The 56,326-nt window shown below is 43.9% G+C and carries 46 protein-coding genes, 2 tRNA genes and 1 riboswitch (1 of these 49 running past the window's edge); of the genes, 12 read left to right on the top strand and 36 right to left on the bottom strand.

The features are described from left to right. The 5 genes from QZY95_RS02015 to cimA all read left to right on the top strand — a co-directional run. Positions 1-803, top strand: an 803-nt coding sequence (locus QZY95_RS02015) for an NAD(P)H-hydrate dehydratase (protein ID WP_290918707.1), incomplete at its 5' end; no start/stop codon positions are given. Further along, positions 782-1,249, top strand: coding sequence for a CBS domain-containing protein (locus tag QZY95_RS02010; protein WP_290918705.1), 468 nt, complete (start codon positions 782-784; stop codon positions 1,247-1,249). The genes QZY95_RS02015 and QZY95_RS02010, both read left to right, overlap by 22 nt. Positions 1,250-1,256: 7 nt before the next feature. Beyond that, positions 1,257-1,748, top strand: a complete 492-nt coding sequence (tsaE, locus tag QZY95_RS02005) for a tRNA (adenosine(37)-N6)-threonylcarbamoyltransferase complex ATPase subunit type 1 TsaE (RefSeq protein WP_290918702.1) — start codon at positions 1,257-1,259, stop codon at positions 1,746-1,748. A gap of 59 nt (positions 1,749-1,807) precedes the next feature. Then, the gene (locus QZY95_RS02000) at positions 1,808-3,022 is read left to right on the top strand and encodes an aspartate kinase (RefSeq protein ID WP_290918700.1); all 1,215 of its coding nucleotides are present in this window, start codon (positions 1,808-1,810) and stop codon (positions 3,020-3,022) included. A gap of 16 nt (positions 3,023-3,038) precedes the next feature. Continuing rightward, the gene (gene cimA / locus QZY95_RS01995) at positions 3,039-4,661 is read left to right on the top strand and encodes a citramalate synthase (protein ID WP_290918697.1); all 1,623 of its coding nucleotides are present in this window, start codon (positions 3,039-3,041) and stop codon (positions 4,659-4,661) included. Positions 4,662-4,748: 87 nt separating this feature from the next. On the opposite strand, the gene QZY95_RS01990 is transcribed toward cimA, so the two are convergent. The 34 genes from QZY95_RS01990 to QZY95_RS01825 form a co-directional block, all read right to left on the bottom strand. Continuing rightward, a complete protein-coding gene (locus QZY95_RS01990; protein WP_290918694.1) occupies positions 4,749-5,984 on the bottom strand; it encodes a type VI secretion system ImpA family N-terminal domain-containing protein in 1,236 nt (411 codons plus the stop codon). Positions 5,985-6,032: 48 nt separating this feature from the next. Continuing rightward, entirely contained in the window at positions 6,033-9,578 is a 3,546-nt protein-coding gene (gene tssM / locus QZY95_RS01985) for a type VI secretion system membrane subunit TssM (RefSeq protein ID WP_290918690.1), read from the bottom strand. 15 nt (positions 9,579-9,593) lie between these two features. Beyond that, positions 9,594-11,000, bottom strand: coding sequence for a type VI secretion system protein TssA (tssA, locus tag QZY95_RS01980; RefSeq protein ID WP_290918687.1), 1,407 nt, complete (start codon positions 10,998-11,000; stop codon positions 9,594-9,596). 8 nt (positions 11,001-11,008) lie between these two features. After that, positions 11,009-11,728, bottom strand: a complete 720-nt coding sequence (vasI, locus tag QZY95_RS01975) for a type VI secretion system-associated protein VasI (RefSeq protein WP_290918685.1) — start codon at positions 11,726-11,728, stop codon at positions 11,009-11,011. A gap of 2 nt (positions 11,729-11,730) precedes the next feature. Further along, positions 11,731-13,272: a sigma 54-interacting transcriptional regulator gene (locus QZY95_RS01970; protein WP_290918682.1), complete on the bottom strand. Its 1,542-nt coding sequence runs from the start codon at positions 13,270-13,272 to the stop codon at positions 11,731-11,733. A 5-nt stretch (positions 13,273-13,277) separates the two neighbouring features. Further along, positions 13,278-16,046: an ATP-dependent Clp protease ATP-binding subunit gene (locus QZY95_RS01965; RefSeq protein WP_290918680.1), complete on the bottom strand. Its 2,769-nt coding sequence runs from the start codon at positions 16,044-16,046 to the stop codon at positions 13,278-13,280. Positions 16,047-16,056: 10 nt separating this feature from the next. Continuing rightward, the gene (gene icmH, locus QZY95_RS01960) at positions 16,057-16,848 is read right to left on the bottom strand and encodes a type IVB secretion system protein IcmH/DotU (RefSeq protein WP_290918675.1); all 792 of its coding nucleotides are present in this window, start codon (positions 16,846-16,848) and stop codon (positions 16,057-16,059) included. Between the two features lie 2 nt (positions 16,849-16,850). Next, a complete protein-coding gene (gene tssK, locus QZY95_RS01955; RefSeq protein WP_290918671.1) occupies positions 16,851-18,185 on the bottom strand; it encodes a type VI secretion system baseplate subunit TssK in 1,335 nt (444 codons plus the stop codon). A 4-nt stretch (positions 18,186-18,189) separates the two neighbouring features. After that, on the bottom strand, positions 18,190-18,675 hold the full coding sequence (gene tssJ, locus QZY95_RS01950) for a type VI secretion system lipoprotein TssJ (protein ID WP_290918668.1): 486 nt from the start codon (positions 18,673-18,675) through the stop codon (positions 18,190-18,192). 1 nt (position 18,676) lies between these two features. Next, positions 18,677-20,023, bottom strand: a complete 1,347-nt coding sequence (tagH, locus tag QZY95_RS01945; protein WP_290918665.1) for a type VI secretion system-associated FHA domain protein TagH — start codon at positions 20,021-20,023, stop codon at positions 18,677-18,679. Positions 20,024-20,034: 11 nt separating this feature from the next. After that, on the bottom strand, positions 20,035-21,039 hold the full coding sequence (tssG, locus tag QZY95_RS01940; protein WP_290918663.1) for a type VI secretion system baseplate subunit TssG: 1,005 nt from the start codon (positions 21,037-21,039) through the stop codon (positions 20,035-20,037). Continuing rightward, positions 21,003-22,766 (bottom strand): type VI secretion system baseplate subunit TssF, encoded by a 1,764-nt coding sequence (gene tssF / locus QZY95_RS01935; RefSeq protein ID WP_290918660.1) that lies wholly within the window; start codon positions 22,764-22,766, stop codon positions 21,003-21,005. The genes tssG and tssF overlap by 37 nt, the downstream gene beginning before the upstream one ends. After that, positions 22,766-23,200 (bottom strand): type VI secretion system baseplate subunit TssE, encoded by a 435-nt coding sequence (gene tssE, locus QZY95_RS01930; RefSeq protein WP_290918657.1) that lies wholly within the window; start codon positions 23,198-23,200, stop codon positions 22,766-22,768. Before tssE ends, tssF begins: the two co-directional genes overlap by 1 nt. A 2-nt stretch (positions 23,201-23,202) precedes the next feature. Next, positions 23,203-24,678: a type VI secretion system contractile sheath large subunit gene (tssC, locus tag QZY95_RS01925; RefSeq protein WP_290918654.1), complete on the bottom strand. Its 1,476-nt coding sequence runs from the start codon at positions 24,676-24,678 to the stop codon at positions 23,203-23,205. A 40-nt stretch (positions 24,679-24,718) separates the two neighbouring features. Further along, positions 24,719-25,276, bottom strand: coding sequence for a type VI secretion system contractile sheath small subunit (gene tssB, locus QZY95_RS01920; RefSeq protein ID WP_290918651.1), 558 nt, complete (start codon positions 25,274-25,276; stop codon positions 24,719-24,721). Between the two features lie 862 nt (positions 25,277-26,138). Further along, entirely contained in the window at positions 26,139-26,783 is a 645-nt protein-coding gene (gene ribB / locus QZY95_RS01915; protein ID WP_290918648.1) for a 3,4-dihydroxy-2-butanone-4-phosphate synthase, read from the bottom strand. Between the two features lie 103 nt (positions 26,784-26,886). Beyond that, positions 26,887-27,028, bottom strand: a riboswitch (FMN riboswitch). A gap of 70 nt (positions 27,029-27,098) precedes the next feature. After that, the gene (locus QZY95_RS01910; protein WP_290918646.1) at positions 27,099-28,178 is read right to left on the bottom strand and encodes a GGDEF domain-containing protein; all 1,080 of its coding nucleotides are present in this window, start codon (positions 28,176-28,178) and stop codon (positions 27,099-27,101) included. A 61-nt stretch (positions 28,179-28,239) separates the two neighbouring features. After that, positions 28,240-28,905 (bottom strand): thermonuclease family protein, encoded by a 666-nt coding sequence (locus QZY95_RS01905; protein WP_290918642.1) that lies wholly within the window; start codon positions 28,903-28,905, stop codon positions 28,240-28,242. A gap of 50 nt (positions 28,906-28,955) precedes the next feature. Next, entirely contained in the window at positions 28,956-30,728 is a 1,773-nt protein-coding gene (rpoD, locus tag QZY95_RS01900) for an RNA polymerase sigma factor RpoD (protein ID WP_290918639.1), read from the bottom strand. Further along, a complete protein-coding gene (gene dnaG / locus QZY95_RS01895; RefSeq protein ID WP_290918635.1) occupies positions 30,715-32,502 on the bottom strand; it encodes a DNA primase in 1,788 nt (595 codons plus the stop codon). The genes rpoD and dnaG overlap by 14 nt, the downstream gene beginning before the upstream one ends. Before the next feature lie 35 nt (positions 32,503-32,537). Beyond that, complete coding sequence (locus tag QZY95_RS01890; protein WP_290918630.1) at positions 32,538-34,838, bottom strand: endonuclease MutS2; 2,301 nt, start codon at positions 34,836-34,838, stop codon at positions 32,538-32,540. Positions 34,839-34,843: 5 nt separating this feature from the next. After that, complete coding sequence (locus tag QZY95_RS01885; protein ID WP_290918627.1) at positions 34,844-35,287, bottom strand: GatB/YqeY domain-containing protein; 444 nt, start codon at positions 35,285-35,287, stop codon at positions 34,844-34,846. A 110-nt stretch (positions 35,288-35,397) separates the two neighbouring features. After that, positions 35,398-35,601 (bottom strand): 30S ribosomal protein S21, encoded by a 204-nt coding sequence (gene rpsU, locus QZY95_RS01880; protein WP_020001651.1) that lies wholly within the window; start codon positions 35,599-35,601, stop codon positions 35,398-35,400. A gap of 160 nt (positions 35,602-35,761) precedes the next feature. Further along, entirely contained in the window at positions 35,762-35,944 is a 183-nt protein-coding gene (locus QZY95_RS01875) for a hypothetical protein (RefSeq protein ID WP_290918620.1), read from the bottom strand. A 15-nt stretch (positions 35,945-35,959) separates the two neighbouring features. Further along, positions 35,960-36,232, bottom strand: coding sequence for an HU family DNA-binding protein (locus QZY95_RS01870; protein WP_160711562.1), 273 nt, complete (start codon positions 36,230-36,232; stop codon positions 35,960-35,962). A gap of 173 nt (positions 36,233-36,405) precedes the next feature. Next, on the bottom strand, positions 36,406-37,224 hold the full coding sequence (rsmA, locus tag QZY95_RS01865) for a 16S rRNA (adenine(1518)-N(6)/adenine(1519)-N(6))-dimethyltransferase RsmA (RefSeq protein ID WP_290918615.1): 819 nt from the start codon (positions 37,222-37,224) through the stop codon (positions 36,406-36,408). Positions 37,225-37,251: 27 nt separating this feature from the next. After that, on the bottom strand, positions 37,252-38,682 hold the full coding sequence (locus QZY95_RS01860; RefSeq protein ID WP_290918612.1) for a trehalose-6-phosphate synthase: 1,431 nt from the start codon (positions 38,680-38,682) through the stop codon (positions 37,252-37,254). A gap of 126 nt (positions 38,683-38,808) precedes the next feature. Next, positions 38,809-39,609 (bottom strand): trehalose-phosphatase, encoded by an 801-nt coding sequence (gene otsB / locus QZY95_RS01855; RefSeq protein ID WP_290918609.1) that lies wholly within the window; start codon positions 39,607-39,609, stop codon positions 38,809-38,811. After that, on the bottom strand, positions 39,584-40,105 hold the full coding sequence (locus tag QZY95_RS01850) for a DUF2062 domain-containing protein (RefSeq protein ID WP_290918606.1): 522 nt from the start codon (positions 40,103-40,105) through the stop codon (positions 39,584-39,586). The genes otsB and QZY95_RS01850 overlap by 26 nt, the downstream gene beginning before the upstream one ends. Positions 40,106-40,128: 23 nt before the next feature. Beyond that, positions 40,129-42,168, bottom strand: a complete 2,040-nt coding sequence (fusA, locus tag QZY95_RS01845; protein ID WP_290918603.1) for an elongation factor G — start codon at positions 42,166-42,168, stop codon at positions 40,129-40,131. 27 nt (positions 42,169-42,195) lie between these two features. Continuing rightward, the gene (locus QZY95_RS01840; protein WP_290918600.1) at positions 42,196-43,020 is read right to left on the bottom strand and encodes a hypothetical protein; all 825 of its coding nucleotides are present in this window, start codon (positions 43,018-43,020) and stop codon (positions 42,196-42,198) included. 60 nt (positions 43,021-43,080) lie between these two features. Then, positions 43,081-44,196 (bottom strand): LptF/LptG family permease, encoded by a 1,116-nt coding sequence (locus QZY95_RS01835; RefSeq protein ID WP_290918598.1) that lies wholly within the window; start codon positions 44,194-44,196, stop codon positions 43,081-43,083. Between the two features lies 1 nt (position 44,197). Beyond that, positions 44,198-45,361: an LPS export ABC transporter permease LptF gene (gene lptF, locus QZY95_RS01830; protein ID WP_290918595.1), complete on the bottom strand. Its 1,164-nt coding sequence runs from the start codon at positions 45,359-45,361 to the stop codon at positions 44,198-44,200. A 27-nt stretch (positions 45,362-45,388) separates the two neighbouring features. Beyond that, positions 45,389-45,574, bottom strand: a complete 186-nt coding sequence (locus QZY95_RS01825) for a hypothetical protein (protein WP_290918592.1) — start codon at positions 45,572-45,574, stop codon at positions 45,389-45,391. A 157-nt stretch (positions 45,575-45,731) separates the two neighbouring features. Between QZY95_RS01825 and QZY95_RS01820 the strand changes: the two genes are divergently transcribed. The 4 genes from QZY95_RS01820 (at position 45,732) to QZY95_RS01805 (ending at position 47,538) form a co-directional block, all read left to right on the top strand. Beyond that, positions 45,732-46,541, top strand: a complete 810-nt coding sequence (locus QZY95_RS01820) for an undecaprenyl-diphosphate phosphatase (protein ID WP_290918589.1) — start codon at positions 45,732-45,734, stop codon at positions 46,539-46,541. Positions 46,542-46,645: 104 nt separating this feature from the next. Further along, positions 46,646-46,722, top strand: a tRNA-Met gene (locus tag QZY95_RS01815). Between the two features lie 42 nt (positions 46,723-46,764). Further along, positions 46,765-46,841: transfer RNA gene (locus tag QZY95_RS01810), tRNA-Met, on the top strand. A gap of 130 nt (positions 46,842-46,971) precedes the next feature. Further along, positions 46,972-47,538, top strand: coding sequence for a hypothetical protein (locus QZY95_RS01805; RefSeq protein ID WP_290918586.1), 567 nt, complete (start codon positions 46,972-46,974; stop codon positions 47,536-47,538). Between the two features lie 121 nt (positions 47,539-47,659). Here QZY95_RS01805 and feoB read toward each other — a convergent pair whose 3' ends face one another. Both feoB and QZY95_RS01795 read right to left on the bottom strand, forming a co-directional pair. Further along, the gene (gene feoB, locus QZY95_RS01800) at positions 47,660-50,149 is read right to left on the bottom strand and encodes a ferrous iron transport protein B (RefSeq protein ID WP_290918581.1); all 2,490 of its coding nucleotides are present in this window, start codon (positions 50,147-50,149) and stop codon (positions 47,660-47,662) included. A 115-nt stretch (positions 50,150-50,264) separates the two neighbouring features. Further along, complete coding sequence (locus tag QZY95_RS01795) at positions 50,265-50,489, bottom strand: FeoA family protein (protein WP_290918579.1); 225 nt, start codon at positions 50,487-50,489, stop codon at positions 50,265-50,267. 419 nt (positions 50,490-50,908) lie between these two features. On the opposite strand from QZY95_RS01795, the gene QZY95_RS01790 reads away from it, so the two are divergent. The 3 genes in view from QZY95_RS01790 to QZY95_RS01780 are tightly spaced (at most 44 nt apart) and all read left to right on the top strand, a layout consistent with a single transcriptional unit that may run on beyond the window. Continuing rightward, entirely contained in the window at positions 50,909-51,214 is a 306-nt protein-coding gene (locus tag QZY95_RS01790; RefSeq protein WP_290918577.1) for a hypothetical protein, read from the top strand. A 31-nt stretch (positions 51,215-51,245) separates the two neighbouring features. Further along, a complete protein-coding gene (locus tag QZY95_RS01785; RefSeq protein WP_290918574.1) occupies positions 51,246-52,151 on the top strand; it encodes a DUF4198 domain-containing protein in 906 nt (301 codons plus the stop codon). 44 nt (positions 52,152-52,195) lie between these two features. Next, positions 52,196-56,326 carry the 5' end (the start) of a non-ribosomal peptide synthetase/type I polyketide synthase gene (locus tag QZY95_RS01780; protein WP_290918571.1) on the top strand. It continues 5,763 nt past the right edge of the window, so only the first 4,131 of its 9,894 coding nucleotides appear in the window; it begins with the start codon at positions 52,196-52,198; its stop codon lies beyond the right edge, outside the window.

The following is a 56,326-nucleotide window of genomic DNA, read 5'->3' as shown; positions in this document are numbered from 1 at the left end:
AAGTTCTCATTATTGGTGGACCAAAAGGTTTAATCGGTGCACCGCATTTGTCTTCACTCGGCGCAATGCGCTCGGGTGCTGGGTACACAACGGTAGCAGCGCCGGCGCTATTAACCCAAGAGATCAAAGCTGGTCAGCCAGAAATTTTATCGTTTGCAGTAGGTTCATCAGATGAATGGCCATCCCATATTCCTAATGAACTTAAGCAACAAATCCAAGAAGCAGACAGCTTGATTGTCGGCCCCGGTATGGGGCGTTCAAAAAACGCTGCTCTGTTTTTAGAAAGCCTTCTAAAACTACAACGTCCACCAACGGTTTTCGACGCAGATGCACTCTATCATCTTGCAAACGGAAAGAATCTTTTACAATTGCTGAATACGTGTGACATTCTCACCCCTCATCCGGGTGAAATGGCAAGGCTCAGCCAAAAGACTACTAGTGAAATACAGGCAGACAGACTTGTTGCCGCGCACCTTCTTGATTCTGCATATGACGGAATTGTCATTTTAAAAGGTGCCGCAACATGTATCAGCCAGCAGAGTAAGCCTACAGTGCTCTCTCCATTCTGCACCCCTACTCTTGCGGTTGCAGGTTCAGGAGATGTTCTATCGGGCGTAATCGGAGCTCATCTGGCTCAGGGAATTCCAGCCCATGACGCTGCCTGCCTTGGAGTTTATGAACACGGGCTTGCTGGAGAATTTCTGGCTCAAGAATTTCCACACAGAGGAAACTTGCCACAAGAAATTGCTCATGCTTTGCCAAAAGCCGTAAGGAAGTACTTATGCTCACAGCCTACGACCTAATGACAGAGAACCCGCAGACAGTTGCCCCGAATGATGACGTTGTGACCGCAGCACGAATTATGGTTGAACAACGATATAATGGATTGCCGGTAGTTGAAAGCGACGGCACGCTTGTCGGTATCATTTGCCAAAGTGACCTTATTAACCAGCATAAACGCCTCAACCTTCCTTCACTTTTTACCGTGCTGGATGGTATCATCCCGCTCCGTTCCAACGCAGATATGGATGCAGAAATGCGAAAGATATCTGCCAGCAAGGTTGTTGAAGCCATGACGCCCACGCCCACGTCAGTAACGGAAGAAACGCCTATTGACGAAATAGCCACCCTTATGGTGGATAACAAGTACCACTCATTGCCAGTTGTCAAAAATGGCAAATTAGTAGGAATTGTCGGCAAAGAAGATATTTTACGCACACTCCTGCCTAAGGAAGAACCTAAAGAGTAACGAAACTGTGCTTCTTTATGTAAAAAACGCAGAAGAAACAGAACTTCTGGGAAAATATATTGCACAGGCTCTCGTATCAACGGAACCTGTGCAAACTTTATTGTTCAAAGGAACACTTGGCTCTGGTAAAACGACTCTTATTCGATCCCTTGTACAGCACCTTCCAGGTGGTGATGAGGCCGAAGTAAGTAGCCCAAGTTTCAACGTATACAACCTGTACCCTACCACCCCCGAAACCGCCCACTATGACCTTTACAGGCTTGCTGGCGGAAGTGTTGATGAGTCGTATCACGAACTGTTGGATGAAGAACAGACACTCATGCTTATTGAGTGGGCGGAGCACCTTCCTGAGCGGGATTACCCGAATGAATGGTTGCAATTCAGTTGGATTCCATGCGAAGAAGGACGACAAATTGACATTTTGGTAAAAGGGGCAGGAGCTACCCGTGTAATCGAGGCATTGAAACCACTTGTGACCTCGATGCAAGTAGCACCATGATTATTTAAGTAGATTTTACTCTACCTTCTCATTCTCTTTCAAACGACAAAGGAATCAGTATGCGTATTCTGGTTCAGAAGTTCGGCGGAACTTCGGTTGCCAACTTAGAGTGCATGAAAAAAGTACGTGAAAAAGTTCTTGCCGCTCGTGCCAAGGGATTTAAAGTAGTGGTTGTTCTTTCTGCAATGTCAGGAGAAACAAACAGACTGCTAGGACTTGCTAAAGAATGGTCCAACTCCCCTGACCCGGCGGAAATTGATGTTCTCGTCTCCACTGGAGAACAGGTATCTGTAGCACTCTTCTCGATGCTGATGAAAGATGCCGGAGTTAACACGCGTTCTCTGCTTGGGTATCAGGTACCAGTTAGCACGGACTGTGCACACGGAAATGCACGTATCCTGGGAATTAATCAGGATAAACTTCAAGCACTTCTTGAAGAACATGATGTTCTTGCTGTTGCTGGTTTTCAGGGCTGCACGGATGGATCTCGCGTTACAACATTAGGCCGTGGTGGTTCAGACACCTCTGCAGTGGCTTTTGCTGCAGCACTCGGCTGTGAATGCGAAATTTATACTGATGTAGACGGTGTATACACCACCGACCCTAATATTGTGAGCACTGCTCGTAAAATGGACCGTGTATCCTATGATGAAATGCTAGAAATGGCCTCCATGGGCGCTAAGGTCTTGCAAATTCGCTCTGTAGAATTTGCAAAAAAATATAAAGTACCAGTACTTGTTCGTTCAACTTTTACAGACGCCCCAGGCACGTTAGTAACTCAGGAGGATTCACGCATGGAAGCCGTTTTAGTTTCAGGTATCGCATATGACAAGGATCAGGCGCGCGTTACATTGCGCGATGTTCCGGACGTGCCGGGTATCGCTTCCAATTTGTTCGGTCCGCTTGCTGAAGGCGGCGTTGTAGTTGATATGATTGTTCAGAACCCTAGCCGCGACAATAAAACTGACATGACCTTTACTGTCCCTCGCGGTGATCTGGACAAAACACTCGAACTGATGGCTGAAATTCAGAAGCAGACAAATGCAGCTGAAGTGCTGCACGATTTACATGTTTGTAAAGTGTCTGCAATCGGTGTTGGTATGCGTAACCACTCCGGTGTTGCGGCTCAGGCTTTTGATGCTCTGCGTAGAGAGAATATTAACATTCTCATGATTAGCACCTCAGAAATTAAAATTACCTGCCTTATCGAGGAGAAGTACACGGAGCTCGCAGTAAGAACACTGCACGATGCCTTCGGGCTCGGCAAAGAATAAAAAAGTTGAAAGGGCCATGAAAAAAATTCAGATCTACGACACAAGTTTGCGTGATGGAACTCAATCAGAGGACATAAGCCTTACCAATGATGACAAGCTTAAAATTGCTCTTAAGCTTGATGAACTTGGTATAGATTTTATTGAAGGCGGTTGGCCGGGCTCAAACCCCGTCGACATGGCGTTCTTTAATGAAATTAAGCGCCTATCCCTTAAGCATTCAAAAATTGCTGCTTTCGGGAGTACCCATCACCCCGGCTTTACTGCGGAAAACGACCCGAACCTGCGCAATTTGCTCACCTCAGGGTCAGATGTGTGTACCATTTTCGGCAAAACGTGGGATATCCACGCAACCGAAGCGCTACGAATTCCGTTGAAACAGAACCTGAAAATTATTCATGACTCTGTTGCGTTTCTCTGTTCTATGGGACGTCATGTTGTTTTTGATGCAGAGCATTTCTTTGATGGCTTTAAAGCAAATAAAGAATATGCCCTTGCTGCTATTTCTGCCGCACATAAAGCTGGTGCAAATACACTCAGCCTTTGCGATACAAACGGCGGTACTTTACCGCACGAAGTATACGAAATCGTACAGTCTGTATCAAAAACATTGCCGGATGCTCAGCTGGGTATCCATGCACATAACGACTGTGAACTGGCTGTTGCTAATTCAATCGCAGCAGTTCAAGCAGGTGCGACTCATATTCAGGGAACCATTAACGGCATCGGAGAACGATGCGGTAATGCGAATCTCTGCTCTATCATTCCGACCCTTGAGTTGAAATTTAACGACGAATATACAACTCTCGGCAGGGAAAAGTTGGCACTGTTAACAAGCGCATCAGCATTTGTAACAGATGTAGCCAACATCATGCCATTTGACCGTCAGCCTTTTGTAGGCAGATCGGCATTTGCGCATAAAGGTGGTGTTCACGCCAGTGCGGTTAACCGAAACTCAGCACTGTACGAACACATTGATCCAGAAATTGTCGGCAACAGACAGCGAGTACTGCTCACAGAACTTGCCGGTCGAGCAAACATTGTAAACATGGCTAAAAAATTCGGTTTCCATCTGGATAAAGACGAGCCAGTTGTTAAAGGTTTGCTCAATGAGTTGAAAAAACGTTCCAGCATGGGCTACGACTATGCCGCAGCAGAAGCTTCTGTTGAACTTCTTCTGCTCAAAAAGCTTGGTCGTCGTGGAGTTCGAGAGTTCTTCAAACTCAATCAATTCCGTGTGTTGGAGCTTAAAGAAGCACAAGAACAAGATCCGATCTCTGAGGCTTCAGTTATTGTAGAAGTAGAAGGTATAACAGAACACACAGCCGCAACCGGCCGTGGTCCTGTTAACTCTCTTGATAACGCATTACGAAAAGCCTTATGCAACTTCTACCCTCGCTTATCAGAAATGAAGCTTCTCGACTTTAAAGTACGAGTCATGACAGCCGAATCCCCTGAAGGTGGTGGTACAGCTTCATTTGTACGAGTTCTTGTCGAATCCGGTGATCATCTGTCACGCTGGGTAACCGTTGGGGTTTCCTACAACATTATCGAAGCAAGTTGGCAGGCTGTAGCCGATTCTATCACATACAAGCTTTACAAAGATGAACACGAACAACGTGCTCAGATTGAAAACACATAAGCTTAGCTTCAAAAAATTAAGGCTGCCTTCATATGAAGGCAGCCTTTTTATATAAACGATAACTACTAACAAGCTTTCATAGGCGCTCTATAAGGCATTCGCCAACTGACGTTCTAATCGAGCTATTTTTAACGATAACGCATTCATACTGCGGGACAACTTTCTCAATTCACCTTCCGCCCCACTGTAATCACTATTCTTTAACAAATCTTCAACATAAAGCACTCTTCCATAAAGTGGAGAGAGACTTATTGCATATTTTTCTAGCTCTTTACTCAATCGACGAGCTTTATTTAACTCACCACGCTTTATTGTTCGGGCCAGATTTGCTACCCTTGTACGAGCAACACGAAAACGAGCTATCTGAGCTTGTAAGTCATCTTCAAGGACTTGCTGCCAACTTGCGACTTCAAGACTCTGTACAATCACGTCGACATCATCAGGAAAAAGATAACGGAGACTCTCGCTACGTTCCAACGCCTCAAGCACATCTTCACCTACAGGTCGCTCCATGACTATTCGTGTCGCATCAGAATAAAGACTGCTTAACTCACTACGCTTCGCATCAATCTTTTCAGAACCAAACTCTTCAATCAGCTTAGCCCCTTCCTGTTCAGTTAGAATCTTGGGTTGTTGGTGTGTGATAACAACAGAAGTCATCAAGCGTGGCATAGACTGCCAAAACTGAAAAGAACCAATTCCTGCCCCTATTCCTAGCAACAAAACAACAACTAGCGCGAACTTGTTTGTACTCGAAACTTTAATAACTTCAGGTTCAGGTAAAACGGGATTTTCAAGTCGATCTATATGCTCAAAAATATGAAATGCAACTGCTTCCAAATCAGGGACATTATCCGGCTGTACCTTTCGTAAAAGGTCATACAATGCAGTACAAGCACGTTCACACCGATACAATTCACGTAATTGAGTAATCCCCGGTTTTACTGCACGTATTTCACTCCCAATCTGTCCAATCATCCAATTAAAGAGATCAATACGCTTTGCAGCTGGGAAATGAGAATTCAACCCTTGGTGTGTAAGCACTGCCGCCTGAAGTTCTAACCCCGTAGAAAGTCCTCGCAAACCGTGTATCTTTACAGCTGCCACTGTATAGTAAACAGCGAGCAGCAAATCAAAACCATCTTTCTTTCCGATTGCTTCACACAATGTATACACAGTAGACCAGTCTATGCCCCCTGTAAGCGGGTTCACTCTACGATTAATCTCACCTCGAACCTGCTGATACTCAACAGTGTCTCGCAACTTCTCTTCATCATCAGCCAATCTAAACTTGTTCAATTCAGAAAAAAACAAACAGCTCACAATATTCTCACAAAAGTAGACGGGGGCGTAACGCCCCCGAGTAAGTATTTAATAAAGTGTTGGTGAAAGACGGAATGATCTGAACAACGCTGAGGTAAACGGATTGCTATCCGCCTCAGAGTACAATCGATATTGAACTGTCCCACCATCAATGGCGAACTGATAGTCAACACTGGTCACACTAGTACCTACAATTTCACCTTTATCAAGGAGGCGGAAAAACGCCCAAGGGCCTTGAATGTAAATGCTGCGAGGCGATTTGTTTACTTCTGCCGGTATCAACGTCAGCTTACTTGCAGAAGCAGCTCTAAGAGTATTCGGCCAAATTAGCTCTACAGATTTACGAGGGCCATGGCTGTATTCAACAAACTGGCCGTCAACATTAATAATGCTTCGACGTTTAGATGGGCTCAGCTCTACTGGCTCAAGAGTAAACTCAACATCAAGTACGCCCTTGTTATTAAAGAAAGCACGTTGAATTCTTTGCGCTGTTGCCAACTGATCCAGAACATCCTGACGAATAAGAGAGTTTCCTCCATTAACATCTTTCGAGATTATGTTCTCATCAAGGAACAACTTCAGGTTATTGTCATAGAACTTACTCAATGTACCGGATGGACCAAAGAAGCTTTCAAAGTCAATTAATGCAACATCTTTACTTGCTGTCGGGTTAAACGGGTAACGGTCAGCAAACTTCTGTCGATATTCATTATATACGTCATGAGACCAACGTACCTCTAGATGCTTAATCGCTTCTTGTTTTACAACAAACCAGCTCTCGTCAGCCATTTTGGTAATCATGGTATCAAAAGGCTGCGGCAATCCAGTCGCAATTCTTTGAAGTACATAAATCGGATCAACACTATTTAGGTTAACTCGCGCTTTTGTTGCATTCAGCGCCGCTTTGCCAACATCTGGTGCGTCAGCAATCGTTTTCAGATAAGATTGAAGTTGTGTAACAGCCTCCAGAACCTCATCCATGTATGCAGGCTTACTGTCATCTTTAATTGTAAGAGCATTTACACCAGCAAACTGTTTATCAATCATTGCCGCTACCTTATAACGAGGAGACGTCATCATCGCTTCACGCGCTTCATCATCTTCAGGCAATGGCGGGAACAGGTTTGTATTCTCAGTCAAAACATTCAACAAACGGGCAAATGGGTTTGAGTTGCCTGTAATATTTTCAAGCACTAAAGCAGCACTATTAATATCTTTGAACATTTTGGTATCAATATTATTCATGGCAGTACGCCATGTGTTTACATAGTCAGTTACATACTGATCTCGGATCTTCTCACGCAAGGCGCGCTTGTCTTCCTCACTGAAATTAATTGTTGAGGTTTGACCAAGTACCCAGCTATCCACAAGAGCCAATTCTGAAACTGAATCAGATTTCGGAATAAAATAAGTTTCATAGCCCTTACGAGTAAGTAACCGTGGAATCTGAAGTGCAGAATTTTCACTTCCGCGTGTAGAGAATACCACGTCGTAAATTGGTCCAATGGAGGTCGCAATATTCAACGGTGCACCGAGTACGGCAGACGCATTCTGCTTCAGGTTACGATATACCCGCTGTTCAACAGGCATTTTGTTCAATACGGTTTGAGCATCAGCAACAAGCTTGTCATACGGCTTTAAAACCTTTTCTGCAGCTTCGTCACCTTTATCTCGCTTCATCTGCAGATCAGTATGCTTCATTGCATACTGAAGATGCTCCATAAGCTTTTCCTGAGTCTCTTTGTTCCCCGGATAACTTTTCTGCCACTTTCTAGCAAAATAGTTCTCAACAAATCCTTTGTAACGTCCACTCTTATCAGTCAGCATGCGGAATACACGTAATGCTGCCAGCTTTTCTTCATCTGTCTTTGCTGCTGCCAAATCTTCAGCGGCACGCTTCATAAGAGCAGGAAGATATCGACTCTCAAGCAAGCTCAAGTAGGTTTGTTCAACTTCCGGCCCAATAGTGTGCCCCTGATACAATCCCATATCAGAAATGTAATGAGGTTTTTCACGGAAGAAACCGAACTTAAGTGTAGCTTCACGGATCGCATTAAGTGGCCCAAGAATATTCTTTCCACTGTCGATTACAATATCGTCTGAAAACTTCTCGTTGTAGTCCTTAACTTTTTCAAGCACAGCATCTGCATATCCTACGTTCTTCGTATAATACCGTTGCCAGCTCCCAACAAGTAAAGCTGAAACAATTACACAGGCAACAGTTGATAATACCATAACCCTACGTTTTCGCTTCGCCACTCTAAAGTTGTCAGAGGCAAGCCCAGCTTCTGGATAAATGATACGGCTGAACAAATTCTGTGTGAAGAACGTAGTTGAGTTCTTTGCCTTCTGTGCACTGTGAATTGTGTGTTCAAGTCCATAACGCCTTGAAGCAGCATCAACATATGCATTTGTAGGAACACCTTGCTGGTATACTGAAGAGAAATATACTCCGCGCACCAGAGCAGATGTTGAGAACTGGTCACTACCAAGAGTTTCTTCAAGGAATTGTTTGAGAACCTCATGCAAGCCTGCCATTTGGCGGCAGAAACTATAAATCGCGATACTGTCTTCAGATTCGTAGCATTTAAGCAACGCTCCAGGCAGCATATCGTTAATACGTTCAATAAACTCTTTGTAGTCTGAATCAAATTCTGAAAGCCAGCTATCAAGATCTTCAACAGAGTTCATAGTAAAGGTAAAACCAAGAACTTCTTCACGCTGGGTTTTAGTATAGTGACGGAAGAACGGTTCAAACCCGTAAAGTAAATCAAGCTTTGTAAGACAAATGTAAACAGGAAGACGGGTGGACAATGTTTCCATCAACTCGCGAAGTCTTGCCCGAAGCAAGTTTGCATACGCACGACGCTCAGAAGTTGTTGCTGAAATAAGATGCGCTACATCAAGAGCCAATACCACCCCGTTTAACGGACGACGGCTACGGGTCTTTTCAAGCCATTCCAAAAAATGAATCCATAAACGGCGTTCCATTTCACCACTGTCTTCATCAGTCGTTGCATTTTGTGTCAACAACTCGCCATCTGGATCAATCAGTACAGAATCATCACCGATCCACCAGTCAAAAGAAAAAGGATTTTCACTCTTCTTTCCAGAAGCCCGCATGACAGATGAAAAGACGAAGTTCTGGCCTGAGCGGTTAATAAGACTGGTTTTACCGGCATTTTCAAGACCCATAACAATGTACCACGGCAATGCGTACATATAGTTACGTTTATTCAGACTTTCTTTAAGCCCTTTCATAACCAGATTAAGATCTTCTTCCTGACGTTCTTCAAAACGTTGAATAGGATCTTCCTGCAACTCCATTTCTCGAATCTGTTCTTCTTTATAGCCTGAAAGTCTGCGCCATTGCACAAAGCCCCATGCTGCTAAGCTGAACAAAATAAGAATTACTGTAGCAATCGCCCTTGCTGTAACAGACTGTAACGGACGTGTTTCGTTGTATTCGAGCCAGGGGCCTGCCCACCATATTGCAACAACAAGCAGCAGTACAATTAAGGCAAGCAATACTGGAATCGCCGACTTTATCCCTGGAACAGCCTTCTTCAAAAATTTTAAAATCTTACCTAACATAATACTTTCCTAACCTTACCCTGCAGTAGCGCCTGTTTTTAAACGCTGAATCAGTGATGGCTCCCAGTCAGTCACAGCAATGTTGCTTACTTGATCCAGCAACGTTTCATATTCCTGACGGGCAATGGCTGAGAGTTGATGTGCATGCATCACATCAGCAGATAACATACGCCAATAAAATTTATCCCGTGGTTCACTTGCATCGGCAAACCCTTCGTTCAACTGTGCCAAAGCAACCGAGACACCACCCTCTTTAGCTAACTCCAAAACGTTGGAACGCTCTGCATCCCAGCCTCCCGAAGCTTTCCCACCAGACTTTCCTTCTGAACCAGATGTGAGCCATTGAGCAGTTTCTGCACTGGCAAAAGGAGTCCCACCTTTAAAAGATAAATGGAGCAAAGAGGGTAATCGGGTGATGAACGAACGAGCCTCAGATTTAATAGCGTCTGCCCAATCCTCTTTCCCTAACTTCTCTGCAACTCGAAAACTCAAGTGATGTCCATCCAACCAAAATGGAGCAACCGTAAGACTCTTTTCAACATTGCGCCACAAAGCTAAATCAGCCCCGCGTTGCAATTGCTCTTCATAGTCTGAGATACGATCCACTGAAACAGGCATAAGTTGAGTTTCACCATCACTATCAGCATCCGGTGCAGCAACAATGGAAAACCAAATTGCAAAGCGACGAAGTCGAAGGCTTAAAGCCTGCCCCCCCTCCAATTCTGAAAGAAGATCTGCCACTTTAAAAAAAGTCTGCTTCACAGCTTTATCGCTGCTGCTATCGATTTCTACTTTTGACGGTGTAAAAGCAGGCTCTACGGTCACTGTAGATTGTCCCTCTTCCGAGGTCGCTTTTACTTCTTTTGTATCAACAACATTTGAAAGCTTTCTTCGCACTGCAGCATGGACATCATCAACACCGTCTTCAGGAAGTTCGTACTTAACGACAGCTTTTGTCAGTTCTACAATGGCGTTTTCAAGATCTTCTTTCTGATCAAAATCAAAACTGCTTCCATCAAGATTTTCAGCCGCTTTGACGGTTCGTTGTATAATCTGCCCATAGAACTTCCTTCGCGGCAACGCGCCACGAGGCCCCGGAGCTGGATGGCATATCTCCCAATATGCATCCATAAACTCTGCCAACACGTACACAGACAACGTAAAACGCGCCGGAGTTGCTTGATGTTGTAAACATTGCAACAGGTATGTCAGGATCTTTACATCCTTTGTTTTATTCCCCAGCAATGTAAGCGCACCCTTTTCCGCCTCATCCCATTGCACTTCTGCATGAGCCAAGGAGCCGATTTTCATCATTTGATTTTCGACAAAATCTAAAAGGGGATCATCAAGCAACCGTTCCCCGACGGGGTTTTCACCCTCAATCGCCTGAACTATTTGCTCACGATACTTTTTACTATCCATGACAAAGCCTACCAGCCACAAATATTGCGCATAGGCTGAATAGCCTCGCTCAATCCACGATTATCAAATGCAAGTTCATCCACTACAGAAACATCAGAGCGAATAACAATCGGCTTTGATGACAGCATGGCTTTCATTGCACGAATAGCAGGAATCCCTCGTCCCGGTCGTAAAACATAACCGGATTCATCACTGGTCCACTGTTGAGTAAATGGCTTTTCGCCCATAACGGTTATGAGCATTCGGCCATCCGCTACCGGCTCATCAAGGAGGAGTTCGACGCGGCTAATTTTATCAATACAACCAAGCTGCAAAATCGGCCGGATGCCTTTTTTCCCTTTTTGCACTTCAGCACGGGCTGTGAACCATATACTGGGCTCCGCCCCGTCATTTTCTTTTGTGTTAGTACGAAACCCTTTCTCATCTTTACGTAGGGCCTCACTTGCCTTTGCCCGCTGCCATTCAAGTGGCTTTTCATTTGTTACTACAGTCTCTTTTTCCAACAACTCATCAATCGTTGCCGGAAAAACCTTGTCAAAACATGCCAGTCGAGCAAGCCGACCTTTAATTTCAATACACAGCTCCGCTGCCGCTACCTTTTCCTGAATCTGCACAGGTACCGATTCTGTAGTACTGACAGAAGCTTTCTTTTGTTTTGCTGCGAGCAGTAGTAAAAGCACACAAGCGCCGAATACCAGCCCCCACGTCCACATTTTGTTTATTTTCATAACTACAGAATCTCCAGCTTCCGGCATTTGTGTGCCAACGTACGCTTTGGCAAATTAAGGCTTTCAGCAACTTTAGTTTTATTACCGTCGTATTGTTTCAATCGTGACTTAATGATTGCTGCCTCGTAGTTCAGCAGCTCCTGTCGCAAGTTGTCGATTTGCGAAAATGGATGCTCATTTTCTTCCTTAGAAGAGACTGTATTGGCATCTTGAGATTTTTTTTGAAATGTTCTTTTTCCAAAACTCGTGGCATCTATTTCATCGCCGGAAGCGGTCTGTGCACAAGCAAATTCAATAACATTGCGCAATTCACGAACGTTTCCCGGAAAATCATACTCACGTAAGAATTTCAGAGCAGCATATCGGATGCCTGTTACTTCGGTTCCACGGCTCTTGTTGTAAGAACTAATAAAATGCAGTGCGAGTTCAGATAAATCTTCTTTGCGTTCTGCCAAGGAAGGGAGGTCTAAAGGGTATTGATTCAATCTGTAGTACAAATCAGAACGAAACTGATTTTTCTCTACCTGCTCACGGAGGTGAACATGGGTAGCTGCTACCAGTCTAAAGTCTAAAGATATTTCTTCTTTAGCCCCTACAGGACGATATGTTCTGTTCTCAAGCATTCGTAACAACTTAGCTTGCAACATCACAGGCATATCACCAATTTCATCAAGGAAGAGTGTCCCACCATCTGCTTCAGCCAACAGGCCTTTTTTTGCTTTATCTGCTCCGGAAAAAGCTCCACGCTCGTACCCAAAAAGCTCACTCTCAAGCAAATTCTCTGGAATCGCAGCACAGTTAATAGCAACAAAAGGTTTATGGCTACGCGAAGACATTTTATGTACTGCCTGCGCTACCAGTTCTTTACCTGTTCCTGTTTCGCCTTGAATAAGAACTGTAAGACCTGATTGAGCCGCAGTAATCACCTGCTCACGCACCTGATGCATTACATCGCTGCTTCCAATAAGTTGGGACTTAAGACGTACAGCAAGTTCGCGAGTGTGTTCTTCTTGCCGAATTCGGGCTATTGATTCGGTTAACACAGTTTCTTTATTCAACTGTTGTGCAATCCCAGAAGCAATCTGCCATTGCAGCACAAAAAAACGGTTAAACTCATGCCAATGTTCTGATTCTGCAAGTGGCTTTAACTGCTCGGCATTGCCCATTAGAACCACCATCAACTGAACAGAATGTTCCTTGGGCGGAAGGGGTTGAATGAAGATACTTTCTTGTGGGCTAGAATCTGTAACAAAGGTTCTAAACCCTTCATCTTCTAGCCAGTACAGTCGTTTTTGCTCATCAAAGAGAACAGGTTCAGGTGATTGTAAAACATGCGCAAACGGATTGGTAAAATCATCCACAGCCCATTCAAGCTGCCTTCCTTTATACCGCGTAATCAGCGTACGACCATCTGAACTTGGGGCGAGCACGCATACTGCACGCAGCCCCAGTTCTTCACAAACTTCAACAGCATATTTATCTGCAAGTTCTTCAGTGTCGCGAATAGCAGCCAAATTCACGGCTCTTGCTAGCCACTGACTCATCTTCGCTACTCCACTTCGCCAACAAATTCGCCATCTTTGACAGTCAGACGAACTGATTTTACGTCTTCTCGTGCTGCAAGCTTATTCAGCAACTCAAGAGACAATGGAGGAAGCACCTGTCCTTCAATAATTGCTTCAAGGATACGTGCGCCATTTTCTGAACGAGTAGCTAGACGCATAATTTCACTTATCAACGCATCATCGATAAAGACTTCTGCCTTGTAACGATTCATGAGCACATTTTCGAGTCTGGCAAGTTTTCCGCGTATAATTTGTTCCAGAACCTCTTTACCAAGTGGCAAGTAAGGTACAGTTTCCATGCGGGCGAGAAGCGCCGGTTTAAAAAATGCCGCAAGTTCAGGATATAACTTTTCTTCTAACAAATTAGGTGACTCTGCATAATCAACAATCGTCTGGAAACCTAAGTTGGAAGTGAGGAAGAAGATAACGTTCTGACAATCAATGAATCTTCCTTCACCATCAGCAAGTTCCCCTTTATCAAATGCCTGATAGAACAAGTTCAACACTTCAGGGTGAGCTTTCTCTACTTCATCAAGCAAAACAACGGAGTAAGGCATCTTGCGGATCGCTTCTGTAAGGACACCACCTTCACCATATCCGACATAACCTGGAGGAGAACCGATGAGACGGGATACCGTATGCTTTTCCTGATATTCAGACATGTTAATAGTTGTCAGGAACTGCTTGCCGCCATAAAGCTGTTCTGCAATCTGAACAACCGTTTCTGTTTTACCCACCCCGCTAGGTCCCACCAAAAGGAAGGCACCTTTTGGACGTCCCGGACGGCGTAAATCAGCACGGGCAGTTAACATATGGCGATGGATACGCTCAATCGCAACATCCTGTCCCTTAATCACATTTCCAAGCATTTCTGGAAGATTGGTAATGCGTGAAAGCTCATCGGTATTCATTTGATCAACAGGCACGCCTGTCCAGTCTGCGATCACTTCTGCAATCTGCTGTGCATCAACTTCCTGATGAACCATACGCTCCGAATGCGCCAATTGATCCAACTCTGCATAAAGTTCTTCAAGCTGAACTCTAAGCTCTTCTATTGATGCACCGTCTGGAACAACTTCAGTAATCGGCACACCTGCGTCTTCTGGTAAAATAGAAATATTTTCTGAAATTACTGTTGGTTGAGTTGCTTCGTCACCGTGTGCGTCAAGCTCGCTTGTAATGTCTGAGTTAGCCACAAGCTCAAGTTGAGGCTTCCGCATAGCCTGTGCGTCACGCTCAGCACTATCTGTCTCAAGTATTGCCTGACGCACGTCGATGACTTTTTCAATCAGCACACGCTGTCTTTCCCATGCTTCAGTTAGGGACTGCTGCTCTGTGCGGTCAGCCTGATCTGCTGCAATCAGACCTTCCAAATGTTCTTCATCCACTGCTTGTCCCAGCAACGCCTGTCGATTCAGCATATCAATTTCGAGTTGTCGCTGGTAACAGCGTGTTTCCAACTCAGATAAACGGCGAGGAGGTGCACTCAAATTGATTGCGATACGAGCGCAAGCCGTATCAAGGACATCAATCGCCTTATCTGGAAGCTGTCGTCCAGATACATACCGTGCGGATAATTCCACAGCAGCTCGAAGCGCTTCATCATTAATCAACACCTTGTGTGATTTTTCATACACACTGTGCAGGCCACGCATGATGTCTATACTCTGAGGGATAGAAGGCTCATCAAGCTTGATAAGCTGGAAACGGCGGGACAATGCCGGGTCTTTTTCAAAATATTTTTTATATTCTTTCCATGTTGTGGCAGCAACAGTACGAAGCTCACCACGTGCGAGAGATGGTTTCAGCAAGTTAGCAGCATCACCGCCGCCTTCCTGATTACCTGCGCCGATAAGTGTATGTGCTTCATCAATAAAAAGAATAATCGGGGTAACAGAATCTTTCACTTCATCAATGATGTTTTTAAGGCGCTTCTCAAACTCACCTTTTACGGCCGCTCCCGCCTGAAGACGACCTAAGTCGAGGCAAAGTAAATCTACGCCGCGCAGCGATTCTGGAACTCGACCTGCAACAATTCGCTGTGCAAGTCCTTCCACAACAGCACTTTTACCAACACCTGCATCACCAACAATAATTGGATTGTTCTTACGACGACGACACAAGATATCGATCATGAGACTAATTTCGTCATCTCTAGCTAGAACAGGATCAAGCTCGTCATTACGCGCAAGTTCTGTAAAGTTTACGCAATACTTACCTAAGGCAGTTGTATCTGCATCCAGAACAGGTGCTGCTTTTTTTCCTTCTGAAACAACAGTGGTTTCTGATGAATCTGCAGTCAGTTGCTTAAAGTGCTTACGCATTGTTTCACGATTAATAGAATCAAGAGCAGCAATAAGGCTATATGGTAAATAACGATCTGGCCGCATCAACGCAGCGAGGAAAATTGAGCCTGAACGTATTTCGTCCTCATTCAACTCTGTTGAACAAAGCATCCATGCATCTTGCAGTAATTCCACAAGTAACGGAGAAAATGCAGGGTAGGTATCGTTACTAACCTCTCTGCTCATACTTTCAGCAGTTTTTTGTCGGATGCCTTCATGCTCCAATTCAAAGTGCAGCAACATAATACGAAGATCTGACAAAGGGTTATCAAGCAATGTTGTCAAGAAATGCTCAATAGTTACTTCTGGGTTCTGCCTGCTGATAGCCAACGATGCAGCCTGTTCCAACGCTAATTTTGTCTGAGCATTTAACTTACTGATCAGTGTGTTTAATTCTACTCGGATCACAACCAACTCCTTACTTCAAAACCTGTGTTAACTGCTCAATTACATTCATGGATTTCGCATGAAGTACGACTGAATAGGCAATAAAAACGGCTGTCCATGACGCTATGAAACCACCGAAAAGCACCCAGATAGGCATCTGTTTTTTCAAACGATATTTAGTACTCACAACATGATTTGTGGCACTTGTAAGATCTTGAGGTTCCTTGTCTTCAAGACGCTGAAGCATTAAAAAAAGTCGGTTAATGATCTTTTCATATTCTTCCCGCCCGTGAGGGATGACTCTGTAGCGTCCTTCAAAACCGAGGTTCAAGCACAAGTAGATAAACTCAAGTAAATCCTTGTAGCGGCTTGGCTCATTTTCAAGACGCGATAGGATAGTAAAAACCTTCTCACCACCCCATGTTTCATTATGAAAACGTGTAAGGAGTGAATGTTCTGCCCACACGCTTTCAGCACCCCAGCAGGTACTCATCACCATTTCATCGATGAATGAACAAAATATATAGCGATATGCCAAAATAACAGCATGTTCATATCCTGCCTCAGTCAATTCGACTTCAATAGCTTTGACTTCGCTCACCGCATGTTTGTAGATTTCTCCTATGCTTTCGCAACTGCTCATTCTACGCACGCGCAATGCCATACCTATCAACGGAGTAGCAGCATCAATCAGGAGGTTGATGTTCTCACCACGCAGTTGGAACCAGTAGTCCTGATCCGCATCAATATTTTTCACATCATCAAACAACAAGCTGTCATATTGCTTCTGTTGTTCTGGATTTTCTACAGCCATTTCACTCATAATTAACTCCTGATAGCCCAGAATTGGAGATCAAGGTCTGGGAAATCACCAGCAACATGAAGAGCAAATCCACTTGAATTATTGAGCATCTTCCAAGCATCATTACTTTTATCGAGCTGATAGTACGTATAACCGGCATGGTATGGCAGCTGACGTGGAGCAACTGGTAACGGAGTCACAGGAATGCCCGGAAGCTGCAATGAAATGAGTTCTCGAATTTTTTCAACAGAAGCAACTTTCGTTTGCTGGATAAACTGCTTACGCAATTCATCAAGTGGCATACGAGCACGAACGGCCAAAATAAAGTCTGCTTTGCTGATAAGCGATGGATCCTGCACCGGAGCAACCATAAGACCATAACGTCGCTTCTGAAGCTGCAATGATACTGCTCTCGGTTCCAAAACAATACTGAGCGCCTGCCGTAACATGGACATTACAGGTACAAAGGAACTTACAGGCATATCATGGTGATACCCGGGCAACTCAGGCGGCATTCGACTCTCACTGGTAAACGTCGCAAACTCGCCGCAAAAAGATGCAAGAACTTCATAAAGACGTTCAGGGTGAAGACTTCTCAGCTGTGCCAGATGTTGTAGTTGAGGTTGTGTTCTATTTAGTGCCTGTAGCAGCATAAAGTCCGACACATCAGCGACGCCGCCCTGACTTGGTGACCCGATACGCTGTGCAATGTTACGCGCACGTTCCCGCATAAGCCCTGCCACCTCACTGATGAAGCGATGGAGTGTTGCTACAGCGGAGACATCGAAGTGACACGGAACAAAATCAGGATCGAGATAGACACTGCCGTCAGGTCTTTTTTCTAATATTCTAGCAATAGCAATTGAGGCGTAGGCACTGCGATCTTCCTGCTCTAACATCAATCGCAATCGCACAGGACTGACATCAATAACGGTAAGGTCACCCTGTGGAGTTTGAATATCGCGAGCCTCATGCTTCGTTACTTCAAATCGGCTTGCCCCCTTGCCTTCCGGCCACTTCAGCTCACTAATAGAATCACTACGAAGTGGAATAGCAAGGTACACAATCTGGCTTGCCACATCACCGGATTCTATTTCCAAAGCTTCAGGATGCAGATCTTCCAATGGAATGCGGAAAGGTGTTCCATCCGGCATGATGCCTGATGCACTTTCCAATGCAATACGACCGAAGCTTAAATATTCCGGATTCAATGTGAGTTCTGAAACACCATAAAGATACCGACTTGCCGCTGTTACCCGTGCATCAAGAATATATTCATTGTAGCGTTGTTGTTGCTGGAAATGCTGCGGCTTAATAAACAACCCTTCATTCCAGACAACACGATTTCGTGCAGACATATGGCTATTCCACTATACTCAGTTTTACTTCATCCGGTCCCAGATACACCATCAAGCGGTACATCTTGTTCATAGGCTGAACAGGGATAATCTTCTTCCACTGCACTTTATTTGGCTCAGCATACTTGCCAAAAACCGCGATAAAGCGTGTATCGTCATCAACTTCAATAAATTCGGTATGCTTAAACTGCCCTGGAGCAAGCAAATAGTCAGAGTCATCAACATAGCTGCTATCCAATGCATCATCGTAATCATCGACCAGCTCGTCATAGCTTGCGTCTAAGAACATAGAATCATCTTCAAGCTGAAAAATCTGTACACCAATCGGGGTTGCCTCGCCGCTTCGATTCTGATTCACCTCTGTATCGGCAAACACGCAGTATGCTATTTGAGAAGGAAACTGTGGTAACTCGTCATCATCACCAAAAAACCATCCACAGCCTGTAAGCTGGGTCAGCAGAAGAGCTAAAAGAATCACTCGTAACTTCATGTTATGACTCCCTTTGCATTTCACGTAATTTTTTATCATAAGCTTGATCAAAAATTTCCCAGAACAGCTTTTCAAACCCCTTCTGCCGCTCAGAGATCAACTCAGCGTAGTAGCTATTGTACATATCCCAAGCCCACGCTTCTTGTGATTCGCTTTCATGAAGACTTGTACGACGATAACTTTTAAAGCGTTTCAACAAGACATCCGGAGAAAAAGCTCGCAGCACTTGAGTCAACGCTTCAGCCGTCGCAGTCTGTACAGCTTCATTATGATTTTTAACGGTTTCCAGACTCTCTTCGATTGCAGCAGGGGCAGCTAAGTGCACAAGACTCCGCTTACCGTCGTACATGGTTTTAATGGTCTCATCATATGGAAGACCAAGTCGAAGCGGGTTGTCTTCAATAGGCTGAAGATTCTTGTTCATGATGCCATATCGACTATCTTCAACCTGCTGATGCAAACCCAACAGCCCCTTTACTGCTGCCTGCAATGAGCTACCAACCTCTTCTGCAAGCATTTGCATATCAGCAAGATTTTCACTTTTACCAATTGAAACACCCAAACCGCGAATCATTGGGCCAGCAACAAAGTGGGAAGAACCAGCATCAGGTGCGTACTGTTGTTCTGCTGCGGTAAAATCCAATGAATCTAATGTATCTTCGCCCATTCCATGCCCTTTGCTTGATGCCTGCTGCAATGAAATGGCAGAGCTTGTTTCATAGTCACTATCAGCTTGAACAGTTATAGAACTCCCCTGCCACTGCTGATCTTTCGCTGTTAAAAAATCTGCCCCATCATCTTGTGCAGTTGCATCCAGTGAAAGATCATCCAGATCAGAGCCGAGCATACCTTCAAGTTCATCCAAAGCTGCTAAAGGATCATCGACTGCACCACTGTCATCATTGGCTGCGATATCAAAAGCAGCCGGAGCTGCACCATGTGCAAGTAATGATGAATTCTCTGAATCAGAAAAAACCTGTTTCAACGAACTGGTCTTTCCTGCAAACACTTCATCTTCCTCCGCAAAGTGCACGCGAATGTCATAAGGACCAATTTTCACGGTATCATTAGCATTCAGTTGTGCATGTTTACCCCAGCCAACCGGCATTGATGCACCATTTACAAAGGTTGCATCGCTAGTGTCTGTGATACAGAATTCACCATCAATCACGGATATCTTACAATGCGAAAGGCGAACCTTTCCTTTTCTGTCACGTAAGTTCCAGTCATCGCCGGGGCTTGCGCCAATAGAACCGCCCTCGGTATAAAATGTTTTTGTTGCCGACAATCCGGCTTCAAGCACCTGAGAGTTGGTGACTACCAGTGTGATACATTGTTGCTCTGACATTGTGAGTTCCTCTAAAGCCTAATCTGGATTCGAACACGTCGATTTTTCGTTATGTCTCCCATAAAAGAAGACCACCCTAGCAACGCGCCGTACTTTTTATCGAGACAAATCGGGAACGCTTCGTCCGGTTTAAGTTCAAGCTCCAAATCATACGCCATCTGTTCCCGCAAAATAAATTCAATCAATGTGCAGAACGGCTGAAAATCTTTTCCTATTGGAAGGAAATCTCTAAACCGTTCCAGCGTTAAGCCCTTTAAACAAATCAAAAATTTACCAGTACAATCCCGAACGTAATGCCCGATAACGGTATCCTGCCCTAACCATGTATTCTTAACGCCAAGCAGCAATCGCTGCTCTTGAGGTATAGGAACATTACGAACTTGCCACTGCTCGATTGAAACATCAGAAAGATCAAAGCAGTGACCGACAATACCGGAAACGACCTGTGGAGATCGACTGCGCCCAGCAAGCATTCCTGCATAGGCAAGCATTTTACACCAGTTAATCGAAGTCTCACTGCGCATTCCCTTGTCAGCCAATCCAACCAGGGCAAACAGCTGAGCCGAAAAAGCGTCTGATGCATTTTCTTTAAACCGTATGTAGTATCGATATTTTCTCCAGATACGGTACACCAGCGACACAAGCCTGTGGTTAAAGAAGTCAAGAAACTCTTTTCGAAGCCCCTCGTCTCCTTCTGTTAAAATTTGCTCAAGATAGTATCCGGGTAATGGAGACTGAGCTCCGCTTAGCCCCAAAAATGTTGTCTGAAGGCGGCAATTACCGCTCGGCATTCGCTCAATTCCCTGTACATCGCTTGCTGCAAAACCCAAACTGGGACTTGAACTAAACAACAACTGACAGGTTCGTTCCCACTCTTCACTCTCCGGATCTGAGTTATCCAGCTTGTGCAGTAACTCTACCAATTGGTAAAAATTGTATGAGCGGACATTTTCCGGCAGTGCACATGCTGGCTCTATCTCTAGATTAACGGCTGCATTCCCGTCTGAGTGTCCCACGTGTATGTCTCCTGATTATCCGCATTAATCACTACCAATTCATGAAACGAATTTATGCTCGCATACAGTGCAAAAAAGCGGCTGAGTATCGTTCCAAAAAGATACAAGTCACCTTCTGACCCGAATGCAGACTGGTTCAACGTAATTTCTGAACGCAGCCCCCGAACTGGTAGCCCCCGTAAAATTTTATCCACTGGCGAAGAGTCGATTTTCACGATTCCATCCAATCTATGCTTAGAAATACGTTCAGCCTGTCGATCAACCAACGCACGAAAATCATACGCCTGTAAAACAGCGCTCAACGCATCTTTTGAAAGCAATGAAAGGTAGTTCAATGAAAGGTTAGAAATAAGTGTCCAGAGCAGACTGCCATCAAGTACCGGGCGTAAAGGAGCCGTCGGCTCTGTAATATTGGTAAACTCTGCATATGAAGGCGAACTATCTGTCGGTACACAGATATCTCCCTTCCCTAACTCCAGCGGAAGTTGCCTATTAGTGCACGTAAGCTCCAACGAAACAGCTTCACTAAAGTTCATGCATTCAGACTCATCACCACGTACGAATGAAAGATAATGCTCAAATCCGTCATTACGAATACTGTCTCTCACTCGTACGCGGTAATAGAGTGTGTTTCTGCTCAATGCGCGTTCAATTTCGTGCTGAAAGCTCTCAAAGGGAGTGTAAATTCGCGCTTGTCCGCGAACTCTTCCCACGTAATTTTCCTGCCATCCCTGAACCTTATCGATGCTGAAGATTTCATAATGTGAGGAGAATCTGCTAGAAGGGACGATTTTATATTCTGCACTCTTACCATTCAGATCGATAGGGTCTGCATCATGGGTGAACAGGTTAATCACCGGAGTACAATGCAGCTCAAAATTTTCATCGCGAACACGAACATCAGCAGGTAATGTTTTAGAAAAACAAAACCGTACTGTTACATTTCCAGAGGTTTCCGGAGGCAACGTTTTCCCAAAATCTTTTACATCAAAGAATAAAAAGGCTTCGGGAAAAGCTAAATATTCCTGAAGAATACGATATCCTTCATAAACATTTTTCGGATACGGAAGAATAGAATGATCGGAATCAAAACCAACAGCATTGAAGTTGCTGGAGGGCAAGGAGTATACCTGTCCCTCGCACACTAATTCTATTCGCTCCAAGTAGTGGCTAAGCCATAAAAAGAGCATTTGTGCACTGTAGGTTTCCCCACCCAGATAAAAGCGTAATGATTCAAACCCGACACTTTCTGCGGTCAAGTCGCCCAAAATTCGTAAATCTACATCAATATGTGAAGACTCACGGGTTGTTGTAGCCAAAACTTTTTCGCGTTCTAATGGGTAAACATCCATCTCATGACAAGTTCGAAACTGACAGACAGTTCCAAACACAGGCACACTATTCAGCCGTGTTCCTTTATCTACTACTTGCCGCTCGCTGATTGCTTTTTCATCCGCTGTGAACTGTACAATACTGATACTTGGAACCGGCCTTAAATAGTTAGGCCAAAGCATATTGATAATAGAGTGCGTAAGTTCAGGGAACTCGTCTTCAACTTTTTCCCTGAGGCGACCTGTTAAAAAGGCAAAGCCTTCCAGCAGTCGTTCTACATCTGGGTCCGTTGTACGGGCATTAAGAAAACGGGAAAGCTGAGGATACACCTCGGAAAAAGCAGCACCCTGCTCTCGCAGAAAAGCGAGCTCGTCTCTGAAATATCTATCGCGCACTATCTTACTCTGTATGATCGGTTACTATCCAAGAAAAGATCTATCTGCACTTTGTCGTGCATTGCCCCTGTATGTACTGTCGCCACAATATGAAATTTCAATTTCAACGGCGTTGTTGCATCCGGTAATACTCTAATATCTATATCTTCTACCCTTGGCTCATACCGATCCAGACAATACTGAATCGCTCGGCGAATCTTCATTGCAAGATCCTGACTTCCCAGTGTTGCATCATTAAAATCAAGCAAACCTAGGTCAGGAGCACTGAGGGCTTCCCCCATACGGGTATTAAGAATTTGGGCGATATTACGCTTTACGGAATCGACGACATCAACAGGGTCGGGACGTTGAGTCACCGACCGAGTTGATGCATCTGCTTCCAGTCGTTCGAAGAAGCTTCCGTAAGAATTGCTCTTAGCTTGGAAATCAGACATCACTATGACTGATCAAGTCGGCCTACCAAGGACAATTCGAAATTCGCACCCATGTATTTGAAGTGAGGACGCACGGCGAGAGAAACCTGGTACCAACCTGGATCGCCCTCAATATCCGATACTTCAATCTTAGCAGCGCGCAATGGACGACGGCTACGTACATCGGAAGGTGGGTTTTCCTGATCAGCAACGTACTGACGAATCCAAGTGTTGAGATCACGTTCCAGATCCTGACGCTCTTTCCAAGAACCGATCTGTTCACGCTGAAGCACTTTAATGTAGTGTGCGAGGCGGTTAATGATCATCATGTAAGGAAGCTGAGTACCAAGCTTGTAGTTAGTTTCTGCTTCCTTACCTTCTTTGGTATTTTGGAACACTTTTGGTTTCTGAATAGAGTTTGCAGAGAAGAATGCGGCGTTATCGCTACCCTTTCTCATTGTAAGAGAAATAAAACCTTCTTCAGCAAGCTCAAATTCTTTACGGTCTGTGATCAGAACTTCGGTAGGAATTTTTGCCTGAAGTGTACCGAGGGCTTCGTATAAGTGAACTGGCAAATCTTCTACAGCACCGCCACTCTGTGGACCGATAATGTTCGGGCACCAGCGGAATTTTGCAAAGCTGTCAGTCAAACGAGAAGCCAATGCAAAAGCGGTGTTACCCCACAAGTAACTTTCGTGTGAATCACTCACGTTTTCGCGATAGTTGAAAGACTTGATCGGATTTTCCACTGGATCGTAAGGGACACGAAGAAGGAAACGCGGAGCGGTGAGACCAAGGTAACGTGCATCTTCTGATTCACGCAGTGAACGCCACTTGGTGTAACGAGGGCTTTCGAAAATGGTATTCAGATCTTTCAGGTTTGGCAGCTCTTCATAGGAGTCGATACCGAAAAAGTCTGGTGCTACGCTGGAGATGAAAGGAGCGTGAGCCATAGCGCCAACAGCAGCTACGTACTGAAGAAGCTTCATATCCGGTGTGGTTGGGGAGAATGTGTAGTTGCCAATCATTGCGCCGATAGGCTCACCACCAAACTGACCATAACCGGAGGAGTAAACGTGTTTGTAAAGACCTGACTGAACGGTCTCTGGAGCAAACTCAAAGTCGTCAAGTAACTCTTTCTTTGTTACGTGAAGCAGTTCAAGCTTAATATTTTCACGGAAATCGGTTCGGTCGACCAGCAGCTTAAGACCACGCCAGGAAGATTCCATTTCCTGAATACTTGGATCATGAAGGATAGCATCCATCTGTGAACTGATTTTTTTATCAAGCTCAACAAGCATCTGGTCTACGAGAGTTTTGTTTACTGGTTCTTCTGTTTTATTAGTACCAATAAGATTTTCGATAAAGGCTGCTACACCTTTCTTGGCGACATCATATCCTTCTTCATTTGGCGCCATTTTTGTTTGCGCCATAATTTCATCAAGAAGGCCTACCGGTGCAGCGTTCTCGGCTGCAGCAGTTTGTACTTGAGCGGACATAAACGGTTCCTCTTAATACTGTTCTTGTGAGCAGTACTGACTACTTATCTTTTTTAGGTGCTTTTTTTTCTTCTTTAGCAGCTTCATCTTTAGAAGCATCATCGCTGCTATTTCCGCCTACCAGTTCCAACTCAGCTAAAAGCTTGTCACGAGACTCCTGAGATGAAAGTAATTCCTGCATTCTTGTTCTAAATGCTGGAATGTTACCAAGAGGCCCTTTCAGAGCAACGAGAGCTTCTCTGAGCTCAATCAGCTGCTTCAATTCTGGAACCTGGCTTGCGATAGCATCTGGGGCAAAATCACTTAGTGATTTAAAAGATAGGTTAACCGGTAAATCAACACCCTCTTCTTCAACCAACTTATTTGGTACAGAAGTACTCAATGAAAGTTCACTTTCAGCCATAACAGAAGTAAAAGTGTTTTTATCGACTGATACGGTTTGTCTTTCTTCAATTGGAGTATCTTCAGGATGGCCTTTAAAATCCCCCATCACCACCAATTTTAATGGTAATTCAACTTCTTCCTGCTGATCACCTGTAGCAGGAACGTATTTAATATTTATTCGCTCCTTAGGAGCTACACTTCCCTCTTTAGCCATAGTAAATTCTCCGTAGGCATTTTTTTGTGCACAATGTTATCATTGTAAGTACGTTGCACATTTTTTTGTTACTGAAGATGAGCACTATAAAATAATTTTTAATACCTTTTTGCAGTCGCAAATTTTATTTTTTGTATCAAAAAGATCATAAAATTCTCTTTGTACAAAATTTTGTGGTATAAAAAATATATTTTATGAATAAAAAAACTGTTGCGTACGATGTATGAAAATTTACAAGATCAAATGAAAAGAATTTGCGTAGCTCTAAAAAATCAGAAAAATATCTTTTACTTTTTAAAAAAACATATTTTCAAATTTAAGCGATCAAAAAACGTCCCCTTCGATATTGAAACCCCTATAACGAAGCAACAATTGCCGTCTACATTTAAACGAATCAAACTTCAATAGAAAATTCGATAAAAAAATCAATCTTTCTCGTAAGTTCAATATAAAACGTTGCATTTTTGACATATTTACCAATAAAATATTTCAAGAATACCCCTCAGACACGCCCACTTTATATATTGAAATAATTGTATTTTTTAAATAAAATATTTTTGCTTCAAATATTTTATTTAACTAAACAGACTCATTTTTTTTGCATATAAAAAAAGTTGGCAATTTTTTGCTTCATAAGCAAAAAATTGCCAACTTATGTTTTTGAAAAACTGTTTTTACGTACAAAATAGAATAGTCAATTTTATGACAAAAGAAAAAAACGCCACTACATATTAACTAGTTGATATGTAGTTTTTCAAACACGTTTAAATATACAATGATCCAAACTCTTCTTAAAAAGCAAAAAAAAAGACCGGACATAGTCCGGTCTTTAACGTTGTGTATTAGGGATTAGCGCTGCACCCTATAGTTCTTTTCCTTCGCGGTAAGCAACTAAGTCTTCAATGGTTAACATTGGCATTTCATATTTCTTTGAAATCTTAACGAGCTCAGGCAGACGAGCCATTGTGCCATCAGGATTAGTTACTTCGCATAACACACCACAAGTACCAAGACCAGCAAGGCGCATTAAATCAACGGTAGCTTCTGTATGTCCACGGCGTTCAAGAACACCACCTTCACGTGCGCAAAGTGGGAATACATGCCCCGGGCTGTTGATATCAGAAGAACTAGCACTTCCACATGAAGCTGCTTTTACGGTTCGTACACGATCAGCTGCGGATACCCCAGTAGTAACACCTTCTGCAGCCTCAATAGAAACTGTAAACGCTGTCTGATACTGGCTATGGTTTTCATCAACCATCATTGGTAACTCAAGCTCTTTAATTTTCTCATCAGTCATGCAAAGACAAACAATGCCGCTACATTCACGAATGAGTAAAGCCATTTGCTCCGGAGTAAGGTGCTCTGATGAAAAGATCATATCGCCTTCGTTTTCACGATCTTCATCATCAGTAACAATCACACCGAAACCTTGCTGCAAGGCAGCAAGAGCTCTTTCTACACGTTCTTCTGATGTTCCAAACTGATCAAGTAATGACTGATTCATTGAATTCTCCAAAATGTTTAAGAATCGCAAGAATCAGGGCAAGTAAAAAGCAGTGCAAAAGAATAGAGCAGCATTAACGCTGCCAAAAAGGAATGCAGGCTGCATTTACTCTCTTTCATCCGGACTCTAACCGTCGGCTCTGGAATTACACCAGATCTGCTGACCTTCGTACAACGAAGCGCTCGCGGGCTCTCCTAAAGAGGATCACCGCCGGTAGGGAATTACACCCTGCCCTGAGAATAAATTCGCGTTAAGAAAAGGGCTATCTGGTTCCAGCCGTTGTGTCAACATAACCGGAACCATTTTCATAATATTTTACGCTACCTCTCCACCACAAATCACCGTAAACTCACAGCCGTCATCTTTTTTTGAGTACTCAACCACTCGATTTCGGCCAAGATCTTTCGCTTCATACAAAGCCGAGTCAGCAGCATCAAGCATTAAAGCGCCAATGTTTTCCAGTGGAAAATCATGGGCATAAGAAAATCCACACGAAACGGTCATTTGTACATTTCGACGTATTATTCGACCTTGATTATCGCGAATAACAAAGTCATACGTCTCAAGACGAGTACGGATAGACTGCGCAATCTCCACAACATCGCGAGAAGCATCACCAAAAAGTAAAATCGCAAACTCGTCACCGCCAAAGCGACAGCAACAAATATCCTCATCATCATGGCGACGATGAGCCACTTCCTGCATTATTTGCGAAAAAGTTTGCAACGCCTGATCGCCGATACGGTGACCAAAACGATCATTAAACTCTTTCAGATTATCAATGTCTAACAAAAGAAGACAAAGACCTTTGCTCTCAGTGCGCCAAGCTTCAATTCCATCATTGAGGCTCTCATCAAATGCACGGCGGTTAAATAAGCCGGTAAGACCATCCGTTTTGCATATATGATCAAGTCGTTCTGCGTCCTCGCGCATTACAGAGATTACTTCCTGAAATGTCGATTTTAGCTGTAAAACAATTTCTTCTGGGTCTGCCCCGCTCCGGACAGCTGCAACACTCTTTTCTTCAAGCCCTTCCATCGCGCCTTTATGCTTATAAACACTACGTCTAAAGTCATCAGCAAGATCAGCGGATTCTTGCAACGCTTCTTCTAAACGCTTTGCATACGAACTCGCTAAAATCGCCTGATACTCTCTAAGGACAGAACTATACCTCTCTTCAGAAAAGTCAGCGAGCTCAAGAGTTTTTATCAGCAGATCGGCAACTTCTTTTTTTTGCTCTTGAGAGTAGTACGAGTACTTTTGAGTACTACGTAGACATGAAAGCAAAGATCGCCAACGATCATCATGGGGAACGCCTAAGCGTTCAAAAAGATCACAATACTTATGACCAATCTCAAAACGACAAATTTTATCTGTAGGGTTTTCAGGATGCAAAACAGCCCCCTTCAAGTACAGTTCGGCATTTTATACTAATACGTAGCGTTATCTGAGCATTTTATTCCACTGAAATTTCAGCTTCATTTGGCCACAGCTTACAAACTCGTGCTGGAGCATATCCATTATAAAATGCATCAACTGGAGACTTAAAATAAATCTTATTCTTCTTTGAAATTTGATTTGCAAACTTACAATTCAAAGTAAAAAAACGCTTACTTCTCCTGTTTCCAACAACAGTTCCTATTTTATTTAAATAAGTAATAGCGTTATTCCACATTCCAACTTTATTATCGATTGCTTTTTGCTGTACCGTAATCAACTTTTTTACATAAGAACGTTGCTTTCTCCCATGTGGATACACAAAGGCCATACCATTTTGAACAAGATATGTTCCTAAGTCATGCCCATATTGCGAAGTTACGATTGCAACTCTTCTACTATACCTATCTACATCTACAATTCTTTGTAGTTCAACTTTCTTTCCAAGAACTTCTTTTGTTATAAAATTTTTAGCTTTTATTGAAAAGTACTGTTGCTTTCTTTTTTTATGTTCAAGCTCTGGAGTATCAACATATGCAATACGTACTCTACTACCATCATCAAGAATAATAGTATCGCCATCAAGAACAGATACGACGGAGTATATTGTATCGGCATAAGCCGGAATAGTAATACAAAACAACAGCAGAAAAAAAGAAAATATAGCAAGTTGTCTTTTAAGCACACAACTCTCCATAATAAAAAAAGGCGGCTTCAGTTGAAGCCGCCTTTTTTCTAGTTTTCGTAGTAAGACTTAAGCGTCTGACTTCGAACCGGATGGCGTAATTTACGAAGCGCCTTAGCTTCGATCTGTCGAATACGTTCACGAGTAACGTTAAACAGTTTACCAACCTCTTCGAGAGTATGGTCAGATTTTTCACCAATACCAAAACGCTTACGAAGTACTTGTTCCTCACGTGGAGTAAGGTCTGCAAGAACACCGGCAATCTGCTCACCAAGTTTAGTGTTAACCACTTCTTCAGCAGGAGCAACTGCCTTCTTATCTTCAATGAAATCTCCGAGGCTGGAATCTTCTTCATCACCAATTGGAGTTTCAAGAGAAATAGGTTCTTTTGCAATTTTAAGGACTTTCTTCACCTTATCGATCGGATAGTCCATACGTTCAGCAATCTCTTCAGGTGTTGGATCACGTCCAAGTTCCTGAACGAGGTAACGAGAAGTTCTAATCAACTTGTTAATTGTCTCGATCATATGCACAGGGATACGGATAGTACGAGCCTGATCCGCAATCGCACGAGTAATCGCCTGACGAATCCACCATGTTGCATACGTGGAGAACTTGTAACCACGCTGGTATTCGAACTTATCAACAGCCTTCATCAGACCGATGTTACCTTCCTGAATGAGATCAAGGAACTGTAACCCACGGTTTGTGTATTTCTTCGCGATACTTACAACAAGACGCAAGTTTGAACGAATAAGTTCCTGCTTAGCGCGCATTGCAGCTGTGTTGCCATACTTAATACGCCACAAAACCTCTTCAAGATCTGTAACGTTGTGACAACATTTTTCCTGCAAGCGATGCAGAATCTCAATTTTACCAAGAATCATCTCTTTAAATGAGAATAATTCATCAACGGTCAAACCAAGCTCTTCCGCTGCAACCAGCGGGTTCACTTCACGATCATCAAGCTGTTTAAACAGTACCTGAATTTCAGACTGAGTTTTACCGGTTGAGAGAATGTACGCAGAAAGGTCACGCTGGCAGTTATGCATCTGACGCACGTAATCTTCGACAGTCTCAATAACACGGTCAATAAGAGTCTTTTCAAGCTTAATGTCACGAAGACGCACAACCACGTCTTCTTTGTACTGAATGATCTCTTTTTGCAGACCATATACTCTGCGATCAAGTGTACAGCAGTCATCAAGCTTGTCGTAAATCTTTCTTTTCTTTTTGTAGATGTTACGAATCTCATCAAGAAGCTTAATTACTCGCTCACGCTGGTTAAGCTCGTCTTCGCTAGGATCATCTTCTTCAATGGTCTTAACAACGTCTTTCAGCTTTACGCGGTTTTCTCTAAGATCTTCGCCAACACTTACAAGCTCTTCAACAGCCACAGGCACTTCAACGAGTGCATATAATACATCCTGCTCGCCAATTTCAATTTTCTTAGCGATAACTACTTCACCGTCACGGTCAAGCAACGGCACTGCGCCCATTTCGCGCAGGTACATACGCACAGGATCTGTGCTGCGTGATGCATAGTCTGTAGTTTCTTCTTCCTCGTTAAACTCTATAACGTCTTCAGAAGGCAGGTCATCGTCGTTGTCAGCATCGGCAACGGGAACTTCATCCTTGCCTTTGCTGGTATCAACAATAGCGATATTCAACTGGTCAAAAATCCCGATGATCTCTTCAACCTGCTCGGGAGTATTCACTTCAGCCGGTAACGCTTTGTTGACCTCATCAAAGGTCAGGAACCCGTTGACCTTGCCCTTCGCAATCAAGGACTTGATTTGCTGGATGTCCTTAATATTCCCCATTGGACCTCCCCAAGGATTCTTTTAAGGCCAGAAGAAAATCCATTTCTGCATCCTGTTCGCCCCCCTCTGTAATATGCCGCATTGCGGCGACTAGGGATTGCCCTTGCTGTTGGCGGCGAGTTCTTTCCAGGAACATACAGACGTCGTTCAATTCTTCCTGTTCTTTTTGCATTGCAACCGTATCGACAGTACGGTGCTTAATCCAAAATACTTTTTCTTTACCTTCAAGGTACTCAGCGGCATCATTGCCGTAAGCAGAAATTTTATTCCAGAGCGATTCAGCCCATGTGGACTGTAACAGTTCGACACCACCATACTGTTCTAATGTAAGCACGTGATGCGGATACCGTACAACAAACTGCAACACCCGCTCTTCCAGTGAAGCAGCCAGCATAGGACGCGGCGCAGAGCCTTGCATCGTTTGCTGCTGTTTTTTCCAGCCACCAGACTTCTCCCGTGCTCCCCGTTGCTGAAACGAAGAACGAGATTGAGCCTGTTTGCTTTTCTTTGGCGCTACAATCTGGCGCAGCTCCACTTCATCAAGACCAAGCCCTGATGCTATACGAGACACATAAAACGAACAGAGTTCAGGCTGTTCCATGCTGCTCAAAAAACGTGTTGTCCAATCCATAACATCCCGCGGGGCATACATGCTTACCGTCGAGGTACAATAGGACAACCCGTCCGGAGATTGGGCCAACAAGTCGTGAAACGCCTGTTCACCGCGCTCATGTAAAAAGCTGTCAATATCTTCTCCGTCAGGAAGAAGTACCACACGGCACTTCATACCTTTGGTTAAGATCATCTCACAACTTTTTAAAGCAGCCTTTCGTCCGGCTTCATCACCGTCAAAAATAAGATCTACTGATGAGCAAAAACCACCGAGGCGTTTAACCTGATCCGGAGTTAGAGCTGTTCCAAGAACACCACAAGCATTTTCGAAACCGAACTGATGCAGTGTAAGTACATCCATGTACCCTTCTGTTAAAAAGGCACTTTTAGCTGCTGAAATCGCTCTACGAGCCTGAAAAAGCCCGTAAAGATGCTCACCTTTTTTGTAGATTGCAGAATCGCTACTGTTGATATACTTCGCTTGATCATTTTTTCCAATGATTCTACCGCCAAAAGCGATAACTTGTCCTGAAAGGTTCTTGATCGGAAAAATAAGACGTCCACGAAAACGATCATACATTCGTCCGCGTTCATTGCGTGACAAAAGACCAGCCTCAGCTGCCTGCTTCTGTTTCATCCCTCTCGAAACTAATGCATCGGAAAGAGATTGCCACGAATCAGGAGCCCAGCCCAGTTCAAAACGCTCTACAATCTCAGGCGTTAATTTACGCCCTTTAATATAGTTTCGGCATTCCCGCGCATCATGCTTAGAAAGATTGTTACGAAAATGATCTTTTGCAATGTCATACATCGTATAACAGAGCTTCCGAAAATCCCGTTCTTCTTGGGCACGCGGATCAGCCTTATATTCAGTAAGCGGAACTCCGGTTTCTTCTGCTAGTTGTTGCAGCCCTTCCCGAAACTCCAGCCCGTTAATTTTACAGAAAAAGTCTATTACATCGCCGGCAGCCTGACATCCAAAACAGTAGTAAAAACCCTCTTCTTCATTAATAGAAAATGATGGTGTTTTTTCCTGGTGAAAAGGGCACAGTCCCATCCACCTACCACCAGCATGGCGCAACTCCATGTAACGTCGCGCAACATCAGCGATATTTAAACGGGCTTTGATTTCTTTTACAGCAGAAAATCCGCTATTTGTCATGACTGATCCAGAATCGTTACGATACCCTGAAGACATTATCGCAATTCTACAATGGTCATACCATCACCACCGAGATCGGCAGGAGCGAGACGGAATGTGGCAACAGCAGGGGCATTTTTAAGATACGTATGAATCTCGCGACGCAACGCACCGGTTCCCTTTCCGTGCACAACTTCCAGCTCTTCGATATTGCTCAGCAGGGCTTTATCAATAAAAGAGTCAAGTTCACTTATAGCTACATCAGCACGCTTTCCACGTAAGTCAACCCTAAAAGATGCTTTACGTTCTGCTTTTACTGTAGTGCGGGGAGCTTGAACAGTTTTATTTGTTTCATCAGCAAAAGAAACATCGTGTAAATTTACCCACATAGCAACGCCGGAAAGATTAATCTTAACCTTTCCACGTTTATCATCAATTTCTTCAACAACCCCTGATTTTTTCCAAGGATTATATTTTAATGTCTGACCGGGAGTAATTTCTTGCGGAGCTAATGCTTCAACCTTCGGCTGTTCAGCTTTATTCGCTTCAACAAGTTTTTGACGAGTTTTTGCTAACTCTTTTAACGCCTGCTTATGTGTAACTTTCTGAGTCTTCAAATCGTTAAGTACGTTTTGAGCTTCCTTCTGGATGTCTCCAAAAAGCTTATCTCGTTCACGTTCATAACGTGTATTCAACTTCTTACGGCGCTCTTCAAAACGCTGACGCTCTGAGTCAAGTTTCGTTACTTCTCGCTCACGCTCAACAGCTAATGTGTTCAGCCTGTCGATCAACGCGGAAGTATCTTCACCATCCATAAGTAAGTACTGTTCAGCACGACGCAACACATAGTCAGGCATTCCATGCTCACGGGCAACATCAAGAGCCTGTGAAGCACCTACCTGATCATATGCGAGACGATACAACGGCTTCTTTGTACTTGGATCGAATAAAACAGAAGCTGCACGTACCCTATCGTTTGAAAGTGCATAAGCCTTTAATGCAGGGAAATGCGTCGCTGCACAAACATATGCGCCACGATCAAGCAATTCATCAATAACGGCCTGAGCAAGAGCTGCGCCCTGTGCTGGGTCTGTACCTGCACCAAACTCATCAAGAATAACAAGCGTACTGTCGTCCGCTGTATCCCAGATGGCACTCAAATTCGTGATCTGAGCAGTAAAGGTAGATACGTTTTCTTCAAGACTCTGCTCATCACCGATGAAAGCAAAAATATTTTTCCAGAAAGGAATTGAGCTGCCTTCTTTAACAGGAACAGGCAAGCCACTCATCGCCATTAAAGCAATAAGTCCAATTGTTTTAAGACAAACAGTCTTACCACCTGCGTTACCACCGCTAATAAGAAGAGCAAACTGTTCTGGTAACAATTCAAGCGTTACTGGCAAAGCACCACCATCAGACAAAGCAAGCAAAGGATGTAGCGCATCAACCAGATGCAAATTTCCTTTCTGGTTGAAGTCCAGTGCAACACCGTTAAACTTTGACGCCAAAGTACACTTTGCAAGCAACACATCAACGTTAACCATCAAGCTGTACACACCGTGCAAAGCTCCAAAGTTAGCGCGAACAAGACCGGTAAGAAATTCAAGAACTTTATGTTCTTCTTCACGTTCCTGCTTTTTTAATTCAGCAAGTTCATTGTTCAAATCGACAAGAAACATCGGCTCAAAGTAGCAGGTCTCACCAGTCTGTGAGTAATCGTGAATAATCCCCTGCACTCTTCCCTTAAAATTACTTTTAAGAGGAAGCACATAACGATCACTCGCGAGGGTGATATATTCATCCTGAAGATACTGAAGAATGCCGTGTGAATTGACAAAGTCTTTCACTTTTCTGGTGCATGTCTGATGGATTCGACGAATCTCCTGACGAATCAGCAGCAGGTCAGGAGAGCTGTTATCACGAATCAGACCATCATCACCAACACAGCGGGAAAGACCGGAAGCACATTGCTCCGGCCAAGGAAATTTATCTACCATAGCCAACAATAACGGCCACGGTGAATCATCTGTGCTCACGCGAATAGACGCACGCAAATCTCGAGCTTGTACCAAGACCTGACGCAGTGCCCAAAGATCATCAAGATCAAGAACTGCTGTCGGGCTATCAATAAAGCTGAACATGCCTGCAAGATCAGGAAAAGACGAAAGAGTCACGGAAACTGTCCGGCTCCACTCTTGTCCTTGCCTAAACAATTGAGCCTGCTCTTGCGCTTCTTCATGGCTGGACACAGGAGAAATAGACAAACACGCGTTCGTGCCTGCCTCCGAAACAGCAAAGTCCGCAAGGCGCTCAAGCACCTTACGGAACTCCAAATTGTGTATGGTACGCTGCTCCATAAAATTTATGCGAGCTTTGCGCGAACTGATGCGCTCAGTTTTTTACCGTCTACACGACCCTTGTATTCTGCCATAATAGCATTCATTACTTTACCCATGTCTCTCATACCGGCTGCACCAGTATCAGCTACAGTTTTAGTAACGAGCTCTTCAAGTTCTTCGTCAGAAAGCTGACTTGGCAAATACGTCTCGAGAACCTCGAGTTCTGCAGCTTCAACAGCCACAAGGTCTTCACGGTTTGCAGCGCGGAACTGTTCGATAGAGTCCTGACGCTGTTTTGCCTGCTTCATTACAACATCAAGCATTTCTTCATCAGTAAGTTCACGCTTGAGGTCGATCTGCATGTTTTTCGCAGCAGTTTTTAAATGACGCAGTACACCAAGTGCAACCTGCTCCTTGGCTTTATAGGCAGTAATGTAATCTTTATCGATCTGCTGAATAAGGCTCATGCTGTCACTCTTATGTAAATTTTGCATAGAATAATGCGGGGATCCGAAACCGAATCCCCGCCAAGAAGCATCTATAGATGCACCCGCCGTAGCGGTAAACACAGTACAGATTAGTACTGGTTCATCTTTCTCATCTTCTTAAGAAGACGTTTACGGGCAGCTGCTTTCTTCTTCTTACGCATTACGCTAGGTTTTTCGAAATGCTGACGTTTTTTCATTTCTGAAAGAATGCCTGCCTTTTCAACCTGCTTTTTAAAGCGTCGAAGCGCGATGTCGAAGTTGTAATCACCATCATCGAGATATACGCCTGGCATGAAATATCACCACCTTCATTACTTAATACCCTAAGCGCAAACACGCTTAAGACAAGAGAGCAATCTACGGTCTGATTTAGCTTTTTGCAAGTTATTTTTTACATCTTTCATATAAAAAAAAGCCTACTGCGAACAGTAGGCCTTTTTTAACAAACAAAAACTAATGACTGTGTCCCTGACTGTCATGCTTAGCATGAAGAACGGACTTGAAAATTACGTACCCCAACCCACCAAGAATTACAAACAGAACAGCATAGAGTGCTCCGAAGAATATGAAGTGGTCAGGCATCCACCAAGGAATATCCTGAGGCAATGCGCTATGCAGAGTTTCACCGTGCAGCATAAGGGGCCTCCTGTACTACTTAACAGCTTCTTTAAGCAGTTTTCCCGGGCGGAATTTAACTACTTTAGTTTCTGGAATGATAATTGGATCACCGCTTTGCGGGTTGCGTCCCAAGCGTTCTTTACGCTCTTCAACAACGAATGTGCCAAAACCTGTCAAAGTCAGTTTGCCTTCAGCCACAAGAACATCCTGTACAGATTCAAGAAATGCATTCAGGGAGCGTTCTGCGTTTGCTTTAGTAAGATTTGCTTTCTCAGCAATGCGTTCTACGAGTTCCGCCTTGGTCACGGCCACGTCCTCCTCTCTGGGGGTTGCAATAAATTTCGCCAAAGCGCACACACTCTAGCTTCAAAAATTATTACTGTTATTTGAGATATAAGCCCAAACTTGTAAGTCGATACCAGATGCATCAAGCATATGCAACGGTTTATACGCTCTCAGGCCTTGTAAATAGCGGTTTTCTACTTCTTTGGACAACTTTTCAGCGCATCTGCGAGTATCTGGAATTGACGCGTTGTAAGCGTCTCAGGCCTTGCAGTTCCTTGCACGCCAGCTTTTTCCAGAGCCTCCCCTGCCCCTGATGCTACACAGCCTTTTAGAATCTTTTGTAACTGTTTGCGACGCTGCTGGAAAGTTACCTTCAGTAACCATGAAAGCGCTTCAGGGTCAAAATCACGTTCTTCGGCAGGGATCGGCACAAAGCTAAGCACCGCAGAATCAACTTTTGGGCGAGGAATAAAGACTCCGGGAGGAACAATAAACTCTCGTTTCGGTTTACAAAAACTTTGTAACCATACTGAAAGTGCACCATACTGTTTAGAAGAAGGAGCAGCTGTAATTCTATCCCCCACCTCTTTCTGGATCATAAATACAGCACGCTGTACGCCGGTAGACTTGCTTAAAATATCCCACATAAGTGGAGAAGCAACGTTATACGGCAGATTCCCGATAACCTTCCAAGGCTTTTCAGGAGTCAAATTTTCCCACGGAAAAAGTAATGCATCAGTAAGCACAACCTGCAGTTCAGGATCACCCGCTGGCGGCTGGCGCTTATGCTCATGCGCCCAATGGTCATCTTTTTCAAGAATAGTGAACCATGCAGGCTTACGTTCGTGAATAAGGTGAGTCAAAGCACCCGGTCCGGGACCGATTTCGATCACATGATCTTCCGGCTCAATACGCAATGCATCAACAATACGATTTGCCGTGTTTTTATCCTGTAAAAAGTTTTGTCCCAAACTCTTTTTTGCGCGAGGTCCTTGCTTAATATCCAATGCCATGAGTGTATATCCAGACAGGTAATACTGCTATTTTGCAAAAGCCGAGGCAAAAAAGCTGTCTACCCATTTAAAAATGTCATTTTTGCGGATTGATTCCCGCATCCTATCCATGCGTCTCAGCCGCTCCTTTTTATCCATCAAATATGCTTGATGCAAAGCAGCAGCAACACCTTCTACATCAAAAGGATTGACCAGTATAGCCCCATTTCGCAGCTGTGCAGCAGCGCCGGCAAATTCACTCAAAATAAGTACACCACTCCGGTCAACATTTGCCGCACAATACTCTTTTGCAACAAGGTTCATACCGTCACGAAGCGGTGTTACTAAGGCAATACTACTTGCACGATAGTAGGCAAGTAATTCATCAAACGTTAAATTCCTATACTGATAATGAACAGGTACATACCCCGGAATAGAGAACTCGCCATTGATTTGCCCAACCAGACGTTCGATCTCTTTCTTTAAACGAGCATACATAGGAATTGATGCTCTGCTCGGCACAACAACTTGAAGCAAACTCACTTTACCTTGCAACTCAGGATATTCTGTCAGCAACCTATGCATAGCATTAAGACGTAATGGAATTCCTTTTGTATAATCTAATCGGTCAACACCTAACATTACTGTTCGGTTCGGAAGAGCCTTAAGTACCTGTTGTGCGGACTTACGAACGCAAGAAGTTCGAGCTGTCTGATTAAACTTTTTGTAATCAATACTAATAGGAAACGCACCAATTTTAACTACTCTTCCGTCTACAAAGGCATGAAGAACTTGCCCACGCCCTGAGATTCGAACATGCGGAACAAGTACAGACAACGCCTGAATAAAGTTTCGCCTGTCATGCAGTGTCTGAAAACCAATTTGATCGTACTGAAGAAGAGCCTGAAGCAACTCTGTACGCCATGGCAAGCGCCTGAAGCTATCTACAGACGGGAAAGGAATATGCAAAAAAAATCCAGTCTTACGGCAATCCCCTGCTTCACGCATATACTTTGCCACATGCATCAAATGGTAATCATGCACCCATACATAATCATCCGGTTCCCCACTCTCTATTGTTTTAAATGCGAACAACGCATTCACATCAAGGTAAGTCCGCCAATAGTCTGGATTGAAATTGCACTCGAATTGCGCTGAGTGGAATAAAGGCCATATAATCTGATTTGTGAAACCAAAATAAAAATCCTGAATTTGCTCTGTCGTCAGGCCAACCTGCAAAAGCCTGTATCCGGTTTCCTCAGAAAACAGCCTCAAGGCGGTATCAACGCCTTCAACATCCGGAGTTCCCGCCCAACCAATCCAGATACCTCTATTTGCTGTTAAAACGGGAGAAAGAGCAGTCACCAAACCACCGGAAACCGGTGATGAATGACACATTCCTCCTGCACACTCCAACGAGACAGGAAGTCTATTTGAAACAACAATGATACCTTGATCGGCTTCTAATGAATGCGGCATACGGGGCTCCTTTACTATCCGTCAGCATAGCAGAATACCCAGCTTATCAAAACGAAACAATGAGAGTTGTTGGAAATGAGCAAAAGAAAAGCCCCGCATAAAGCGGGGCTAAATAAAAAACAAAAATTATCGATTAAGAGCAGATGCAGCCGAGTGCAAAAAATTAATAATATGTCGCCCTTCAGGCTCTTTTTTGAGGAGCCATTTGGCAGAGGTTGGCCGCTCTTCGCTGCCTATTAAAATAGTTTCACCAAAATCACGTAACGTTGAAAAAGCATCCTCATCCGTTATATCATCACCCAAATAGGCTACAACCGCATCCTGTGGCTCTTCAGAAAGAACACTGGAAACAGCTTCTGACTTGGTGATACCCGGAACACGCATTTCCAAACCTTGATGAAAATCAAGAAGCTCTAAGTCAAATTCCTCAGCAATCGGCTCCCAAAGCTCCTCAAGCTCTATCAAGTACTGCGGGGCAAGCTCTGCGTTAACCCCACTAACATGAGCTGCTACGCTATTCGGCTTACGCTCAATCGCTTGTTCATTTAACAAATGTAAGGCTCTTTCGACAGCAATACGCAGTCCCTCGTGCGCAGTTTCAGGAATAGATGCCATTTCAAGCTGTCCCGTTACACGCAGATGTTCTCCACCATGCGATCCCCACGCTTCAAAAGGGAGACGGCTTTGAAGTAACGGCTGAATTTCCGTCACCCTGCGCCCACTAACAAGAACGAGTCGACAACGTTTAATTTCAAGTAGACGCTCAAGAGCATCACGCACACCTGGGTATGGACGGGCGTTATCTCTATCCGGAACAATTGGAGCCAACGTACCGTCATAATCAAGAAAAAGCACAGCCCTGCGACAGGCAGAAAGCTTTTGCCCAAAATCCGCCTGTTCTCTAGCTGTCCAGAGTTTTGCCCTCACGGCTTTTCTCTCCATGCTTACTCTTATACTGATTGATAAGTCGTATCATGCGACGCTGACGAAAGCGAGTAACAGCTTTAAAAGTGATAAAATATGACAAGATTGAAGACGGGATAGCCATAACAAGCCCTCCAGTCATCATAACGATAACAATCCCGCCACCCTGATCGAGTAACTCTTTCAACTCCATATGATGAGGGTCGAATGTTACATCTATAGGGATAAGCCCGTTACCGATAAAAAAACAAGCCGTATAAAAAGGAATCCAGTTCAATGGGTTTGAAACCCATGTTCCTGCCGCTGCTGCCACTTTGCTGCATCTGCAAACAAAAGCCAAAGCAACCGCGACAACGGTCTGAAAAGGAAGAACAGGCAAACAACCGGTAAACACGCCTACAGCCACGCCCAACGCAATAGAGTGCGTTGAAACTTTCAGACGCATTACGCGAAGATAATTGTATCGAATCGCTCGTTTAAATGATTCCCAAAACCGCACCAAAATCTCCTCGTTTCTAATTCTTACGACAGTGTATCAAATCGTAAAAATTGAATTACCAGCCCAGCGCGCCCCTGTGTTGCGGAACGCAAATCAGTCGAAAACCCGAAAAGACTGCACATAGGCGCCAAAGCTTGCACCATCTTCAGCCCAGCACGATCAAACAGATTTTCTACTTTTGCACCCTTTGCGCCAAGCAAGCTAATAGCATCCCCGACATTTTCATCAGGAACAGAAATTTCTACATCCATAATAGGTTCAAGCAATTCCGGAGACGCACTTTGCAAAGCTGCTTTAAGCGCCATACCGGCAGCCATCCTGTATCCCGGTTCAGATGAACATTCATTACGCTTAATCTCTGTAACAGCAACCTCAACGTCCTGCACAGGGTACCCCTTAATCACACCGCACTGCAACCCGTCTTTAACACCTTGCTCTACAGCATCCACCCATGCGTCCGGCCAGTCTGTAGTGTCGAATGCAAAACGGACAACGTTACCGGCATCACGTTCACGAGGGGAAACTTCAAGACTGGCAAAACCGTAATGACGCTTTTCACCAAGCTCCCGATCAAACTCTTCAAAAGCAGAGCCTGTTCCACTGATTGTCTCTTGATATACAACCTGCGGGTTCCCAACACGCGGATTAACATGATACTCACGACGCAAACGATCTACGATAACCTCTAGATGCAATTCCCCCATACCGGAGATAACACGTTGACCGGTTTCTGGGCTCTGCTCATATTGCAACGTCGGATCTTCAAGCAAAAGTTTTTGTAGAACTTCATCTAATTTGTCTGCTTCTTCAGAATTTGCGGGCTCCAGAGCACGAGAGATAACAGGACGATATCCTGTAATATTTTCAAGCAAATATGGAGAATCCTCTGTTGCTAATGAGTCGCCTGTTTTTGCAAATTTCATCCCAGCCAACGCTACAATCTCTCCAGCTCTGGCTTCGTCAACCTGCTCTCTATGGCTGGCATGCAAACGATAAATGCGGGCTGGTTTCTCTTTTTTTCCCTGTGTACTGTTAAAAACAGCATCACCGGTACGTAATGTGCCGGAATAAACACGGGCAAGAACCATCTTACGCCCATCATCCATGTAAACTTTAAATGCAAGAGCCCCCAAAGGGCTGACAGGAGAAACAACAAGCTCTTCGGTTACGCCTGTATCATGACGTAACGCTTTTGGGGCAGGAACATTCAACGGATTAGGAAGATAGTCAAAGACACCGTCAAGTACACACTGAACACCGGCATTCTTTAATGCAGACCCACAAAAAACCGGTGTAACAGTCAAATTCAATGTCGCTTTACGTATGGATTCTTTCAATTGAGCAAGCGGAATATCTTCCCCTGCAAGATACAATTCCATAATATCGTCATCGAAATCTGCAACGGTTTCGAAAACCTTTTCACGCCATTCCTCAGCAAACGCAAGTTCCTCGTCAACCAAAGGAGTACGAGTATACTCTCGCCCTTCCGACGCCTGATCAAAATCCAACCGTTCTAGCGTAAGTACATCTGCAAGGCCGGAAAATTCGTCGCCTTCACCTAATGGTGCAACAAGCAACAAAGGTGATGCGTTCAGCCGTTCCCTCATTGAATCGAGTACGGAAACAAAATCAGCACCCAGCCTGTCCATTTTATTTATCAGCGCAATCTTAGGAACACTAAACTTTTCGGACTGTCTCCAGACGGTCTCAGACTGCGGCTCAACACCACCGACCGCACAAAAGACGCCCACTGCGCCATCAAGGACACGAAGAGAGCGCTCTACTTCAATCGTAAAATCGACATGCCCCGGTGTATCAATAATATTGATTACACCGTCCTTCCACTCACACGAAGTACAGGCAGACGCGATAGTAATCCCTCGCTCCTGCTCTTCGGGCATAAAATCCATGGTTGCAGTGCCTTCGTGCACCTCACCCATGCGATAAATTTTATCAGTATAAAATAAGATTCGTTCAGTAAGAGTTGTTTTACCTGCATCAATGTGTGCAATAATACCAATATTTCTCAAGCAGTTCAGATACGAAGTTGCGCCCTTGCTCATTGAATTCACCTTCACTCAAGTGAGATTTTATACTTCGAAAAGAAGAGAAAAACGACGATGCATAAACCACTGCGGCTGCAATTCAGGCCAGATCCAACAGCCTTCTTGCCCTGCGCCTAAGGACACTGGGACGGTATCAGGAACGTTATCGACAACATCCGCTTCACAACAGACTGCTGCTACAGCAGAGAGTGAAAAAAGCTCATCTTCAGTCACATCAACAATATTCATATCAGGATGTGCCCAAGATAGCAGGTCTCTATCTAATGCGGTACCTTCAATAATGCCAATGCTGGAAAAAACTGGCTCCAGCCAGCTAGAAAGACCACACACACCTGAGTCAATAGAATTGGTAACTTCACGGGCTGTAGTTCCAAGGGCAAGAACACGTCCGGCTCCTTGAGTCTCTGCCAACTCACTCAACACCGCAGACGCCTTTTCAACATCAACATGAACAGCCAGTTCTACGCCTGCCAACTCAAGAGCCGCAAGAGCTTCAGGAGCAATAGGAGTGTCGCCGGTAAAAACTACAAGGATATTTTCAACACCGCTCAATAGCGGCATCATTGCCGCGGCAAGCAGCCGAACACCAGAGGCATACTCTGAATCAACAACAATCGTTGTCCAATCCACAGGGCGTGTTTCAGCAATAGAAACATGCCCCTGCCGCCAATGGTTCTCTTGTCTTCCCCACATAACCTGAGGAGTACCGTACAGCACATGGAGACGAGCGATTGTAGTTTTAAGCCATGCGCGACGGTTATCAGGTACGGTGTCATACGCTGTACCAAACTGCTCATCATCCACAACAAAAGCATCTAACCATTCAGGAAAAAAGCTATTTTCAAACATATAAACTCCATACACCTATATTCAAGTGTATGACAAATATTATTACCGTATCGATAAAAATTACGAAGTGCTGCCGGAAAGCGTCATCGCTGACGTTTTCCTTACACGGGAGCGAGTGTACCAAAGAACGCGACCAAGAGTAATTATCGCAAATAATATGTTCGAAAACCACGCGCCGAACACAGGATTTATATACCCACGTTCGCCAAGTGCACCAAACCATGTAAAGAGTGCATAGAAAGCAAAGGTAAGGATAAGACCAATAGAAATATTGATATAAAGGCTGTCTCGCCATGTTAACAGCATAAGCGCAACTAACCCCATTATCAGCACAGCCGCAGCATACGCGATCTTCTGATGGTATGCAGTTCTAAGGGCTTCAACGTTAGAGCCTGAAGATTTCAATCGATCGATTGCAGCGCCGAGTTCCCACAAGGCAAGTCTGTTCAGATTCGTATCCGTCGCAACGGTTTTAAATACTTTAAGCTTCTGCTGGAGCGGGAGCGTCATCTCTGGTTCTGTAGACGTAAGGTAACTTCCCGGCTTTGTGCTGGAAACACCATACAGTTTCCAGCCATCAGGCTGCACTTCTGCTCGCTGAGCCTTAATCACCTCTTGAATAGTGTCACCATTTTCTAACAAACGCATGATAGTCACATTCAACGCCTTTTCGGCGTTCAAATGGGCAACGCCCAGATTCACTACATACTGATTTTCAATAAACCAGATGTCTCGGACCGTTGCATTCTTAGACGTCTCGCCTTTGACTTCTTCATTCCAGATACGGCGAGATTCAACATCGCCCATTACGCCAAGATACTGCGAGAACCCCAGCTGAAGAACAGCCCAGAACAAACCTATGTAGATGATAAAACGGGCAAGAGACATAAAGGAAACACCGCCGGCTTGCAAAGCAACGAGTTCCTTGTTTCGAGACATTACACACAGCTGAACTGTGCACGAAAGTAAGAATACAGCAGGAAGAATTTGCGAAATAATCAACGGCAGTTTGCAAATAAAATACATAGCAATAGTTGAAAAACCGAGCCCAACCTCAAGGAAGTCATCAAGTTTTTCAAACAAGTCGGTTAAGACATAAATTGCAGTACCAATTCCAAGAATAAGCAGCATCAAAAAAAGATTCTGCTTAAGCATATAGCGAGATAACAATGACATCCTACCGCCCTCCTTTCTTCTTACGGCGATTAAACAACACATGTGTAATCATTGCTGTAAGATTGATGGTTCGCTCTTTTGCAGTAAAATACAGTCCTGCAATAGCCAAACCGGCAAAGAGAACATTTGGTAGCCAAAGGCTGATATCTGGTGAAATACCACTGCCGCTTTCACCACTCTTCATGCCTACAGAAAGAAGGCTGTAGTAAACAAGGAAGTTACCAAGAGCCATCACAACGCCCATCTGCTGACGCATGCCTTCAAAGGCACACGCAAGCGGCATTGCAAAAAGTCCAAGCACGAGACACGCAAAAGGCATTGCCCAGCGCTTTGGAATTTCTACGGCAGTTTTATGAATAAATGATTCACTCTCGGCAAGTGAAGGATCTTTTTTAATAGCCTGAAGTTGCGCATAAGACATGCCGGAAGGACGAAGTTTTCCTAAATGCACACCTTTTACCAACTGAGAAAGTGCAAGGCGAACAACATACTGGTTAAATCCAAGTACGCTTATTTCGCCGCCGTTTTGACGATAAATTTTACCATCGTAAAGCACAAAGCGAATCTCACCTTGTTCCGTGTCAGAGACAATATTACCTGTCGGCGCAACAATGGTAACACCACCTGTATCACGGCTAGTATCTTGAACAAGTACGTGTTCAAGCTCACCCGTTGCAAGGCTTGAGCTACGAGAATAGATCATCAAATTAGGGATCGATTTATTAAAAATTCCCGGTTGTAAAACAACCTTCGCTCGTGTTTGTGCTAATTCCAAAATAGAGGAACGAAAATTATCCATCCCCCAGGCAATGCCGAACATTGAAACCCAAAGAGTGAGCAATGTACACAGCGAGCCGAAAACAACAGGTGCTGGAAGCAGCTGGTACAAACTAACACCGCTGGCCTTAAGGGCAACTAACTCTCTATCAGAACTCATACGAAGAAAAGTTAGAAATACAGACAGCATTGTCGCTATAGGAATAATCATAAGCAGAACGGCCGGGATCAGGTACCCGAACAGCTTAAGCATATCGAGAATGCTTATATCGAGCCCCAAAAAAAGCTCTCTCAGCTGCAAAACCTTACCGATTACGATCAGAAAAACTAAAGAAAACATTGCCAGACAGAAGATAGAAACATGTTCTTTAAAAATCTGCCTATGCACTAAGCTAACGTTAAACAGAACAGCCCCCTAGTGGTCACTTTCTGATTGTTTAAAAAAATCTCTAAGCATTTCTGCTTCCTTAGGACTCAAGTTGAACCGCATTCCCGCCTGATCTATGAGTTTGCGCATATCCTGCGACTCTTCTCTCCGGCGTTCCTGAATATACGCAACAGCTTTTTTAACTAATTCACTTTGTGGCATAATTGTTGTCATATCTAGCTCCGTAATTCTGGTGGTATTCTCAACCTGATCCTTTAACACGGAAAAACGCGGTAATCTAACTCACTAACCAAGACCTTGCAACCAGCACAAGTATCCTGTATTTTTCCGCGGTTGTTGCCATAAACTTTAACACACATACGACATATCTATGACAGAACTTTCTTCCGCTGTAATTCTCGGCATTATCGAAGGCTTAACAGAATTCCTTCCAGTATCATCATCCGGCCACCTCATTATTGCCGGTCACCTTCTCGATTACACCGGCCCCAAGGCGGCAGTGTTCGAAGTATTTATCCAACTAGGGGCAATCCTAGCTGTTGTGATGCTCTATTTTAACAGATTCATCGGCTTATTAAAAAATACACCAGAAATCCCATTTTCAGGAATTCGCGGACTCTGGATGCTTTTTCTCACATCACTCCCAGCCAGTATTCTAGGGTTATTACTAAGCGGCTACATCAAAACGTATCTTTTCAACCCGATCACAGTCTCATTTGCACTTGCAATCGGAGCTGTCTTTATTCTCTGCGTTGAACAGTTCGCACCAGCCCATGCAAAAGAAAAAGCAACATTCCACAACTTAGATGATATGACACCCAAGCTTGCATTCGGCATCGGCTGCTTCCAATGTCTTGCTTTATGGCCCGGTTTTTCACGCTCTGCAGCAACAATCATGGGCGGTATGCTTCTTGGTGCACGAAGAACTCTTGCTGCTGAATATTCTTTTTTAGCAGCTGTGCCTATTATGTTTGCAGCAACAGGTTATGATGTTCTCAAAAATTATCATCTATTCACCACTGCCGACATACCTTTTTTTGCTGTAGGATTCGTAGTCTCGTTTCTTTCAGCTTTGCTTGCTGTAAAAACTTTTATTGCTTTGGTGGGTAAAATGACGTTCAGACCATTTGCATGGTACCGATTAATTATCGCCCCGCTGGTATACCTTTTCTGGACTTAGTCTTTTTTGCCTCTAAAATAACTTTTTTTCAAAAAATGCTTGCAATGTGTTTGAGATTTCCTTAAACACTCTCCCGTCGCAACGAAGTGCGATTCACAAGAGATGGCGAGGTAGCTCAGTTGGTTAGAGCATGCGGCTCATATCCGCAGTGTCGGGGGTTCAATTCCCTCCCTCGCTACCACTTTTTTGAATAGATACTTTGTAAAACGACAACATAATTGATGGCGAGGTAGCTCAGTTGGTTAGAGCATGCGGCTCATATCCGCAGTGTCGGGGGTTCAATTCCCTCCCTCGCTACCATCAAGATAGCAAAAGGATCATAGAATAAATCTATGATCCTTTTTTTGTTTTCATTGAAGCTTATTCCGCTTTGATAGAAGATTTGACAACCTTACCAAATACACGCACAAAACAGAAAAGTGAGGTTCTTATGTCTAACGGATTTAAACGCTTCCTGAATTCACTACCCTTTGCATCTCTCTTTTCAGCTCCCCAAAAGCATGAACCAGAAACACAAAAAATTGGGCGCGGAGCATATGCGATTACACTTCCGCTCAACTTCAAATACATTGGGGACACTTCGGTATCCGTTCCTCTGCACTCAGAAGTTAGCGGAACCTTTGCACGTGCTACTGTAAATTCCAAAGTGTATTCAGACACAGAGACAACGTTGTTTATCCAGCGAATATCTGCTCCTGTCTCAAACACCTATTTTGTTCCACTTGAAGGTGAAGAGCTTTCACTCTGGGGAAAAGTCTGGCGTAAAAATAGCTACAGTGTAGACACCGATGATACGACTAAAGAATTCAACAGTTATTGCAAATACATTGCAGAAAACAAGTTATCACCACGTTCATTCTTTCTTATTGAGATGCTGGATAGGCGTATTAGCCCTACTAGTATTCTCAGAATAGTTGCGTTTACTTCAGGCAATCCCGCAGGTTTTCCCCCAGCACCTGAGTCCACTTCTCGTTACTCCATTCGAAAAAATAACTAGTCCCTCAAAAAATAAAAAAGGATAACAGCAGTGCTGTTATCCTTTTTAATCTTACAAACTAGTTCGTCACAAATATACGCGCCAAAGCTCCATCAAGGCAACTTACACGTACAAAACTTCGTTATACACGACCCTCAACAGCCATTTTTTCAAATTCTACAGACTTTGGAAGAAGCCCTACTAAAATAGTAGCCACCACACACAATCCGTAGAACAGCCACATCATTTGCAAACCAGATAAATTAAGTAACGTACCGCCAGTAAATACAAATGTTGCAACGCCTAATCCCAGCAAGGCCTGATACGCAATAGAAAAACACATTAACTTAGTTGATGCAGTTTGCATACGAACCATTATCAAAGTTGGAATACATGGCGGATACAATGCCATAAACAACATAAGAGCTAATGCGTGTAACGGTGTAAATCCTGTCTCACCTTCAACCATACTGTCCTGAACTGACTTGCTACTCCCATCAATTCCATAAATAGCCCCTAGTGTCGCAGCGCTATTTTCTTTTGCCGCAAAAGCTGAAAGAAGTGCAATATTAATGCGCCAGTTGAATCCAGCGTATTGTGTAACAGGCTCTAATGCATGCCCCATCATACCAAGAAAACTATTTTCAAACTGCGCAGCACGTAGTTTTCTTCTAAGCTTACGGCGTTCACGCTCTGCTTTGCGTAAGGCTTTCAAAACACGTTTTGCCTCAACTCCGTCACGAATAGCTATGGTATAAAACTGTAAATTTTGCTCAGCGAAACTAGCGTCGATTCTTTGAAGCTTTTCAGAGTTCTTTACACCACGTTTTGCCTTTTTAAACGCATCCACAAACAGCATTAACTCCATAATATTCTTTTCATTAATAGCACTATGGAATGACGTTTCTGAAGTAACATTTAACAATTTTTCAATTGCTTTTTGTTCTTTCTGAGCGAAGTCTTCCCGTACCTCTTTAGAAAGATTTGGGAAATTGATAAGCATAAACACAATAACAGCTACAGCGATAACGACAGTGACAATCTTTTTCACAAAGAGCCACATACGTTCTACAGCCCGCCGCAACACACCTGAAACTGTCGGCAAATGATAGGCAGGCATCTCCATAATAAATGGAGCACTTTCATATTTACTCAGCACAGTAAGTGATAATATTTTAGCCACTGGTAGCGCCATGAAGAGCGTCACTGTAGCAATAAAAAACATTGCAATCCCTGCATGATTACTAAAGTAGGCACTTATCAAAATAAGATAAAGAGGCACCTTAGCAAGGCAGTTCATCATAGGCACAACCATTAAGGTAGTTAAACGCGCCCGTTCATCTGGAATTGCTTTCGTAGCCATTACGCCAGGAATGGCACAGCCGCCGACGTATACACCACCTAAAATCAACGGAAGCGTTGATTGTCCATGCATGCCGAATGTGCGAAAAAGACGATCCAACAGAAACGCCATTCGCGGCATATATCCACTATCCTCAAGTATTGCGATCAAGCTGAATAAAAGAAAAAAGATAGGAAGATAATTCAGAATCGCCGTCACACTTTGAATCACCCAACTCCCTAGAGAACGCAGCATAGGGTCAACCAGAAACTCTGGCTGAGGAAACACTTGCATTAAAAAGTCCCCTAGCCCCGCCCACATAGGCCAAATTCTTTGTGCCAAATCGTTTCCCAATACAATTGAGACTTGGTACAAACAAAAAAGAATAGCAAAAAGAATAAGCGGTCCAAAAAATTTGTGACATACATATCGATCCAACGAATCTGAAAAATTCTCCTTAACTTTTTCAGTCAGTGAAACGCATTTTTCCGTAATAGCAGAACATGCTTGATGCCTCTGTTTTGCAATAACACGCTCAATGTCGAGTTCATGCTTCTGAACAAAGTCATTACGATTCGCTTCTACAAAAAGCATTATTTCTGAGTAAATCGAAGTAAGCTCTTTTAAACTATCCTTTAGAAGCGTTATTGCCTCTGAATCATCTTCAAGCAACTTAACTGCTAACCAACGAAGAGGATACTTTGGATTTGGAATAAAATGTAGTCGCTCCATGACTCTCGCAACATACGGCTCAAGTATTCCATAATCGACTTTAAAATTTGAGACAGCCGTACCGGACATTGTGTTTTCTAATGCTAAGAGCAATTCTTCCCGGCCAATCGACTTCTTGCCAACAGTACTCACAACAGGAACACCTAACGCCTGTTGCAACACGTCTTTTTTAACCACAATATTTCTGCGCTCAGCTACATCCATCATGTTCAAGGAAACAACCATCGGACGTTCCATTTCAAGTAACTGAACTGTTAAATACAAATGTCGCTGAATATTAGAGGCATCAACTACATCAATAAGCACTTCCGGATCATCATGAAGTATAACGTCACGAGCCACACGCTCTTCTAGAGAGTAAGAGGTTAAACTATAGGTTCCCGGTAAATCCACAAGATCAAATCGTTGAAGACCTATACTAAAAGCACCAACTTTTTTCTCTACTGTTACACCCGGATAGTTAGCTACATGCTGCCTAGCACCAGTCAACATATTAAAAACTGTCGATTTTCCGCAGTTTGGTTGTCCTGCCAAAGCAATGATCAATTTATTATCCACTTACAGCACCCATGCCTAAATACTTTATTCAACGTTATACACTTTAAGACTTACTAATACTGTCGCACTCAGAACAAATACAGCATCGAGCTTTCCAGACAAAAAACACTTGCTGTTAGTGAACAACCACTTTGCTTGCGATGCCACGTTCTAGAATTAGCCGCCCGTCGCCTATTGAAATTATGAGAGGGCCTCGTCCTTCGTTAACCACAACTGACAGCTCTGTCCCCGGGTAAACACCTAAAGACTCCAAGCGTGTTGTGGCACATCGACCAGCATCTATAGTAACAACACTCGCGTGCGATCCTGCATTTATGGTATTAAGAGTTTTTTTCATCATATTCCTCATACTTTTTAAACAAAAGAAAACAACAACTTAATAGTATTGCGGATATGGCATGTCAAAAAAAAGAGTAAATTGAAACAGGTTGTCAACTTACTCAAGAAGAAGCATAGAGAATGGCTCTAATATGAAAATGAAATTCATTTACAACTTTTTCCTCTCCATTCTTTATCAAACTTTGCAGCATTCTCTACAAAATAACTTACTCAACGTGAGCTTGAGGAGGGTTGCAGGCAAACATAAAACAATTCTTCATATCCTCGATAGCAGGTTACGGATGACTGACAACAAGCAAAATATGAGTAGTTCGGAGGATGTAAAAATTCATTCACTATGTGTTAGTGCTTATCCCTATTCCTTCTTACAACGCTACTGGACTTTTACTATTCACATAACTTTACGGCTAGGTATTGAAAATGAAACTCATAATCAAACTTTGTTTACTGTGTTCATTGCTTATTGCGACCCCTGCATTAGCCCACACATTACATTTCACTTTAGATGATAACGGGGACAATACTGTTGAACTATCTGGAATGTATTCAACAGGTGAAATCGCTGCAAACACTCCGGTCACTTTGTTCGGAAAAGAAAAAGGGAATGTTCTGTGGCATGGGAAAACGGATGAAGACGGCTACTGCATCTTCACACGCCCTGCAGTTCCTTACGAGGTTGAATTGGACGCCGGTGCAGGGCACCTGTGTCGCGAAGACGGAATTTAGTCACAGACAGTAACTTTACTTGGAGACTCTTTTGATCACGCAACCGAAAAAATTACTTATTAGCAGTCTTGTTGCCGCTGCCCTTTTTCTGACTGTCAGCGCTCCGGCTCAAGCGCACTCCTTATGGGTATCACTTTTTGAATCACACACCCACGAGCCTGGCCATGTTATTTCTTCAATAGGTTGGGGGCATACTCCCCCCTTAGATGACCTACTCACATCGCCCAATGGCTCAGCTTCTATTGAAGACTATTATGTAATGGCACCTGATGGGAAAAAAATCCCGCTAGGCGTTCCTACAACTGAATCTTCAATCGAAAAAACTGATCCTTACACACACATAGCCAACGGCGACCTAGGTGTACGCAAAATCGAAATTTTAGAACAAAGCCCTGAAGGCACCTATCAAGTTGTTGCTAAAAATAAAGAAGGATTCTTCACGCGCTACCTCAATAAAAAAGGTAAAATGCGCATGGCACCTAAGCCAATCGATCAATTGAAAGACGTTAAAGAAGTTCTCGAAAGCGTCAAATTCACCATGATTGGCAAATCCTTCTATACAGTCGGGAAATGGAGCTCTCCCAAAAAACTTGGAACTGAGCTTGAAATTATTCCGACCTGTGATCTTTCAACGGTTCACCCTGGCGACATCATTACATTCGATGTCTTCTTCATGGGTAAACCTGTCACGACAGACAGCAACGCCATCAACTACATGACATTAACGAGTGATACATTCGGGGGGCCAGACGGTTTCTTCCTATCTTCGTACATAATGAATGGTAAAGCACAGTTCAGAATACCCACCAATGGTCATTGGGTCGCAAATGTCTACATCGCACAGGATGTAGATAAAAATGCATCTCTTACAAAGTTTGCAAAACAATGCAGCAAGGTCTTTTCCGGAGCTACCGTCAGCTTTACAACCAATCCTTAACAACATGCCCCGCTCCGGCGGGGCAAACTTATTCAGGTGGTTTTATGTCATTATCCTTTCCTACTTCTTCTCTTCAAAAGACTATCTACCACTGGCTTCTTGCAGAAGTGCAAGAAGCTCTCGGCACGCTTGTTTGCCCAGAAACTCCTCTTTCTGATCAAGGAATGAGTTCGGTAGATATTTTCCAACTTTCTAACAAACTGGAAAAACAGTTCTCCCTGTCTGTGTCTTCACCGCTCGCCTTCTCACATCCATCAATTTCTGCCATGTCCAAGGCTGCCGCTACTCTTGAAAACACCACGAAAACGGCATCGCCTGCCCCTGCCCCTGCCCGCCAGCAGGAACGTATCGCCATCGTAGGTATGTCCTGCAATCTTCCAAAGGGATGTACTTCTCTTCAACTATTCTGGGAGCTACTCACTAGTGGTGAACATGGGTTAACTGACGTCCCAAAAAACAGATGGGCAACAGATTCATATTATAATGAAGAAAAGCAAGGAGGAAAAAGCTACGTAAAACAAGGCGGTTTTATAGAAGATATTGAATCTTTTGATGCCGACTTTTTTGGAATTTCTCCAAGAGAAGCTTTAATGATTGATCCACAACATCGCCTGCTTCTTGAAACAACTTGGCACGCAATTGAACAAACAGGGATTTCTCCACGCAGCTTATCCGGAAGCTCTACCGGTGTATTTATGGGCATTAGTGGCAGCGACTATGCTAAAAGAGTTTTCGCATGCCAAGACGCTCTCTCCATGCACGCTGTCACAGGTACATTTACAAGTCTTGCCGCTCAGAGAATTTCCTACCACTTAAATCTACATGGCCCTTCCATGGTCGTAGATACAGCCTCCTCTGCCTCTTTGGCTGCTATCCATACCGCAACACAAGCAATCCGTGCTGGAGAATGCACAACAGCAATTGCAGGTGGTGTTAACCTAATTCTTTCACCAGAAATGCATATCGCATGCTCTCAAGCTAATCTGATGGCAGATGACGCATGCTGCAAAACATTTGATGATCGAGCAGACGGCTATATCCGTTCAGAAGGATGCGGAGTTCTGATTTTAAAAAGCCATAAACAGGCAATTGCTGACGGCGATACCATCCTTGCAACAATCATCGGCTCTGCAATGAATCAGGATGGGCAAAGTAACGGCATTACTGCTCCTGATGCCGAAGCTCAAGCACACCTGCTCCAACTGGCTCTTGATGCCGCTCAAATTTCACAAGAAAGTGTACAATACGTTGAAGCACATGGAACCGGCACTGCTCTTGGCGATCCTATAGAACTTACCGCCATAACGAATATCTACAACGCATCCTCCCGTACAAATCCAATTATGGTGAGTTCAACAAAGCCATGCATTGGCCACGCTGAAGCAGCAGCAGGAATAGCAAGCGTCATTAAAACCATCCTTGCAATGAACAATAAAATTATTCCAGCGCATTATGGTTTCCAATCTTTAAATCACCGAGTTACGTCTTTTGCTGACAACTTTTCCATCCCCAAAATAAACACTCCATGGACACAGCTCGTTTCTGATACGAAACATCCTCTACGTGCAGGAGTCAGCGGTTTCAGTATCGGCGGTACTAACGTACATATTCTTCTCGAGAAAGAGCAGGTAGACCCCTCAAAGCAAATCACAACAAATGATGACTCAAGCTCAGAAACACCATTTGCTCTTCCCATCGGTGCGACTTCTGCTGAACGCCTTGCTGAACGTTGCCACAGCATCGCAAGCTATCTTTCTTCTGATACGAAGACAGAATTCACAGCTTTTGCCAAACAAAGCGCTATCGCAGTTGAGTTCGAACGCTTTAGAACAGTTGTTTCAGCACAAACGTATAACGAACTATTCGAAACTCTTACCTCCGCAACACCTGAATCTTTCGGACAAACTACACCTGTTTCAGTTCCCCCAACAACAAGTGCATTTATCTTTTCCGGACAAGGTGCTCAGCGGGAAGGTATGGGGAAGGAGCTATACAGATATTACCCTGCATTCAAAGAAGCTATTGATGACTGCGAAGAGATTACGAAACAATTGTTTGAGCCTCTGTTAACAGAACTCCTTTTTTCTACCCCACAAGAGACACTAAACGAAACATGTTACACCCAACCTGCGCTCTTTGCGTACGAATATGCTTTAGCTAAACTGCTTATCAGCTGGGGAGTTAAGGCAGATGTGCTCATGGGACACAGCATTGGAGAATATGTAGCTGCCTGCATAAGCGGAGTGTTCTCACTAGAAGATGCTCTACGTCTTGTAGTTCTTAGAGGAAAACTTATACACAGCCTTCCGCATGATGGTGGAATGCTCGCTGTACTTGCAGATTCAACCGCAACCGAACAACTTTTAATAAGCGCTGAAAAGCATGGTATGCCTGTTGACACTGCAGCTAGAAATACTCCAACCAACACAGTTCTCAGCGGAAAAAAAGAGCACCTGGATTATATAGAAGAAATTGCAGAACAAAAATCAATCCGAACAGTTCGTCTTGCTGTTTCTCACGCCTTCCATTCTTCTTTGCTGGAGCCAATTTTAGAGAAATTTTATGCAGCAGCAAGCAAGGTAACATTCCACGCCCCTGCAATTCCCCTTATCTCCAACCTCACAGGTTCTATTGCTGACAGCCAGCAGATTCAAACCCCTGAATACTGGCGTGATCATTTGCGTATGCCCGTTCTTTTTGAAAAAGGAATTCAGAGCGTGGTTGATTCCGGAGCAGAAAGCCTCATTGAGATTGGTCCTTCTGCAACACTCACAAACATGGGGAAACAATGCATCACACAAATTGATGTGCGTTGGCTCTCACAACAAAGCTCGGGACTATGCACTTCAGAAAGTATTCTCCTTAATGAACTCGTATCAGCAGGATACTCACTGGACTGGGATGCCCTTTACCCAACCACAAGCCGTGTAGCATTAGCTCCAACGCCTTTCAGAAAAAATCGTTATCTTCTTCCTGCTATTGATAATCAACATGGCACTGATACAGAAAGCAGCATTAGAAAGCTTTTAGTAAGCCAATCCTGCGAGAACGCGGGGGGCCCTTCTGTATCCCGTACAACTCATCCACTGTTGGAGTGGGTTGCGACGGAACTCTGGAGTACTCCAGAAGCAATTTCTCTAGATCGCCCTTTGGGTGCACAGGGAGTTGATTCTTTGATGGGGTTCCGGTTGATTGAAAAAATCACAGTTGAAACAGGTGTAACTGTACCTTTATCCAAGCTGATGCAAGGGGCAACACCGGCTGAGCTTATAGCGTACATTACATCTGAACAATCTGAAGGGATCTCTTCAGATACAATCAAGGCTGCTTCTGCCGAAGAAAAACAAATAGCAAACGCAGACACAACAGCTGCTGAACGTTATAATCCTTTCCCTCTTACTGATATTCAGCACGCATATTGGATAGGTCGTGAGGAAGCTGACTCCGGTAATGTTTCCTGCCATCTCTATTTAGAAATAGACTGCTCTGGATTTGACTCCGCCAAAGCCCATACAGCAGTAAACGAACTCATCAAACGCCATGAGATGCTTCGTGCTATCATACATGAAGACGGCACCCAGCAGATCCTTCCGTCCGTCCCAGAGTATGTAATAAAAGAGCACATTCTTTCAGAAGCAACGGAGCAAATTGAACTTACTGATATTCGTAATACAATGTCACACACAGTTCATAACAGCTCTCAATGGCCACTTTTTGAGTTACGTGCATCCCATAAGGCAAATAATACCACAAGACTGCACATCAGCTTTGACTTACTCATCGGTGATGGTCTTACTCTTCTTATTCTCGCTCGTGATTTAGCAACGCTTTATAAAAACAACGGAAAAGCAGCTAAGGACTCACTACCTTCTTTAAATTTATCCTTTAGAGATTGTGTTCTTGCAGAACAGGCGATGTTGTCTGCAAAACAGTTTGCTGATGCAGAAAAGTACTGGCTTAATAAACTAGATTCAATTGCTCCAGCACCGGAACTTCCGCTTCGAAACATTCCCCAAAACACAAGTACCTTTACTCGTAGAAGTGGTAAACTCCCTGCCCGTCTTTGGAATAATATTAAAAAGAAAGCTAAAGGGTTGAACATCACTCCTTCAGGAATTCTACTTGCAGCGTTCTCTGAAGTTCTTGGCTTATGGAGTAAATCTCCTGAATTTTCT

The organism is Halodesulfovibrio sp. (assembly GCF_015482765.1).
In the GTDB taxonomy this organism is placed as follows: domain Bacteria; phylum Desulfobacterota; class Desulfovibrionia; order Desulfovibrionales; family Desulfovibrionaceae; genus Halodesulfovibrio.
The sequence above is the reverse complement of the archived record's forward strand: the minus strand, read 5'-3'. Positions and strand labels throughout refer to the sequence as shown.

Bases quoted from the DNA above. Each gene is read 5' to 3' on its own strand.
- QZY95_RS02010 (WP_290918705.1), top strand. From the start codon at position 782: ATGCTCACAGCCTACGACCTAATGACAGAGAACCCGCAGACAGTTGCC.
- QZY95_RS02000 (WP_290918700.1), top strand. From the start codon at position 1,808: ATGCGTATTCTGGTTCAGAAGTTCGGCGGAACTTCGGTTGCCAACTTA.
- cimA (WP_290918697.1), top strand. From the start codon at position 3,039: ATGAAAAAAATTCAGATCTACGACACAAGTTTGCGTGATGGAACTCAA.
- tssM (WP_290918690.1), bottom strand. From the start codon at position 9,578: ATGTTAGGTAAGATTTTAAAATTTTTGAAGAAGGCTGTTCCAGGGATA.
- tssA (WP_290918687.1), bottom strand. From the start codon at position 11,000: ATGGATAGTAAAAAGTATCGTGAGCAAATAGTTCAGGCGATTGAGGGT.
- vasI (WP_290918685.1), bottom strand. From the start codon at position 11,728: ATGAAAATAAACAAAATGTGGACGTGGGGGCTGGTATTCGGCGCTTGT.
- QZY95_RS01970 (WP_290918682.1), bottom strand. From the start codon at position 13,272: ATGAGTCAGTGGCTAGCAAGAGCCGTGAATTTGGCTGCTATTCGCGAC.
- icmH (WP_290918675.1), bottom strand. From the start codon at position 16,848: ATGAGTGAAATGGCTGTAGAAAATCCAGAACAACAGAAGCAATATGAC.
- tssK (WP_290918671.1), bottom strand. From the start codon at position 18,185: ATGTCTGCACGAAATCGTGTTGTCTGGAATGAAGGGTTGTTTATTAAG.
- tssJ (WP_290918668.1), bottom strand. From the start codon at position 18,675: ATGAAGTTACGAGTGATTCTTTTAGCTCTTCTGCTGACCCAGCTTACA.
- tagH (WP_290918665.1), bottom strand. From the start codon at position 20,023: ATGTCAGAGCAACAATGTATCACACTGGTAGTCACCAACTCTCAGGTG.
- tssE (WP_290918657.1), bottom strand. From the start codon at position 23,200: ATGTCTGATTTCCAAGCTAAGAGCAATTCTTACGGAAGCTTCTTCGAA.
- tssC (WP_290918654.1), bottom strand. From the start codon at position 24,678: ATGTCCGCTCAAGTACAAACTGCTGCAGCCGAGAACGCTGCACCGGTA.
- tssB (WP_290918651.1), bottom strand. From the start codon at position 25,276: ATGGCTAAAGAGGGAAGTGTAGCTCCTAAGGAGCGAATAAATATTAAA.
- ribB (WP_290918648.1), bottom strand. From the start codon at position 26,783: ATGAATCAGTCATTACTTGATCAGTTTGGAACATCAGAAGAACGTGTA.
- rpoD (WP_290918639.1), bottom strand. From the start codon at position 30,728: ATGGGGAATATTAAGGACATCCAGCAAATCAAGTCCTTGATTGCGAAG.
- dnaG (WP_290918635.1), bottom strand. From the start codon at position 32,502: ATGACAAATAGCGGATTTTCTGCTGTAAAAGAAATCAAAGCCCGTTTA.
- QZY95_RS01890 (WP_290918630.1), bottom strand. From the start codon at position 34,838: ATGGAGCAGCGTACCATACACAATTTGGAGTTCCGTAAGGTGCTTGAG.
- QZY95_RS01885 (WP_290918627.1), bottom strand. From the start codon at position 35,287: ATGAGCCTTATTCAGCAGATCGATAAAGATTACATTACTGCCTATAAA.
- rpsU (WP_020001651.1), bottom strand. From the start codon at position 35,601: ATGCCAGGCGTATATCTCGATGATGGTGATTACAACTTCGACATCGCG.
- QZY95_RS01875 (WP_290918620.1), bottom strand. From the start codon at position 35,944: ATGCTGCACGGTGAAACTCTGCATAGCGCATTGCCTCAGGATATTCCT.
- rsmA (WP_290918615.1), bottom strand. From the start codon at position 37,224: ATGGCATTGGATATTAAGCAAGGACCTCGCGCAAAAAAGAGTTTGGGA.
- QZY95_RS01860 (WP_290918612.1), bottom strand. From the start codon at position 38,682: ATGCCGCATTCATTAGAAGCCGATCAAGGTATCATTGTTGTTTCAAAT.
- fusA (WP_290918603.1), bottom strand. From the start codon at position 42,168: ATGAGCAAGGGCGCAACTTCGTATCTGAACTGCTTGAGAAATATTGGT.
- QZY95_RS01840 (WP_290918600.1), bottom strand. From the start codon at position 43,020: ATGTTTGAAAATAGCTTTTTTCCTGAATGGTTAGATGCTTTTGTTGTG.
- QZY95_RS01835 (WP_290918598.1), bottom strand. From the start codon at position 44,196: ATGTCATTGTTATCTCGCTATATGCTTAAGCAGAATCTTTTTTTGATG.
- QZY95_RS01825 (WP_290918592.1), bottom strand. From the start codon at position 45,574: ATGACAACAATTATGCCACAAAGTGAATTAGTTAAAAAAGCTGTTGCG.
- QZY95_RS01820 (WP_290918589.1), top strand. From the start codon at position 45,732: ATGACAGAACTTTCTTCCGCTGTAATTCTCGGCATTATCGAAGGCTTA.
- QZY95_RS01805 (WP_290918586.1), top strand. From the start codon at position 46,972: ATGTCTAACGGATTTAAACGCTTCCTGAATTCACTACCCTTTGCATCT.
- QZY95_RS01795 (WP_290918579.1), bottom strand. From the start codon at position 50,489: ATGATGAAAAAAACTCTTAATACCATAAATGCAGGATCGCACGCGAGT.
- QZY95_RS01790 (WP_290918577.1), top strand. From the start codon at position 50,909: ATGAAACTCATAATCAAACTTTGTTTACTGTGTTCATTGCTTATTGCG.